Source organism: Fibrobacter succinogenes (genome assembly GCF_902779965.1).
In the GTDB taxonomy this organism is placed as follows: Bacteria; Fibrobacterota; Fibrobacteria; order Fibrobacterales; family Fibrobacteraceae; genus Fibrobacter; species Fibrobacter succinogenes_F.
This window is the reverse complement of the sequence record NZ_CACZDK010000004.1, coordinates 1-57,671: the sequence shown is the minus strand read 5'-3', so window position 1 is coordinate 57,671 and position 57,671 is coordinate 1. Positions and strand designations below refer to the sequence as shown.

The 57,671-nt window shown below is 46.6% G+C and carries 35 protein-coding genes (1 of these 35 running past the window's edge); 12 read left to right on the top strand and 23 right to left on the bottom strand.

The genetic code is table 11. The annotated features are described in order from the left end of the window. From HUF13_RS02675 to HUF13_RS02660, 4 genes are all read right to left on the bottom strand, one after another. A protein-coding gene (locus HUF13_RS02675; RefSeq protein ID WP_173473697.1) for a phosphotransferase crosses the window boundary here: on the bottom strand, positions 1–240 show its start. Its footprint begins 945 nt before the window's first position; 240 of the gene's 1,185 nt are visible here — the first part of the coding sequence; the start codon lies at positions 238–240; its stop codon lies off the left edge, out of view. A 238-nt stretch (positions 241–478) separates the two neighbouring features. Continuing rightward, positions 479–841 (bottom strand): hypothetical protein, encoded by a 363-nt coding sequence (locus HUF13_RS02670; RefSeq protein WP_173473696.1) that lies wholly within the window; start codon positions 839–841, stop codon positions 479–481. Positions 842–843: 2 nt separating this feature from the next. After that, a complete protein-coding gene (locus HUF13_RS02665) occupies positions 844–981 on the bottom strand; it encodes a hypothetical protein (protein WP_173473695.1) in 138 nt (45 codons plus the stop codon). Between the two features lie 185 nt (positions 982–1,166). Further along, complete coding sequence (locus tag HUF13_RS02660; protein WP_304038744.1) at positions 1,167–1,940, bottom strand: nitrilase-related carbon-nitrogen hydrolase; 774 nt, start codon at positions 1,938–1,940, stop codon at positions 1,167–1,169. Between the two features lie 160 nt (positions 1,941–2,100). Between HUF13_RS02660 and HUF13_RS02655 the strand changes: the two genes are divergently transcribed. Then, the gene (locus HUF13_RS02655; RefSeq protein ID WP_304038743.1) at positions 2,101–4,386 is read left to right on the top strand and encodes a hypothetical protein; all 2,286 of its coding nucleotides are present in this window, start codon (positions 2,101–2,103) and stop codon (positions 4,384–4,386) included. Positions 4,387–4,469: 83 nt separating this feature from the next. Further along, positions 4,470–5,201 (top strand): M15 family metallopeptidase, encoded by a 732-nt coding sequence (locus tag HUF13_RS02650; RefSeq protein WP_304038741.1) that lies wholly within the window; start codon positions 4,470–4,472, stop codon positions 5,199–5,201. 159 nt (positions 5,202–5,360) lie between these two features. Here the strand turns inward: HUF13_RS02650 and HUF13_RS02645 are convergent, their stop codons facing one another. Next, on the bottom strand, positions 5,361–6,323 hold the full coding sequence (locus HUF13_RS02645; RefSeq protein ID WP_173473692.1) for an L-threonylcarbamoyladenylate synthase: 963 nt from the start codon (positions 6,321–6,323) through the stop codon (positions 5,361–5,363). Between the two features lie 218 nt (positions 6,324–6,541). Then, the gene (locus tag HUF13_RS02640; protein ID WP_173473691.1) at positions 6,542–9,457 is read right to left on the bottom strand and encodes a DUF349 domain-containing protein; all 2,916 of its coding nucleotides are present in this window, start codon (positions 9,455–9,457) and stop codon (positions 6,542–6,544) included. 131 nt (positions 9,458–9,588) lie between these two features. Here HUF13_RS02640 and priA point away from each other — a divergent pair, with 131 nt between their 5' ends. Beyond that, the gene (gene priA, locus HUF13_RS02635) at positions 9,589–11,646 is read left to right on the top strand and encodes a primosomal protein N' (RefSeq protein ID WP_304038739.1); all 2,058 of its coding nucleotides are present in this window, start codon (positions 9,589–9,591) and stop codon (positions 11,644–11,646) included. Between the two features lie 191 nt (positions 11,647–11,837). Further along, positions 11,838–12,485 carry an outer membrane beta-barrel protein gene (locus tag HUF13_RS02630; protein WP_173473690.1) on the top strand — a complete coding sequence of 216 codons (648 nt, stop codon included), beginning with the start codon at positions 11,838–11,840 and terminating at the stop codon, positions 12,483–12,485. Between the two features lie 79 nt (positions 12,486–12,564). Here HUF13_RS02630 and HUF13_RS02625 read toward each other — a convergent pair whose 3' ends face one another. Continuing rightward, entirely contained in the window at positions 12,565–13,272 is a 708-nt protein-coding gene (locus HUF13_RS02625; RefSeq protein WP_173473689.1) for a hypothetical protein, read from the bottom strand. A gap of 78 nt (positions 13,273–13,350) precedes the next feature. Here HUF13_RS02625 and HUF13_RS02620 point away from each other — a divergent pair, with 78 nt between their 5' ends. Continuing rightward, positions 13,351–13,614: a hypothetical protein gene (locus tag HUF13_RS02620; RefSeq protein ID WP_173473688.1), complete on the top strand. Its 264-nt coding sequence runs from the start codon at positions 13,351–13,353 to the stop codon at positions 13,612–13,614. A gap of 48 nt (positions 13,615–13,662) precedes the next feature. Here HUF13_RS02620 and HUF13_RS02615 read toward each other — a convergent pair whose 3' ends face one another. The 3 genes from HUF13_RS02615 to HUF13_RS02605 form a co-directional block, all read right to left on the bottom strand. Further along, on the bottom strand, positions 13,663–16,671 hold the full coding sequence (locus tag HUF13_RS02615) for a DNA methyltransferase (RefSeq protein ID WP_304038737.1): 3,009 nt from the start codon (positions 16,669–16,671) through the stop codon (positions 13,663–13,665). A gap of 49 nt (positions 16,672–16,720) precedes the next feature. After that, the gene (locus HUF13_RS02610) at positions 16,721–17,206 is read right to left on the bottom strand and encodes a hypothetical protein (RefSeq protein WP_173473687.1); all 486 of its coding nucleotides are present in this window, start codon (positions 17,204–17,206) and stop codon (positions 16,721–16,723) included. A 322-nt stretch (positions 17,207–17,528) separates the two neighbouring features. Then, on the bottom strand, positions 17,529–17,930 hold the full coding sequence (locus HUF13_RS02605) for a hypothetical protein (protein ID WP_173473686.1): 402 nt from the start codon (positions 17,928–17,930) through the stop codon (positions 17,529–17,531). 212 nt (positions 17,931–18,142) lie between these two features. Between HUF13_RS02605 and HUF13_RS02600 the strand changes: the two genes are divergently transcribed. Beyond that, the gene (locus tag HUF13_RS02600) at positions 18,143–19,054 is read left to right on the top strand and encodes a PD-(D/E)XK nuclease family transposase (RefSeq protein WP_173473685.1); all 912 of its coding nucleotides are present in this window, start codon (positions 18,143–18,145) and stop codon (positions 19,052–19,054) included. 68 nt (positions 19,055–19,122) lie between these two features. On the opposite strand, the gene HUF13_RS02595 is transcribed toward HUF13_RS02600, so the two are convergent. From HUF13_RS02595 to HUF13_RS02585, 3 genes are read right to left on the bottom strand one after another with little or no spacing between them, the layout of a single operon-like run. Next, entirely contained in the window at positions 19,123–20,013 is an 891-nt protein-coding gene (locus tag HUF13_RS02595; RefSeq protein ID WP_304038736.1) for a DUF6544 family protein, read from the bottom strand. Between the two features lie 56 nt (positions 20,014–20,069). After that, positions 20,070–20,375, bottom strand: coding sequence for a hypothetical protein (locus HUF13_RS02590; RefSeq protein ID WP_173473684.1), 306 nt, complete (start codon positions 20,373–20,375; stop codon positions 20,070–20,072). 11 nt (positions 20,376–20,386) lie between these two features. Further along, positions 20,387–21,358 carry a hypothetical protein gene (locus HUF13_RS02585; RefSeq protein ID WP_173473683.1) on the bottom strand — a complete coding sequence of 324 codons (972 nt, stop codon included), beginning with the start codon at positions 21,356–21,358 and terminating at the stop codon, positions 20,387–20,389. 251 nt (positions 21,359–21,609) lie between these two features. Between HUF13_RS02585 and HUF13_RS02580 the strand changes: the two genes are divergently transcribed. Beyond that, a complete protein-coding gene (locus tag HUF13_RS02580; RefSeq protein WP_173473682.1) occupies positions 21,610–22,173 on the top strand; it encodes a hypothetical protein in 564 nt (187 codons plus the stop codon). A gap of 157 nt (positions 22,174–22,330) precedes the next feature. Then, positions 22,331–23,338, top strand: a complete 1,008-nt coding sequence (locus tag HUF13_RS02575) for a hypothetical protein (RefSeq protein WP_173473681.1) — start codon at positions 22,331–22,333, stop codon at positions 23,336–23,338. Between the two features lie 108 nt (positions 23,339–23,446). Here the strand turns inward: HUF13_RS02575 and gmk are convergent, their stop codons facing one another. The 3 genes from gmk to HUF13_RS02560 all read right to left on the bottom strand — a co-directional run bounded on the left by gmk (position 23,447) and on the right by HUF13_RS02560 (position 27,903). Further along, positions 23,447–24,007 carry a guanylate kinase gene (gene gmk / locus HUF13_RS02570; RefSeq protein ID WP_173473680.1) on the bottom strand — a complete coding sequence of 187 codons (561 nt, stop codon included), beginning with the start codon at positions 24,005–24,007 and terminating at the stop codon, positions 23,447–23,449. Positions 24,008–24,245: 238 nt separating this feature from the next. Beyond that, positions 24,246–25,157: a glycosyltransferase family 2 protein gene (locus HUF13_RS02565; protein ID WP_173473679.1), complete on the bottom strand. Its 912-nt coding sequence runs from the start codon at positions 25,155–25,157 to the stop codon at positions 24,246–24,248. Between the two features lie 178 nt (positions 25,158–25,335). Continuing rightward, positions 25,336–27,903 carry an NPCBM/NEW2 domain-containing protein gene (locus tag HUF13_RS02560; protein ID WP_173473678.1) on the bottom strand — a complete coding sequence of 856 codons (2,568 nt, stop codon included), beginning with the start codon at positions 27,901–27,903 and terminating at the stop codon, positions 25,336–25,338. 183 nt (positions 27,904–28,086) lie between these two features. Here HUF13_RS02560 and HUF13_RS02555 point away from each other — a divergent pair, with 183 nt between their 5' ends. The 3 genes from HUF13_RS02555 to HUF13_RS02545 all read left to right on the top strand — a co-directional run bounded on the left by HUF13_RS02555 (position 28,087) and on the right by HUF13_RS02545 (position 32,062). Beyond that, a complete protein-coding gene (locus tag HUF13_RS02555) occupies positions 28,087–30,162 on the top strand; it encodes a transketolase (RefSeq protein ID WP_173473677.1) in 2,076 nt (691 codons plus the stop codon). 284 nt (positions 30,163–30,446) lie between these two features. Further along, positions 30,447–30,890: a transcriptional regulator NrdR gene (gene nrdR / locus HUF13_RS02550; protein WP_173387554.1), complete on the top strand. Its 444-nt coding sequence runs from the start codon at positions 30,447–30,449 to the stop codon at positions 30,888–30,890. A gap of 149 nt (positions 30,891–31,039) precedes the next feature. Further along, entirely contained in the window at positions 31,040–32,062 is a 1,023-nt protein-coding gene (locus HUF13_RS02545; protein ID WP_173473676.1) for a class I SAM-dependent rRNA methyltransferase, read from the top strand. Positions 32,063–32,101: 39 nt separating this feature from the next. Here the strand turns inward: HUF13_RS02545 and HUF13_RS02540 are convergent, their stop codons facing one another. From HUF13_RS02540 to HUF13_RS02510, 7 genes are all read right to left on the bottom strand, one after another. Further along, a complete protein-coding gene (locus HUF13_RS02540) occupies positions 32,102–33,658 on the bottom strand; it encodes a sigma-54 dependent transcriptional regulator (protein WP_173473675.1) in 1,557 nt (518 codons plus the stop codon). Between the two features lie 8 nt (positions 33,659–33,666). After that, on the bottom strand, positions 33,667–34,041 hold the full coding sequence (locus HUF13_RS02535) for a response regulator (RefSeq protein WP_072826897.1): 375 nt from the start codon (positions 34,039–34,041) through the stop codon (positions 33,667–33,669). Further along, positions 34,041–36,335, bottom strand: a complete 2,295-nt coding sequence (locus HUF13_RS02530) for an ATP-binding protein (RefSeq protein ID WP_173473674.1) — start codon at positions 36,333–36,335, stop codon at positions 34,041–34,043. The genes HUF13_RS02535 and HUF13_RS02530 overlap by 1 nt, the downstream gene beginning before the upstream one ends. A gap of 106 nt (positions 36,336–36,441) precedes the next feature. Continuing rightward, positions 36,442–42,180: a glycoside hydrolase family 9 protein gene (locus tag HUF13_RS02525; protein ID WP_304038734.1), complete on the bottom strand. Its 5,739-nt coding sequence runs from the start codon at positions 42,178–42,180 to the stop codon at positions 36,442–36,444. A gap of 229 nt (positions 42,181–42,409) precedes the next feature. Next, positions 42,410–48,850 carry a glycoside hydrolase family 9 protein gene (locus HUF13_RS02520; RefSeq protein ID WP_304038732.1) on the bottom strand — a complete coding sequence of 2,147 codons (6,441 nt, stop codon included), beginning with the start codon at positions 48,848–48,850 and terminating at the stop codon, positions 42,410–42,412. 344 nt (positions 48,851–49,194) lie between these two features. Further along, positions 49,195–55,521 carry a glycoside hydrolase family 9 protein gene (locus tag HUF13_RS02515; RefSeq protein WP_173473671.1) on the bottom strand — a complete coding sequence of 2,109 codons (6,327 nt, stop codon included), beginning with the start codon at positions 55,519–55,521 and terminating at the stop codon, positions 49,195–49,197. Positions 55,522–55,777: 256 nt separating this feature from the next. After that, positions 55,778–56,515, bottom strand: a complete 738-nt coding sequence (locus HUF13_RS02510) for a hypothetical protein (RefSeq protein WP_173473670.1) — start codon at positions 56,513–56,515, stop codon at positions 55,778–55,780. Positions 56,516–57,009: 494 nt separating this feature from the next. On the opposite strand from HUF13_RS02510, the gene HUF13_RS02505 reads away from it, so the two are divergent. Beyond that, the coding region (locus HUF13_RS02505) for a fumarate hydratase (RefSeq protein ID WP_173473851.1) at positions 57,010–57,671 on the top strand (662 nt) is incomplete at its 3' end.

Genomic DNA, 57,671 nt, shown 5'->3' with positions numbered 1-57,671 from the left:
GTCTCCGGAGAAGACGGATTGCCGGGAACCATCGAGGAATGCGTCTTCGAGAATTTTTCCGACGGCGTTCTCGTCATCGATAAACGTGTAAATATCGCTTTCGCCATCGTTGAACGAAACCTTGATAAGCTTGATTCGTGTGCCGCCGGCTTCTGTGGAGTCGAGCGTTTCGGTGCTCGCGATGGTTCTGTTTTTCCCCATGAACCAACGTTGTTTGCTAAAATACTTGATAAAGTTCATAATGCGACAACCCCAAATGTTGTACAACGTGAATATATATTATTTGGGGTATATTTATTTTGGTTAGAAAAATAGTTTTTAAATAATAAATCATATTGAACAAAAAAAAGTATAATTAACAATAGGAGATGGTAGGGTGGATTCTCCTTGGAAAAATAAAGAAAGTGTCTTCGATTATGGTCGATGTTTGGTCGATTTGGATTAGGAGAGGACACTTTCTTCTTTTGTATTCGGAACTTTATTTGCCAGAATTTTTGAGAGGGGCAAAATAACCGTGGGACCGCAATGTGGCTAAAACCTTGAGTTGTTGTGGAACGGGTTCGCTTGGGAGCCCTTCAATTACAAATGTTGGAATTTGCTTGATGGGCTTGAATGCTTCTGGAACATCGCTATAATCGCAGAGTTGCCAGGCGGCAAGTAGTTTTTCGATGAATTCCGTCCATGGAAAATTGTCAGACGGATGCATGATGAATCTGGCCGGCTTGAGGTTGTCCCTTGCATCGAGCAAAAGACTCCCGTCCTTGTAACAAGCGATAACGGCGGCCTTGCGTGAGGCCCCTTCGGTCGCCTTTTGGGCGGGAATGTTTAAAATGAGCTGCAAGTTTAAGCAGTAGCGAAAAGTTCGCGCTGGAGGATGCTGTATTCGTGTTCAGAAATGGAGGTGATTTTTAAAATCAGCTCGCGTTTGAGACCCGCTTTTATGAGCTCTTTTGCGTAATCGATGTTACTTGACGTTGCCATTTTAAAACCTCTTTGATTTTAAAGATGTAAGTAAAAAATAATCTTTTTGAGGCCGGATGGATATGGGTAAAAGAAAATTTTTCGACAAATATATAAAAAGAAATCGCTAACTCGTTGGTGCACAATGGGTTAGCGTTGATTGATTGTCCAAGGATTTTTTTCGTTTGAGTGCCGCTTGGAAATCGTTAAATCAAATCTGGAGGAACGATTCCATTGAGTACGGGGAATGATTTGCGGTAATTTCGTTCGGCTAGCAGGTCCAGTTCGGCGGAAATGATCATCTCTTCGTTGGTGGTTCCTTCGGCGATAACGTCTCCGTTGGGCGAGATGATGAGCGATGTGCCTGCGAGTGGGGCTTTAGTGCCGGGCTGTGTGCTCACGGCGTTTACGGCTGCTATGTAGACTTGGTTCTCGATGGCGCGGGCCTTGAGGAGCGTTTCCCAGTGGGCGCGTCTTTTGGCAGGCCAGGCTGCTTGGATCGTGATGAGGTTTGCGCCTTGCTTGATTGCTTCGCGGAAAATTTCGGGGAACCGCAAGTCGTAGCAGATAAACGAAGCTATTTTCCAGTCTAGTAGCGCAAATAAATTAACGCTTGCTCCCGGCGTAAAATCGTCCCGTTCCGGGAAAAAGAGGTTCATCTTGTCGTATCCGCAGTGTTCCGTGGGGGCTTGCGGAGCATAGACGCTCACGTGGTTGTAAAATCCGTTGGGAGCGCGTGTTATACCTGCGCCCATGATGATGCAGTTTGTGGCGTCGGCGATTTCTGAGAGCATGCGTGCAGTTTCGCCTGCGGTATTTGTGCTGAAATCTTCGGCTGCGGAATCTAGGTTTGCGGGAATATAGCCCGTGGCAAACATCTCGGGCAAAAGGATGATACTTCCTTCGGCGGGGTGCGCGTCAAGAATCATGGCCTTTGCGCGGGCGATATTTTCGGATTTAGAACCCTTGGCGCTATCCATTTGGACTAAATAAACTTTAAGCATGCGTATAATATAACCGTTGTTTGTGGATTGGCGAAATTTTTTATCGCAAATTATCTATTTTGAAGGCATGAAGTTTCGTATTATTTTCTGTTTAGTATTGTTTCTTATCGTAGGGGCCCTTGCTGCCTCGCCAACAATGGTTATTGGTGTCGTTCTTGAAGCAGAATCTGATTTGCCTGTCAAGGATGTCGCTGTTACTTACAAGTCTGGTAAGCCGATTGGAACGACTGATTCCCGCGGTCGATTTGAGTTCTCGGTGGATTCCAAGAATGCGACGCTTGTGTTCAAGAAAGATGGCTTTGATAGCGTTTTTGTGGAATTGCAAGATTTTGCCGACCTTATGGACATGGTGGTTACGCTTAGCACCAATGTTACAAATCTTGGCGCCAGTACGATTATCGGTGATGGCGAACCGATCAAGTGGGAAGTGGAACGCACTATTCAGATCGACAAGCTTGAAGATGCTGCGGGCATGCGTTTTGACTTGACGGAACACTTGAGCCAGATGCCTGGCATCTCGGGACAGAAAGATTTTAGCAGCGCTTTGTATTATCAAGGTTCCCGCGCGAGCGATGTCGCATATCATTTGGGGCGTCTTCGCATTCCGAACATGCGTCATCTGGATGTAGGTTTTCCGAACAATCTTTCGGTTATAAACCCGCATACGTTGAGCGGTATCGAAGTCCATGATCATTACGGTCAGGGGCCTCTTGGACAGGGCCTTGCGACTTCAATCCAGTTTATTCCGGAACAGACTAGCGGTGAATGGGGCTTGAGAGGTACGGCTACGATTTCTCAGCGCGAAGTTTTGCTCGATGCGCCGTTCTTCTTTTGGGATAGTTTCCGCTTTGCGTTCCGCACTCTTGATGCTGGCATTCTCAAGATTCTTGGTGAAAAGTTCTATACGGAATTCCGCAAGCGTGGCGATGAGGCTAGCGACAGCGATGTGAAGTCGTCGGATCCGTTTGACCTTTCTGCTTTTGATATTTATGCACAGTTGAATGGTTCAGATTCGCTGGGAAATGCGACATGGGCTTTGCGCACATTGTTCAGCTCCGATAAATATCGAATCCGTCAGGATACGTCAAAAAGTTACAACAGTACCAATTCTATAGACATTGCCGAAGGCTCTCAAAGCTACTTGGTTGTGGGTGCTGAATACGCTTCGAAGTTTGGCGCAAGTTTCCATGCTGGGCTTGTCCGCGAAAGCTTGAGCGATACATTGCGTGATACGACCGGATTCCGTAACGAAATGGGTAAGAAAATCGAAGATGTGGATAGAACCTTTATTGATGGTTACAACCAAACGCATACAACGCTGAGCGTGGGCGCCGACAAGGATTTCCATGCCGACATCTTTGGCGCTGATTTGCGTGGAGCTATTCTTTATGAACACCACTTTGTTGAACGCAGTTTCCCGATTACTGGTGGTGAAGAAAGCAGCAAATACCAAACGGGTATTTTATCGGGTGCGGCTACGCTTGATTGGAAAAACAATTATTCGCAATATATGATTTCTGTGGGTGCGGTTGCAGATGCGGCTGATCATAATGCGCGCCCGACGGCATCGTTCGATATGGAACGCAATTTGTCAAAAAAAGATTCTGCATATTGGAGACTCTTTGGAAATGCCGCATACCGTGCTGACTGGAAACATTATTTTGATGATGGCGACTTGACGGGCCGCTTGGAATCGGGAACTTCCCTCAAGTTGGGTGCTGGTTATCGATCTAAATACTTGGTTGCCCAGTTGGCGGGCTTTGGGCGCTTCTATGCCGATCCGCTGCTTCCGTTGCCGAAGGCTTTTGCAAATTACAAGGACGTGACTCCGATTGATTACGCTTGGGTCTCCGGTGCTTCGGGCTCTGTTGAATGGAAAACGTCTCATCATTTCTCGATGTCGATGAATGCAAGTTCTGTTTACGGTGAATACGAACTGAAGGGCGGTAAGTCTTTGCCGTGGGAAGCGAATTCCCGTTTGGATGTGGTTTCGCACTTTAGATATTATCCGCGAAAGGATTCTATTGTGTCTGTGATTTTGACACATCATGCTGCATGGCATAGACCGCTTTATTTTTACTCGGTTAAAACTGCTTCGGATGGCAAGGGCGGGACTCGCGAACTTAAGGATTACAACCAGTTTACGGATTTGTACAGAACGGATATTCGCGTGAACTTGGATTTGACCAAGTCGAAGTTCTTCTTTAAGCATGCAAGATTCTATTTGGAAGTAGACAACATCTTCTCGAAACTCGATGTGGGTGCGCTTAGATTCCTTGGTTCCAAAAATTGGCGTGAACGCTCATTGGTCGCTCGCGATAATGACAAGAATACTGCCAACGGATTTGACTTGGTGCCGTTTATTGCAAAGGGCATGGGGCTAAATATCGATTTCGGCGTCGAAGTGCAATTGGGAATATAATTAGTAGGCGGTAGGAAGTAGACAGTAGGAAGCTGCGCAAGTTGTCATTCCGAGGAACGAAAGAAGAACCTGCCGCGGGCAGGATGTGGCGGAAGCAATCTATTCTTTTGATAAGTGCTTTCTTTGCTGTTTCTGCATTCTCGCATGTGACCGATTCTTTGTTTGTGCCTCCGAAACCCGAAAAACCGTTGCGTTATTGCACTTCTGCAAAGAAGTGGATTGATTACGCGACGCACGATTCTAATTTGGTCGAAATTACGTACATGCGTGGCATTCGCATGGATTTGCGCTATGCGACATTTAACAATGTGACGGGACACGACATGTATTGCGGCTTCCAGCGTGCGTTTGTGCATAGAGATGCGTTGCCAAAGCTAAGGCGCGCACTTTCTATTATCGCGAAGGAATTGCCGGGATATTTGCTTGTGATTTTTGATGCCGCGCGCCCGATGTATGCACAAGCTGTTTTGAAAAGCTCTGTTGCAGGAACGCCTTATAGCCATTTTGTTTCGTCTGGCAAAACGGGCGGGCTCCACAATTACGGGCTTGCGCTTGATTTAGGACTTGCTGATAGCACGGGCAATTTGCTTGACATGGGTGCGGATTTTGATTCTTTTGAGCGCTGTGCTGGGGCTGTGGGCGAGGCTGAGGCTCTTGAATCCGGGCGCCTGACGCAATCTCAAATTGATAATCGCAACCTGCTCCGCAATATCATGAAGCGCGCTGGCTGGGTGATGCTCCCTAGCGAATGGTGGCATTTCAATGCATTCACGCGTGCCTATACCAAGGAACACTACCCGCTGTTCCCGATTTGAGTTAAGAGTTCTGAATATGCTTGTATATTCTTTGACCCATCCATAATTTTTTGTGGTACAATGTATGGATTCCCTCCTTCGCTACGCTCAGTCGAGGATGATTTTTTTCAACAATCTCTAGTACCTATTAACTACAAACTAGTAACTATAATCTTGTATTTACGGCAGCGCCTTGATGCTTGCACGTTTCAAGCGGTCGTTGAGCGCCATGCCGACGCCTGTGTTCGGGATGGGGTCTACGAGAATCAGGTCGTATTCGGATTTGTCAAGGTCGTGCATGAATGCGTAAAGCTTAGAGGTCGCTTCGACCATGTCGCCTGTAGCTGACAAGTTTACTGTAGCAGGAATTGGGCCTGCTTGTGAGCCAAACGCAATGCGGACGGTCTGTTCTGGGAGCGTGTAGCCTGCAGGAACTTCGCCATAGTAAAGCGGGACTTGCGGGCGGTAATGCGTGTCGCATTGGCCGGGGGCAAGCATTGGCTGGCCCGGCTTGGATGTGGATTCCTTGATTTTTACTTCACCGAGGACTGCCTTGAACATTTCGGGCGTGATGGCGCCAGGACGCATCACGGTCGGTTCGCCGACGAGCGAGATGATGGAGCTTTCGACGCCTACGGAACAGGGGCCGCCATCGACAATGCCTGCGATGCGGTCGGCGAGCTGGGCTGCAACATGTTCAGCGGTCGTGGGGCTTACATGCTTAAAGAGGTTTGCGCTAGGGGCGGCCAGCGGGAGTCCTGATTCCTTGATGATTGCCTGTGCAATCGGATGGCTCGGAAAGCGCACGGCCACGGAGGGGAGGGCGCTTGTGCAAAGGTCGGGGATGCAATCCTTCTTGGGAAGGATAATCGTCATCGGGCCCGGCCAATAAGCTTCGGCGAGTCTGTAGGCGCTATCGGGGATGTCCTTGGCTATGTCGGTGAGTTGTGCAATGTCTGCGATATGGACAATCAGCGGGTCGAACGTCGGGCGTTCTTTAGCGGCGAAAATCTTGGCGAGCGCTTTGGGCTCGAATGCGTTACCGGCGAGTCCGTAAACTGTTTCTGTCGGGATAGCGACGACTTCGCTTTCTTTGAGGAGGCGGGCTGCTTCGCTTACACTTGTCCATGGCGGAAATTTCATGACCCAAAAATAAAAAATGTAGAAGGATTTAGTCTATTTGTCATTCCCGGCTTGACCTCTTTGACTACTTGCTGCTATGCTGCTTAGTAGTCATGATCCGCGTATGGGGAGGGAATCTCCATTCTCTAGTGTATAAAAAGGAGATGCCCGCTCGTCCCCGTCAAGCGAGGACAGGTAGGCGGGCATGACAAGGTTGCGAAGAGGCTTTCGCCGTATCGCTATGCTTCGCTGACGGCTGCCTGTGCCGGAGCTTCTTCCTTCTTTTCGTCCTTGCGGCCGAAGGCGAATACCTGATCGCATGCCGTGTTGAAGCGCTTCCAGATCTTTTCGGAGTGTTCGCGAGGAACTGCACCGACTTCCTTCCAAAGGCGGCGGAAGTGCTTGACCTTGTTCATCGAAGCGACGACTGTCTGATCGTTCAAGTCGGTGAGCAAGTCTTCGGCCTGTTCGCAGAGGAGAATCTTCTTCTGCAAGTTGTTTTGGCGAGCCTGTTCCTGAATGTCGAGCTGGTCGCGGCGGCGAGTGAAGAAGTCGTCGCAAACATCGCGGAATGCCTTTTGCAATTCAGCATCGTCGTTACCGCAAGAACCGAGCGTGACCCATTCCTTCTGGATTTCGCGAACGGCATCGGCGAGTTGGTTGGAACCAGCGCTTTCTGCGAATTGGCGAACCTTTTCGATGGAGTCTTGCTTTTTCTTCTTGATTTCTGCAATCTTGGCCTGGAGTTCCGGGTCGGTTTCAGCCATCTTGGCTACAATCTTGTTGACGATTGCGCTGTAGCGTTCGTTGATGGATTCAACAGCGTCCTTCGGAACCATGCCGATAGTTTTCCATTCGGCATCGATAGCCTTATAAGCTTCAATAACTTCCGGAGTTACATTGTTCAAGTCGAGAGCTTCGAGCTTTTCACAAATGGCTTGCTTTTGTTCGAGGTTCTTCTGCTTAGCGGCATCCATTTCTTCAAAGTGGTTGCGCTTCTTTTCGAAGAAGGAATCGCAAGCGGTGCGGAAGCGTGTCCAAATTTCGTCGGACTTGCTCTTCGGAACTGGGCCGGTTGCCTTCCAAGCATCCTGCAACTGTTTGAGCTTGGTGGAAGTGGCATTCCAGTCGGTCGAGTCCTTGATGGCTTCGGCTTCGATGCAGAGGGCAACCTTCTTTTCGTAGTTCGCTTCGCGACTGTCGTCTTCGCGCTTCACATTTTCCTTATGCTGGGCATAGAAGGCGTTCACTGCGTCCTTGAAGCGCTTGTTGAGCGCTGCAAAGGCTTCCTTCGGGACCATGCCGATGTTCTTCCAGTTTTCCTGGATTTCCTGAACGGACTTGAACTTGTCCTTCCAGAAGATTTCTGCATTGGCAACGAGTTCTTCGACCTTCTGGCAAAGAGCTTCCTTGTCAACGAGATTCTTCTGACGTTCGGCGTTCTGTTCTTCGATGAACGGAGCGCAGTTTTCCTTGATCTTGTCTACGAGAGCCTGGAAGCGGTCGCGGTAATCCTGGAACTTGGCGGCAGAGATGGGGCCGATTTCGCGCCACTTGCTGCAAAGTTCGCGGAACTTGGTAAGAACAGCCTGACTCGGCGTTTCTCTAGAAAGCGCTTCCATTTCTTCGATAATAGTATCGCGGTCTTTTTCGTTGTGCCAGTTTTCCCACTGTTGCATTTCTTGGAAGCGGGATGTGGCAATCTTGTATTCCTGCCAAAGATCGTGATACTTGAATTTCTGTTCGCCGACGATTTCCTTCCATTCCTGATAAGTATCGCGGAGGATCTTATGGATTTCGCGGAATTCCTGATTTTCGTCGATGTTCTGGATGCGTTCGATGAGAGCGCGGAGCTTCTTGGAATTTTCTTCGATGACCTTTTGGGCTTTTTCGTTGAATGCCGAGATGAGCTCGTTCAACTTGGTGCGCAGAGCGTTATATGTCTGGAGAATCGGATCGTCGCCTTCGAGAAGGTCGAGCTTTTCCCATTCGCGAACGATAGCGTGCAAATGCTTGCCCGTGTTCTCATCAATTTCCGTGTCGGAGAGTGCCTGGAGACGTTCGAGGAGGCTCTTGCGGACTGCAATTTCTTCTTCGCTGGCGTTTTCAGATTCGGCGGTTGGAATCACAATCTTCTTTGCTTCTTGCGTCTTGAAGTAGGCATTGTTGAAGCGCTTGATGGATGCTGCATCCATGATGTTTTTGTTTGCAGTCCATTCTTCGACGATGGCGTTCACGCGTTCAGCGTTTTCTTCAGTCGAGTTCGCTTCGAGCATGCTTTCGAGTTCGGCAAGCGTTTCTGTCAAGTGGGCTATCTTGGCCTGCTTTTCGGCTTCGGCGTTTTCGGCAGCCTTCTTGGCGGCAGTCGCTTCGTCGTAGAACTTGTTGAAGCTATCGTAAATTTCGTTGAGCGTGCCGGTAGAATCACCCATGCCAAGAGCGTTTGCTTCGGTCATGAGGGCGTCAAACTGCGGCTTTGTGGCGATAGCGTCTTTTTGAGCGGCAAGGAAGTGGGCTTGCTTGATCAATGCTTCGCGCTTGCTCTGCAAAAGTTCCAATGCTTTTTTGCCGTTGTCTTCGGCTTCTTTCTTTGCACGAACTTTATCTGAAATCTTCTTGCGGACAGAAACGTGCTTGGAATTTTTGATAAGGTCAGTCTGCAAGGATTCAGAAACAACACGGTCTGCTGCAGCCAGTGCAATTTCTTCGCTAGAGTCGCGAGAAGCAATCTGGGCGAGGAGAGACTGCTTGTTGCAAAGCTTGACCAGTTCTCTCTTTATAGTTAAGTTGTCTGTAGCCTTGAGGACGTCTTCGGCATAACGTGTGTCCTTGACAGCTTCGATATAGCCGCGTGCTTCGTCGTTCAAGTTCGATTCGTTAAAGTCTTTCAGCTTTTTGACAATTTCTTCAAAAGCTCTTGTTTCTGCCAGACGGCGTACGCTGGAGTCACTGTCGTTCTTAGAAATTTCCTGAAGTGTATTAATAAGTGCAAGTTTTTTGATTGCAGCTATTCTCACTTCGACATTATCATCTGAAAGGGCCACTCGTTCGACAATATCTTGACTAGTGAGTTCATCCAAGTCGGCAATCGCTTCGATGCGCTTTGCAGGGTTGGAATTTTGCCATTTCGGTTTAAATGCGTCAAAAAAGCTCATAATATCTCCAAAGGTAGGCGGGGCTTTCTCAGCTCCGTATAGCATAATCTAACTAAAAAAAACTTGCAGTCAGAAAATTTTACACGAATTTATGCCCATTTAAGCTTGTATCAATAACTATCTTTGCCCCCGTGGCAAAGAGAATTCCCAAAACTTCGGCTCCAGAAATGGTCAAGGAACGCTGTGATGCGGCGCTTGTCTCGCATTTTTGTGAGGTTTATATCCCTTTGTCCCCATCTGTTTTTACTTACGGAGTGCCCGAAGGCGCAAGTATTGTAAGGGGAAGTGTTGTCTGGGTGCAGCTTGCTCGGCGCAAGCCAACGCTTGCTTTAGTAAGCCGAGTCCATTCTGAAAAGCCAAATTTTGACGTTCGTTATGCGTGTCCGCATGAGTCCGGTTATGTCTTTACTGAACGTTATATGGAATCATTGGAATGGATTGCTAAGTATTATGTAAGTACGCCCATGCGTGCTTTGAATGTTTTTTGGCCCGCTGATTTTGACAAGTTCCTCGATGCTTTGTGTGCTCAAAAAAAAGCTGAACCACGGGGCGAGGCTTTACCGGATAGATTCGAAATGCAAGTCGGTTCGGACTTGCCCCCCTTGACAGACGAACAGCAGACAGCACTAGCCAGTCTTGTTGAAGATTTGGATAAAGACGGTTTTCGTGGAACGCTCTTGCATGGTGTGACCGGTAGTGGTAAAACGAGAGTTTATCAGGAATTGGTGCGCGAAGCTCTCAAACGAAATAAACGTGTGCTCATTCTCGTTCCCGAAATTGGGCTTACCCCGCAGACAGCTTCTCGGTTTGAAGATTTTTTGAAAGTTCCTGTGGTGGTGTTGCATTCTGCGCTTTCGGCTCCGCAAAAAAGAGCGGGCTATTTGGCTGTTCTTGATGGATCTGCTAAAGTTGTGCTTGGAACGCGCAGTGCTATTTTATCGCCGTTTGAATTTGACGTTGTTATTTTAGATGAGGAACATGATTCTTCGTTTAAGCAACAGGACCCGGCTCCGCGTTATCATACGCGCGACTTGGCATTCCATTTGGCACAAAAGCATGGAGCGCTTGTTGTGCTTGGCAGTGCAACACCTTGCCTCGAAACATTCCGCAATGCCAAAGCGGGAAACCTTAAACTCTTGACTCTCAAGAATCGTGCGACGGCAGCACCGCTCCCCGAAGTGACGATTGTTGATATGGGAAAGGTGCACCAGCAAAAAGGCGTGCTCATGTCGCCAACTTTGCGTGAAGCGCTTTCGGATTGTATTGCAAATGGCGACCAGGCGATTATTCTCATGAATCGCCGTGGTTATTCAAAAATTAGAGTTTGTTCAAAATGTGGCGAAACGCTTTATTGCAAGCATTGCCATATTCCGCTGGTGTATCATAAGCAGTACAATGCATTGATGTGCCATTACTGCGCAGCGCTTTATCCGGTGAATACTCCGTGCCCATCATGTGGTGCCGAAACGTATGAATTTGTTGGCGGTGCCATCGAAAAACTCGAAGAAGAAATTCAAGAATGGGTGGCCGATGCAAAAGTGATCCGCATGGATCGCGATACAACGCAGAATGTGGGCGCAGTCGAAAAAATATTGACATCGTTTAGGAATCGTGAATACAATATTTTGCTTGGAACACAAATGGTTGCGAAGGGCCATGATTTTCCAGGTGTGAAACTTGTTGGCGTTGTCGGTGCAGATTCTGGATTAGGGATTCCTGATTTTCGTTCGAGTGAAAAACTTTACCAGCTGTTGAGCCAAACAGCAGGCCGCGCGGGGCGTGCAGGTGGCGGTGGCCGCGTATTTATCCAAACGCTTAATCCAACAGAACCCGTGATGCAATTTGCAATTCGCCATGACTTTGATGGTTTTGCCAATTTGGAATCGTCAAATCGTCAGATAGCTTTTTATCCGCCGTTCTGCAAATTGGTCGAAATCAGTTGCGGTTCCCGTGATGAAAATTTACTTCGCGATACGGTGAATCGACTTGAAAGTATTTTGCGCAAAGAATCTGCGCTGATGGTTCTTGGACCGGTTGATGCGTTTGTGCCGAAAGTGCAAAATGTGTTCTGGGTTAAGCTCTATGTAAAAACGCAAAATCTTGCTGTCGTTCGTAAGTTGCTTTCACCCATTTTGAATGCCCCTAAAGCATGGGTTCCTGGTGTCGAAATTAAAGTGGAATTAGAATAAATATTGAATAATAACGTTTGTAATTAAAAATTTACTTTAAAGTGAATTTGTTTTTTTGTGGTAAAAAAAGCAAAAAAAAGAGAAATTTAGAAAAAAAAAGTTAAGACAAAAGAAAAGAAGTAAGAAATTTATTGACGAATAAAAAGTTTTTCTTTATTTTTGCGTGCAAATTTAAAAAAAGGAGATAATCTATGTTTAAAAAAATTTTTATGACTTCTCTTATGGTAGCAAGCCTTGTGTTTGCACAAGAAGATGCTTTCACGCAAAATCAGTCTGCTAGCCAATGGGAATCCGCTAATACGTCTAGCGTTCAGGCTCCGGTAAGTGCACCTGCTGCAAAAAATGAAGACAAGATGTTCTCTGTTTCTCTTCATCCGCTTTCTTTGACCGTTTTGGCTGCATTTAACATTCCTTGGGTGTTTGTGACTGTTGAAACCGGTTTTTCTCCGGCAAATGCCATTATCTCTCGTCCGAACATTCTTTGGGCTGATTTAGATGGAGCTAGCCTCTTTGGATTTGGCCTTATGGAAGGTTACCGTCGTTATTTCAACGGTGAACATCCCAAGGGTTGGTATGTTCAACCTTCTGTTGAGTATTCGTACTATTCCGGCGAAGACAAGGACGATAAGTCTAGCGTTACAATGAAAATTCTTTCCTTCTCCGCAGCTTTTGGTTATAAGTTCATGAGCGGTAGCTTCGTATTTGGCTCGGATATTGGTGTTGGGTATAGCCGTTGTACTCTTGAAGGTACTGATCTTGATGATGATGATACGGCCGATTTCTTCTTTGGCGATGGAGTCGGTGTTGAATTCAACCTGTACCTTGGTTTCGCTTTCTAAACTAGAGCGATTTTACATTTAAAAAAAACAGCTGTTTTCTAAAAGAGAACAGCTGTTTTTTTGTATCTATGAGATAAAGCTATTTGTCGGCAAATAATCCGAAAATTTGTCCTTTCACAAGCCAACTGATGCCGAAAAAAGTGAGTGCTATGGCTTCGATAACGAATATTTTTGCAGGAAAATTAAAGGGTATAATCAATAGAGGAAGTGTACAGAACATTCCGATTCCGCAGACTTTATAAATAAAGTTTCTGATGTGTTTTTGACGCGTGTTGCTTTCGCCAAGAGTGAATAGGAACATACTGTTGATCGCCAAAAGCAAAAAGAATATGACAGCCGCTGCCGTGTGGATGATGTCTGAAATGTTGATGGGCAATTGGAAAAATCCGACGATGTTGCCGACAGTCTTTTCAGCAACGGAGCATTTGCAGGGAAATAAGACAATCATCAATCCAAAAATGCCGGAAATCGTCGTGACGAGTTCGTCTTTTTTATCGTAGCCTTTGTAGCACATCAGTACGATTGATGCTGTTGTTAGAATGCCTGCCATTGCGGGGGTTAAGTAATAAGTTGCAGAAATCGACAACGTGTACCAAAAATCTTTTGGAATAATTGTAGGATTCGCTTTGGAGACAATTGTTGCCCCGATTAATGCAATCCAAGGAAGGATCATTCCTAAGAAACCTGCAAAATTACGGATTCTTTTTAACCAAGATTCAGCGCAATTTTTTGTAATGGCAACGACGTCATCGTTGCTGCATTCGCAAGATTTATTTTCTTCACACATAAGTTCTTTTTTGCTCCATTCGGTAGTCAATTGTTGCTGTTAATATAAAAATGTATTAGAATTTTTTTCTAATTTTTTTTGCATATAATCAAAAAAAGAAGAATAATTCCGACGGACATCGCCGTCGTTACGCAATGGAACGAAGCCAAAAGACTCGGCATCGCCTCAATCAACGGCTTTAACTTTTTCGTAGACGATTCCGCATTGTGCGAACCCTACAAAACGCCCAAAGTTGGTGACAAAATCATCGTTTACAAATACCGCAAAATTTCCAAGCGCATGGTCTTAATCGCGCTTGCTGTAATTTTGATAGTGATTGTCGCAATCGTGATTGTGCTTTAAGATGGAAAAAAAGAAAATGTATAAAATGAATTATGGACGTCCTAAATATTATTTCTGTTTAGGCGTTTTTTCTACAAGCTCTTGATATTTTTTGAGCAATTCTATTATGATTTCTGCTTCAGTCATCTTGGTGTTGAATCCATAGGCCTCCATAACGGCCTTATCGTTGTCTGAGTGGGCTTTGCGAAGATCTGTGGGCATTGTCAAATCATCGTAAAGATCGGCAAGACTGCAGTCAGGATACTTTGCGCGTACGTCAAGAATTGCTTGTGCTGTGTTTTCAATTGTTGCTTTTTGTACATCTGTCGGATTGCACCATGGAAAGTTATTGTAAACGATATCTTTGCTATATCGGTAACGGCTTTCTAGTTTACCGCTAACGGTACGCATCCATGCCATGTGAACACTTGAGGTGAGTATACCGAAGTGATAAAGTGTTGCATCGGGGATAATTACGGCTGCATTTGATGGAATAAACTCTTTTCCTAAAAAACCTAGCGGAATGTAGGTTCTTTTTTCTGAAGATGTTGCAGGTACAATGATATAGTTTTCAGGATTGTTTGTTTCTCGGAAAAGAGCCGGTCTTAACGCAAGTTTCTGTCGCCCTGCATCGGGTGAATTTTCTCTGTCAAGTTTGCAAGCCTGAACGCGCTTGTAAACTTCACGCATCCCTTTGATTTGCGCAGGAGTCGCATCGACGAGCCATAAACAGTAACGTGGTTTGTTATTGATGAACTCTTCAGAACCGATAAGACGTTTGATGAAAGGCTTTGCATCGGGTTCTTTGCTGATGAAATCTTCATATTCATTCGCTTCAATAATAAGGTGCCCGCCATCGGCAGGACGGTTGCCTGTAGTCATTAAAGGAACGTTACACAACGGATTTTTCCGGCTTTCAACAAAAATGTTAGGTGCGTCCATCAAATAGGGATTGATGGACTTTGCCTCGTTGATTTTTCCGTTGGCAAGGTAAATGCGTTTGGGGTGTTGCTGAGAGGAGTTGTTTGCCGAAAAGCCTATAATTACGCAATGAACGTGTGCCTTTTGCTCGGATTCGCTGTCCCAACGGAATGTTTGGTAAGCAAAATCAATTTGTAACTTAAACCTGTCAAAAAGTGGTTTCCAAATGCCTGCAACTTGTTCACCTTGTGTGATGCTATTTGTTGACACGAAAGCGCATTTTGTATTTGTTCCTTGAATCAATTTTGCTGCTTTGAAATACCAGTTGGCAACATAGTCAATTTTGCCAGCTGAACTGTAGGACTTGCCTTTTTTATCAACGAAAATGTCTAGAGTTTCTTGTTTTTGTTCTTTGGTTTGTAAACCGTATCCTACAAATGGGGGATTACTGATCAAGTAATCGTAATGATTTTTCTTATGAGGTTGTTCTGCAGATTTTCCTATGTGCAAGTCTTCTGTTACAACAGTTACAGCATCGTAGTGTTTTCCTGGTTCTGCAAGAATCATTTTCTTTGGATCAATATCTTTGGGAGAAACAACATTGACTTTATCCGCCCACAGCGTTGGTTCTGTGTTATTTTCTTGCAAATATTCCCAATCCATCTTTAGGGCGTTGCCTTCGACGATGGTTGCATTGGTGGTGAGGGGGAGAAATTCAATATCCTGTCGGACAATAATTTCCGTTTCCTTGAGCATTTGCGATTCAGCAATCCAGAGGGCTGTCTTAGCCACGTTTACCGCAAAGTCGTTGATTTCGATTCCGTAGAACTGCGTGATGTTTACCTTTACGGGGTTCACGATTTCGCCCAACACAATATTGTCGGCCATGAGTAACATGAGAATTTGGTTTTCCAGTTTGCGGAGACTTGTGTAGGTTTCGGTAAGGAAGTTACCAGATCCACAGGCGGGGTCGAGGAATTTCAGGGAGGCGATTTTGTCTTGCAGATTGAGCAGTTTTTGCTGTTGCAGCTTGGTGAGAGCCTTGGTGGTGGATGGCACTATCCTGTTGAGCTCTTCCCGTAGATCATTCAAAAATAAGGGATCAATGACTTTATGGATGTTTTCGATGCTGGTATAGTGCATTCCTCCGCTTCTGCGGGTTGCGGGGTTCAACGTACTTTCAAAAACCGCACCGAAAATCGTGGGGCTGATTTCAGACCAGTCAAAGTCTAAGCTTCCATGTGTCAAAATAATTTCGGCAGTCTTTTCTGAAATGGGCGGGATTGTTTCGCCTTCTTTTTCGTGGAATAGCGAACCATTTACATATGGAAAATCAGCAAGCTTTTCTTCCATGAATCTGTCGCGGTTCTCGGGCTTTGTATCAAGAACACGGAAAAGCTCACGGAGAGCCACGCGCATGTTTTCGGCGCGGAAACTCTTAAGATAACTATAGAATTGCTCTTTTTTGAAAATTCCTGCATCTTCGGCGTAAAGGCAAAAGACGAGACGTACGCACAAGACGTTCAGTGCGTGAAGGTCTGCTGCTGTTGGGTTTTTGCCAAATTCGGGCAATAATGCATCGTAAATTTTTCCAACGATTTCGCCGGCTTTGATAGAAACTTCGACTTCACGTTTGATGTTTTCACTGCGTGCATCTACCAAAAAATTTAGGCGGTGGTATTCTTTACCCAAATTTTTCAATAAAATCTGTTCGGGTTCTCCGCTTGGATGCTCCATGTCGTATATCAGAAATTCCGTAAAATTGCATGAGACAATCCATTTGGGGTGCTGGCTCAGCGGCAAATCTGCCACATACTTCTTTGCTTGCTGATAAGGCGTTAAATATCGGCCGTCACTTTGCTTTATCGGCTTACGCAAGTCCTTGTCGCTGGATTTTTGTTCGATCATCACGCGCGTCGAAGGAATGTAGGCGTCTATAAAATTAGTGATGGTTTTATCTTGGAGACGTTCTTTGACTTGTTCTTCGAAAAAGATGAATTCTGCAAAGTTCTCTATGCCAAAAACGCTTGAAAGTAAGTCCATCCAGAATTTTTGAGACTCACCTTTTTCATATCCTTTATCAGTCCAACGTTCTGCAAATGCCTTGGCTGCTGCTTTCTTTTCTTTCTCGTTCATCTTTTTCTGTGTGTTAACCATGCTCCCGAATATAATAAATTCAAATGGCACAAAGTGTCAAAAGTTACCTTTATTTGAATTTTGCTTGAAGTTCTTTCCAATACTCGACTTCTTCCATATTCGGCTTGTTTGAACCCAAAACTTTGCTGTATTTTATTTCGAAGTCTTCTTTCCAAAAGTGCTCTTCAATGTTGGAGGGCATGATGATGGTGAGTATGTGTATCGTTTCGTTTCCCTTTTTCTTTGTAGAGTAGTTTTGTAAGGCTTTGTAAGGAGATTTTTGGCTTGTTGAAAAATCTGGATATGAACCACATAGGTTTGCGATGCTCTTTATCCTCTTGGCAAACTCTATGTTGTTGTAAAAAGCAAAACCATTCCACTCTTCGTAGCGGCCTATGGGGATTATTTGGAATAAGTTTGGGTATGGATTGTTATTTATGGACCAAGTTTTTTTCAGTTTAATGATAGTCACTTTGTCTAGGGATGTTTTTAATCCTTTTTCTGTTGCCAATTCGTTGCAGAAACTGCGGATTGTATCTGAAGTTGCAGAAAGCATAAGTGCGGATCGACCGTCTGTTGCACAAGCGATCCCGTTAGAAATGTTAAAGTGAACTCCGCAAAGGTGCGGGTAATGAGCGTCTTTTGAAGTAAACTTGAGTAGGGTGCTTAAGTAGCGATTCATGGATGTTGATGCCTGCTTGTATTTTTCCTCAAATATATATTACCGCCTTATTGCGGTGCAAGAGGGCGAACTGCGGGTGTTTTTTGTTTCAACACTGTTAAAAAAGAGCCCCTATAAGACCTGTTTTTGAATATATCTTTTGTTGCTCAATTTTGGCAATGTTCATTGATGCATAATTCATTCTTTTGTGCTCTATTTATTCCACTGTGGCAAAATACTCATCAGCTTTGATCATGGCTTCAAGAATCTGCTTAAAGTGCTCTAAACTCTTGATTCTAAAATCATAGTAGCCGTAGCCGGGTTCGACGCTATCAAATTCAGGTTCGCCAAAATCGTTTTGGGGCAAGTATCCGTGAAACCAGATGCCGGGAGTCCCGTATGTATGGTAGAATTCGTTGATTTCGAATACGCGAGAGTACCAGCAGATAAATCTTTTGCGGCTGAAAACTTTTAAAATTTTGTTTCCGTGTTCATCAATGATTGTGTTGCTGGGCGCTGTTTCGCTGACAAGACGGTGCATAAAATTTTTTAAGAACTTATCAACGTTTTGCCATCGCAAAGACTGCGGAAAGTCGTTTTCTGAATATATCTTTTGCATTTTGTATTATCCTTTTGATTGAATATATAATATTGTAATGTCTAAATTTGACATTGTAAAAGCATGGTGGAAAATATTTTCTTGCCAAAGTAATTCCATAGTTGACAAAATGAGCGATTTTGCTAACGGTTGGTTGCAAAATTTGCAAAGTTTTGTTTTTTTAAAGTTTTTCGTTGTAGATTAGGACCTCCAAAATTAACGGAGATACAACAATGAATCAATTTATTTCAGAAACCTTGAAAGGAAAAACCTATATAGATCCGAGAACCGATACGGGATTCAAGAGCTTGTTCGCAAGCAAGGACGCTATCAAGGATTTTGTTGATGGAATCTTGCAGCTGAAGGGGGATGACCAAATCAAGAATTTGAACTATTCGTTTGAACATACGTTACGGTTTATGATTCCTGAAGAACGTAAGGTCATCTTGGATGCGTTCGCAACTACGGGTTCTAAGCGTTTCCTCAATATTGAAATGCAGAAGGCGGATCATAGTTTCTTTATCGACCGCACTATATTGTACAAAGCATTCCTGATCATAAAAGGCAAGCATGAAATGGAAAAATCGGAAGAATTCAAAACGCTCTCAAAAGAAGAGAAGGAGTATCGGCGTTATGAAATACCTGAAACTATATCCATTTGGATTTGCGACTTTGAATTGCCGCATCGCATGAAAAATTACATCGATGAATGGGCTATTTATAGCAAGGAAATGTTGAATAGTGGAAGCGTCGAGACGATTTTTCCTAAAAATAAGTATATTATTGTATGCCTGCCGAAGTTCAATAAGACCGCAGACGAGGTAAAAGATCCTGTTGACGCTTGGCTTTATGTGCTTAAACACGCGCATGAGGGTGAACCGCTCCCTGACTTTGGAAATGGAATCGTCAACGAAGCCTTGAACCGCATCAGAATTGAGAACCTGGATAAAACTACTCTAACCGAACTGGAGCGAGAAATGATTGCAAAAGAAGAAATTGAATGCCGTTTGGCTGGAGCCAAGATTGAAACTCGATATGAAATGATAGATGCTATGTTTGCTAACCCCAAATTGACAGATGAAGATATTTCTGCCATTTCGCGAATTTCTTTGGACGAAATCAAAAAGCGCCGAACTCAACGCTGATGTCCTAAATGTTTTTTTAATCGCCCAGTTTCGCTGGGCTTTTTTGTTTTAATATTGCACGAAGCTTTTTAAGGACGGATAGCTCCGTTCACTTTACTGATTTCTCCATCGAAATAGACGAAGTCGCTGTCTTTGTTTTTCCATACAGCGCGGAAAACGGTGGGGCGTTTGATGCCATCGGAATAGGTTTTATAGTTCTCGCATTGGGCTTCCCACGGGGTGTATTCGATGGTTCCGTCGGGTGAAATTTGACCACGATCATTTGTTGTAAACGAGGTCATTTCGTAAGCGTCATTGAAATGGAAAATTCCGGTTGCAGTTACGCCTTTGTTTGTGATTGTCGCTTCGATGGTGTGGTCGTCAACTTGCTTGAACGTGATGAAATCTTTCAAGAGGGCTTCTGGCAAAAAGAATGCTTCGGCGAGATAGGTGATGAGGCAAGCCTTGTCCATTGTAGGGCCGGTCTGGTCGAATAGCGTAACGAGTTTCGCGAGAACGCCTTTCATGCCGCCTTTGCCGTTCATGTAGTAATCGTAGCCTTGGAACGGAATGCCGAGCATTTTGCTGTCGATAAATGCGAGCCTCTCAGGTGAATCGGCAAAGTCCACATGCGTGTAATCGATTTTGATTCGCGGCTTGTTTACGCCCATGCCGAAATCGACATCTTTGTATTCCATGGTCAAGTGCGAGCGCTTTGGGCTACCGATGTAACCGCTCGTTTCCAAATATTTTTGAATGAGGGGTGGGAGGTTTGCGATACTTGCGGAATCTAGCGTTTGGGCTTGTGTGCCGGATTTTTCGGCGTTTACGTTTGCGAGAGTTGCGGCGCTTTGCAACCTTGCCTCGACATCATTGCGGAACTGCGTTTTGACAGGCGAATAGGGAATGTTGAACCAAATTGTCAAAAGCAAAATGATGGCGGCGGCGATAATCAAGAAGGTCATAAATTTTTTCTTCATTTTTTTTGAATGTTTGGAATTAATTGGAGCAACCTTTTGTCGGATCTATTTTTGAATCATTTACAAGACGGTTGTTTTTTCTTTCGTGACTTGTACCATACAATGGCGTCGATAATTAAAAGCACAACGACAATCGGTTCTCCAATCAGCAACGCCAATTCGCCTAAGATTCCTGCGAACTCTCCTTCGGCGGTATTGAAGTCATAGATGGCAAAGCCTAATATCAAAAGGCCGATGATGATATCTGCGATGGCAAACAGCAAATTGGGGGACGCTTTCTTTGCAATTTTTTTAAGAATCTTTGCTATGATAAACGAAGATAACGTAATTATTATGATTGCTGCCGTTATAGTAGAACTCATTTGATCTCCGTTTAAAATAAATCTAACGTGCTGTCCAGATAAATTTCTTCACGAACTTTGAGCTGGTGCTCGGGCTTCGTCATGTAATAAAGTAGAAATTCCAAAATGAGAGCGCTGCCAAGACTGCGACCTTCGATTTTAAAGTGTTGGAAACCTGCGGGGGCGTAGATGTTTTGAATGTCCTCGATTCCAATAAAGCCTGGATTTTTCATTGCATCGGAAAAGCGGTAGCCTCTTTGAGCTGTGGGCGAGATGCAAACGTGGTCTTCGCATTTTTCGCCGAGACTTTTCTGGCTTACGTTCTCGTAGCATTTTTTGCGGTCGTAACAGCCGAACCAACAACATTCATTGCAGAGAAATTCAATCTTTTGTTTTTGTTCGCTTGTGAGTGCGTTCAATTTGTCGAATTGCTTGTTGAGTCTGAAATCAGGAACGACATAGCGGAAATCATCGCGGTCAAGCTCTGCTTTGAATTGCTCGAAATCTGTGATAACTTTTGTCGTTGAGGAGACGAAGTAAAAATTGGGGTACTTGGTTTTGATGTAATTCAGCAATAGGTCGGAATGGATGATGATGCCGTTTTGAACTGTGTTCATTTCGCTTGCATCGGAATACTCGCGATTCTTGTCTTCATCTTGAATTGCGCGCATCTCGCCTGCGCTGGAAACTGCACCGCTTTCAAACATTTTGCACAACTTGTTGCATCGGGCATCGGCGAAGTGTTCTTCGCGAATCAATGAATTGCTGAAAGTGAGCCTCGCGGAAATCTCATATTCCCGCATGAGTTTCGCAACTTTTCGCGGCTCTGCATCTCCGAAACCGACTCGCCCACCGCCCCAAATGCAGTCGCTCGGCGCTCCGTAAATGGAACCGATTTCGCACCAGTCGTAAAAATATTCACGGTGCTCGCGGAATAGCGGCAGATACGCCTTGTATAAGTCGTAAAATTCAAATAGTCCGGGGAGGTGGTAGTAGATTTTCATGTAATCGCTCGTTTTGCAGAAAGTATAGTATAATTAACCCTTTGGATTCGTTTGAAAATAAAGCTGTGGTGGCTGGTCACGTAAAGTAGTGTAGAACTTTGATGTTTAAAGAATGTAATTTGGCTTTTTTGTTTTTGTATGATATTATATATGTTTGTAATTAGTTTGTAATATTTTGCGCCGAAATATATAATATTAATTTATGTAAATGAAGTGTATATTAAGTTATTATCAAAAATTGGAGTATTATTATGAAAATAAATGAACTTATGGATGTTATCACTACTATAAAAGAGGAATTCCAATGTCAGGTGAAAATTCCTCTTCAGGGTAAAAAATCTAATATTGTGAACGATTCTGGATGTAATATCGGTGAAATTGATGCAGTGGGAAATGTAACATTATTCTATAATCCTGATAAAACTTCAGTTTACTTTAGTGAACAAGAGCTGATGCTAAATGGTCAATTGGGTCTCCGCTGGAATGAATTTAGGGACAAAATAAAATCATTGTGTGCTAATGCGCAAAAAAGAGAAAATTATCGTAAATGTCTTTTCGATAATCTTTCAATTGAATCGAAGGATACGAGTTGTGGATTGAAGGTATCGCTTCGCCAAGATGCGGATAATATGTGGTTTATTCGCGCTGAAGTCAACTATGTATTGCCGTATGATGAATTTGATGGAAAAAGGCAAATTGATATTTATACCGATTGGCGCAGTGGAACGGCTGATCGCCAAAAAATAGAAACGCTTGTTAAAGATGTTGAACGAGCTGCGAATGACTTTCTTGAGAAACGTTGTCAACGTTATTAGAATATTGTTAGCATTTTTTTTGAGGTGCAATTATGTAAATTGCGCCTCTTTTTCGTTGTAAAAAAAAGAATTTTTTTTTTGCAAAATTCTAAAATGTCATTATATGACACTATTAAAATCTAAGTTTACATTGTAACCTTCAGAAAGGAGGCCTGCAATGGCAAATGAAATGTTTTACGTGAAGATTGAAACGTCCCGGGACATAACGGTTTACGGGTTCTCGCGAAGCGCGACCGGAATTCTTGATTTTGTTGATGGCGCATCAGCAAAAGATGAGGAACTTTCGCAGATGCAGTGCGTAGACGGCAGTGCCTACTTTACGCCTTCTTGGTACATGTACTTGCCAAAGGAATTGCAAGCGACAATCAGAGTCTATTTGCCGAGCGACATCAAGAATTTAGATGTTGGGCAGTATTCGTTCTTGTTGCATGTGGGGGCGTTGTTGCTTGCGGTTCAGGAACGAGATGGCTTGCTTGTCGCAGAACTTATGCGCCGTCGTTCGACGGTGTTTGCGAACTTCTTGCCGCTTGTGCTACACCTCATAAAGCCTGTAGCAGCGGAAGCTCTGTTTGCGTATGTCTATGGCGGGTTCCGCGGCGACAGTGGGTTTGAACAAGTTTACAAGGCGAATGCTCCGATTGCAACTGGAGAAACGGATGTGTCCGCGATTCTCTTGACGGCTGCTAAAGATGTTCTCAAGCCAAATCCCGAAAAGGAATCTCCGGAGGAAATGTTTATCCGCTATTTCCGCGAAGCGGAATCGTTTGACTTTACGGTCGGGCTTGTGGGGGCAACGAACTATCCGTGGATTGATGGCATCGAGAAGTTTGAATCCGTTGTAAAGGCGGCGACGGCTTTCCGCTTTTTTGATGATACTGCGCTTGGTGCCAAAAGTCTGGAGGTTTTTGAATCGCTCTCTACCAAGGTGCAGGCGGAACCGTACAACCCGCATGATCACAATGCAATTAGCGTAAGCATTGATGACTTGGGGGCTAAGCTCAAGGGAATGCAGTCCAAGAGCAAAGCGGGGTATCTGCGTGCAACGGGTGCCGCAATTTTACGCAAGGCGCGTCCGAACTTGTTTGCATATGGCTCTAAGCTGTGGCGCTTGGGGGCAGACCCGAGCTTCTTTGAAAATTCCATTGTCGTAAGAATTCACACATAACACCTCACACAAAAATTCCCGCCTCTCAGTAAACGATGGGGCGGGAATTTTCATCGGGTGCGAATTCAAAGTCAAATTACAACCAATGACTAATGACCAATAATCAATTTACTTCTGTCTTAAAATGGCGCGGAGTTCGTCTGCGGCTTTTTGCAGATCGTCATTGATAATCGTGTATTCGTACTTGCCCTTGGTCTTTGCAAATTCAATTTCCTTTTTGGCGTTTGCAAGGCGGAGCTGGATGACTTCTTCGCTATCGGTGCCGCGTCCGCGGAGGCGGCGTTCGAGTTCTTCTTCGCTAGGCGGCAAAATGAAGATTCCCGTGGCATCGGGGTAGACCTTATCGAAGTTGATTTTCCCGAAAACGTCGAGGTCGAACAGCACGCGATTTCCTTCGGCGAGAGTCTTTTCAACGAAACTCTTGGGCGTTCCGTAGTAGTTGCCGTGGACTTCGTTCCATTCAATCAAGCCGTTTTCTTTAATGAGCTTTTCGAATTCTTCTTTTGTCTTGAAAAAATAGTGGACTCCATCAACTTCGCCTTCGCGCGGTTTGCGGGTTGTTGCGGAGATGGAATACTTGATGTCCGGAAAATCCTTGATGACCAGATCCTTGAGGGTGGTCTTTCCTGCGCCACTCGCGGCACTCATTACGAATAGTTTGTTTTTCATAGTTAAATTCTGTAATTACTCCATATTCACTTTTATCGCGTCATGCCTGCGAAGGCAGGCTTCTCCTTTAACTTAAAAATTTCTAAGCAAGGAGATTCCCGAATAAATCGGGAATGACAATCCTAAATGCGTCAATTCCTAATTGTACTTTCGCTTCGCTCAAGCACCAACTGCTCGGCTCGGAAATGCCAATGCAAGCATTGGCATTTCCGAGCCGAGCAGTTGTCCGAATTCCGAATTATTTTTTGTCTTCGATGTACAGCGGGCGCTGCTTGACTTCGTCGTAGATGCGGCCGATGTACTCGCCGAGAATGCCGATGGTCAAAAGCTGCACGCCGGCAAAGAATATAATTGCCGTCATGAGCGATGCCCAACCGGGAACCGTTGTTGCTGGGGAGAGGAACTTTTCGAGAATCGACCAGACGAGCAAGGCGAATCCGACAATCGTTGCGATCCATCCCATGTAGAAACTGATCTTGAGCGGCGCAGAGCTGAACCCTGTAATGCCGTCGAAGGCAAGGCGGAGCATTTTTTTGAGCGGATACTTCGAAGTGCCTGCCGTGCGTTCGGCGCGGTCGTACTTGACGCCGATTTTCTTGAAGCCGACCCAGCACACGAGGCCGCGCAAGAAGCGGCTGCGTTCGGGGAGGTTCTTGAGCTGGTCGACCACGCAGCGGTCCATGAGTCTAAAGTCACCTGTGTCAGGCGGAATGTCAATGCTTGTGAGCTTGCCAATTATACGGTAGAAGCAGAATGCAGTAAAGCGCTTGAAAAGGGTTTCGCCTTTGCGCTTGTTGCGCTGTGCGTAAACAACTTGATAGCCTTCACGCCACTTTTCGAGCATCTCGTGAATAAGGCTAGGCGGGTCTTGCAAGTCGCCGTCGATAATCACTACCGCATCGCCAATGCAATGGTCGAGACCCGCGCTGAATGCGGCCTGGTGACCGAAGTTGCGGCTGAAATTGATAATCTTGTTGTTCGGATTTCCGGGGAGAAGACCTTCCACGATTTCGCGGGTGCGGTCCTTGGAACCGTCGTTGACAAAAATGAGTTCGTGTTCGATATCCTTGAGCTCTTCCTCCAAGACACGGTAGGTTTCGGCAACGATTTCTTCTTCATTAAAAACAGGAATAATTACGGATAAAAGCATAGTGCAATTATAGCAATTTGAAAAATAGTTACTAGTTAATAGTTATTAGTTACTAGGGAATTTTTATATAAATTACTTCTAGTAACTAGTAACTCGGAGCTTAGAACTTAGGATTTTGTCTGTTTTTCTAAGCTCTAAGAGCGGAGCGGACTAAGTTCTGCCAACTGCGGCGAAACTGCTACGGAATCAATACCGGATTGATGATATCCACATGGCTACAGTTGATGCTTTTTTGCGGCATGGATTTTATGGTCAGCTTTTGGACTCCGGCAACGTCGGCTTCGACTTTGTGCAATACGCCATTCTTGAAGAACGGGGTTTTTACGAGAGATTTTCCGTCACCGAGAACTTCGACAGCAACGCCTTCGCTGCAAAGGGATTCGTCATCAAGGCCTGCGGAAAGCCTGAATCTCGAATATTTTTTGTCGATGTCAAAAACAGTTGTAGATGAGGCGTGCGTACCAATTCCGTTCGCGTAAAGTTGTCCGTTTACGGTTAACTTGTTGCCTTCAATGCTTTCGTTTTTGTGCATTTGGCCCCATTCTTGTTGGTGTGAGACTATAGGAATTTCCGTAAGAGCGACGACTCCGTTTGCTTTTTCAAAGTGAAATTTTGAAATGTCGGCAAGCTTGCTTTTTGTCGCTAAATCTTGTACGATAAAGCGGATCTGGTTAAAGCCAGGCTGTAATCCTTCGATATTAATATCCTTGCTGTATTCGCCAAATTGGTATTTTTTTATGGTAAGAGGTTGGTCATTCAAGGTTATTGTTAAGGTCCAGTTAGCTACGGCAGTTCCTTTTTCATTGAGTTTGTAGTTTATTCTTAATGCAGCGGCTTTGCTCTTAGTGGAATCATCCGGGATGATTTCAATTTCGCTGGTCGAAATAATATTTTCTGGGGAGTAATTCTTGCGACCGTTGAACTTTGCGATTTGAACCCAGTAGTTGTTCGTAATCAAGATGTTCTTAACTCCGGTCATATCCATTTCGCGCTCGAAAACGTCGCAGGTCGTGGCGATACGGTGTTCCACTGCTTTCTTGTGGTAAGTGTGGCTGTCCCAGCAGTCCAGTCCGCGGATGTAATAGACTTCGCCTTTATATTTATCGATGAGTTTCTTCATTTTGGCGTTGCTCATTTTTCGAGCTTCGTCATAATGGATAGAAGAAATTCCGTAACCTATAAAATGCCACGGACGTCCGTAAATAAAGAATCGGTCAGCCTTGGGCTGTTCCTTGAGCCACCCGAGAATCTCGTATTCTTCGATGGTCAAGTGGTTGCGGTTGTACATGATGTTTTTGTTGAAGTCTTGCTTGTAATGGAATGTCCAACCGGTAAAGATGATGGCTGCGATGAGTATGCCAGCGAAGGCGCCTTTGGCATTTTGTTCCTTGCTGTTCATCGGAGTTGCAAAATACTGGATCATGTGCGTGATGGGGAGTGCGGCCACAAATGCCATCGTCGGGAGCATCACAAGGCTATAGCGTTGGTTGATTTCAATGCTGAAATCGCCGGAAACGTTCTCGAGAATGACGTACGTCTGAACGTGGTACAGGAGTAAGAAACTGAGAATCTTGAGGTAGGTGAAGTCGCTCTTTCGGGCATCGTTGATGGCGCGGAAGACGAGGTAGATGGCTCCGATTACAAAGAGGTAGTTGAAGTAGCTGAGGAACGGATTGCGGAGTTCTCCGTTGTCTCCAATCTTCATGGTCATCACGTCCCAGTTCTTGGCGAGGTCTTCGAAGAAGTGACCATGGGCTTCGAATTCACCGCCCTGGAAACCAAAGCCTTGGAAATAGCTGATGGTGAGGAGCACAGGGACGGAGAAAATCGAGAATACGACGAAGAATGTGGGGGCCTTGGCGTCTTTCTTGTCGAGAAGTTTCGGGAGTGCAAAGAGGATGAATGCGAAAATGCAGAAGATTGTTTCTTGGCGGGTTTGCGCAAAGAAGGCGAGGATGAGGGCAAGGAGCGTCCAATGCCTTATGGTGTTTCTATCATAAGCCCACTTGAAAACGAGGAGCGAAAGTGCAGAGAGGAATATGTAGAGTGGCTCGACGGACATGGCGCGGAACTGGAACAGCACTGTCGGTTGGAGTGCCATGAGGAGCGATGCCAAGAAGGCGAGGAGCGGTTGCCTGGTCCATGCGACAATCGCAAGGAACATGAGCAAGAACGAAAGCGGTAGCATCACGAATTCTGCTGTAAAAATCCAGCGAAGATTGTTCCCGAACAGCGGCATGCCGAGATAGTAAAGGAACGAAAGTCCCTTGGTTTTGAAGCTGTTGGAGTTGGCGTGGCAATTGAGTTGGTTTTGATCAAAATCGCCTTGGTTGCACGTTCCTGATATGTGATTGTAGTACATGTTCTGTGCTACGGACATGAATACGCTTTCGTCACTTTGCACACGGTGGCGTGCTTCAATCTGTGTGCCTGCGAAAATGGATACGGCTACGGCAAACACTAGCGCCATGATGCTGATGGATTTTTCGGGGAGGATTCCCTTGATCCATTCTCTAAAATCCTTGTTTAAAACGCAGAAAAGAACGATGCCCAGGATGAGTTGTAGCCAAAAAAGACCGAATGGAAGATTTAAATCGAGTTGCCGAATAATATCTTTATGGCTTCCCTTGGGGGAACCTAAAAGATAAATAAGGATGGGGATGATGAGTGCGACAATTGTTCCGATAATACCGGCGGGGTGTGCTAAGTTCTTGAACAGTTTCAAGATAGCGTCTTTGTAGTTCATTTGAATCCTTCTCGAAAATACACAAAACCGCTCCGTTTGGGGGCGATTTTACTGAATAGTAATTTGTGATGAAAATATAACTTTTTATTGCTTTGGGCTTTTCATTTGACAATATACCTTGAGAGTTTTGCAAGAAAAAACTAAATTTGCCGCGTAAAAACAAAACTCTAAAGGGGTTAGACCGTGCAAGATTCATTAGTTACAAAAGCAGCTGACAACGTCCGTATCCTTTCTGCCGCGATGGTGCAGAAGGCCAAGTCCGGACATCCGGGTGGAGCCATGGGCGCCGCCGATGCTATTACGCTTTTGTTTGCAGAATTCTTGCGCTACGATCCGGACAACGCTAACTGGATGGCTCGCGACCGCTTCTTCATGGACCCGGGCCACATGAGCCCGCTCCTCTATTCCGAACTCGTCCTCACGAACCGCCTTACCCTCGAAGACGTGAAGAATTTCCGCCAGCTTGGCAGCCGCACTCCGGGCCACCCTGAAGTCGATGTCTCCCTTGGTATTGAAAACTCTTCGGGCCCGCTCGGCATCGGTCACGGCATTGCTCTCGGTGGTGCTATCGCTGAACGCTTCATGGTCGAACGCTTCGGTTCCATCGTCGAACACAAGACGGTCTGCCTCGTTTCTGACGGTGGCCTCGAAGAAGAAATCGCATACGGCGTGGGCCGCATTGCTGGTCACCTCAAGCTTTCGAATCTCATTTTCTTCTACGACGCAAACCAGGTCCAGCTCAGCTGCAAGACTGAAGACGTGATGGACCACGACTTCGTTGGTCAGTACGAATCCTGGGGCTTCCGCGTGATTGAATGCGACGGTTCCAACATTGCAGAACTCCGCAAGGCTTTCAAGGCCGCTTGGACAGAAACTGAAAAGCCGGTGCTCGTCTACGGTCACACTACGATGGCTAAGGGCGCTATCGCCGAAGACGGCAAGAGCTACGAAGGCGCTGTTTCTACGCACGGTCAGCCGCTTAATGCTGCCGGTGCTTCTACTTCTGCAACGGTCAAGAATCTCGGTGGCAATCCGGACGATCCGTTCCAGGTCTTTGATGACGTGAAGGCTGGCTTTGAAGCCCGCGCTAACGAACTCCGCAAGGAAGTTGCCGAATGGAAGAAGGCCAAGGCTGCTTGGGACAAGGCTAACGCCGAAAAGTCCGCAACCCTCAATGAATGGCTCTCGGGCAAGGGTCTCAAGATCGACCTCTCCAAGCTCAACATCAAGGAAGGCGTTGCCACTCGCGTCACTAGCGGTACGGTTCTTGGCTACCTCGCCGAAAATTATCACAACATCATCTGCAGCTCTGCAGACCTTTCGAACTCCGACAACACGCAGGCATTCCTCGACAAGACGGGCATCTTCCGCGCTAACGACTTCAAGGGCGCATTTGTCCAGGTCGGCGTTGCAGAACTCACGATGGGTGCCATTGCTAACGGTATCGCTCTCCACGGCGGTCTCTATCCGATTTGCGCAACGTTCTTCGTGTTCAGTGACTTTATGAAGCCGGCAATCCGCATGGCTGCTCTCATGGGCCTCCCGGTCAAGTACGTGTTTACGCACGACAGCTTCCGCGTGGGCGAAGACGGCCCGACGCACCAGCCGATCGAACACGAAACGCAGATCCGCTTGCTCGAAAGCCTCACGAAGGCTAGCGGCAAGGCTGAAATGCTCGTTCTCCGTCCGGCCGATGCTTACGAAACGCTCGCAGCATGGGAAATGGCTTTTGAAAACAACGACAGCCCGACGGCTCTCATCCTTACTCGCCAGGTCGTGAATACGCTCCCGGGTGACAACCGCTACGAAGCCGCCAAGGCTTGCCGCAAGGGCGCTTACATCGTCAGCGACAACACTGCCGCAGGCAAGAAGCCGGAACTTACTTTGGTTGCAAACGGAAGTGACGTTCTCCTCGAACATCAGGCTGCCGAACTCCTCCGCGCCGAAGGCAAGGCCGTTCGCGTGGTCTCCATGATTAGCCCGGCTCTTTTCCTCAAGCAGGACAAGGCCTACCGCGACAGCATCATTGCTCCGTGGACTCCGGTGTTTGCAAAGTCCAGCGGTCTTCCGCTCCTGTTCGCCCAGGTCGTGGGTGGCTTCGGCAAGGTCTCCGGTCTCGAACGCTTCGGAGCTTCTGCTCCGGCTGGCGTTCTCGAAAAGGAATTCGGCTACGTTCCGGAAGCTGTTGCTGCAGCAGCCAAGGAATACCTCGCTGAATTTGCAAAGAACGTCGAAGACTTTAAGAAGGCTAACGCTTAATTAGCGAGCGCAATCGAAAATTTGAAAACGGTGCCTGACGGTGCCGTTTTTTTTGCATCACTTCTAACTTGTACTCTCGCTACGCTCAAGAGGTTGACGCTTCGCGTCCGTGGCTGCATTTATCAAATATAAGTCCATAAATGGCTTATGCTTGCATAAATTTGCACACTCTTGGCCGCGACGCTCGACCTACGCATTTGTCCTACCGCCTACTTTCTACTAAACAATGTAATTTTATAAAGATTTTAATCACCTTTTTCTTCAAAATAACCTATATTCAACGCATGATTTGCCCTTTTTGCAAGAATGATAACGATAAGGTTGTCGATAGCCGCGTGAGTGGTTCGTCGATTCGCCGCCGTCGTGAATGTTGTGCTTGCGGTCGACGTTTTACGACTCGTGAATACGTTGAAGTCCAGCAGTTGACCGTTATTAAACGCAGTGGTGAACGCGAACCGTTCCAGCGTGAAAAGCTTTTGCGCGGTATAATGAACTCTTGCAAAAAAAGACCGGTGTCCATCGACGATATTGAACAGCTTGTGACGCGTGTCGAAAATGCTTTGCAGACATCCGAAAATTCCGAAGTCAGTTATGATCAAATCGGCAACCTCGTGATGCAGGAACTCAAGAAACTCGACGCAGTAGCATACGTCCGCTTTGCTTCCATCTACCGTGAATTTAAGGAAGTGGGCGAGTTCGTTGACCAAATCAAGACTTTGGATAAATAGACGAAAGTGTTGTCATCCTGGAGAGCGTGAAACAACCGACGGGATCCACTGAATTTTCTATTTTTGCTGTGTCATCCTGGGCCCTTCGACAAGCTCAGGGCCGTTTCTACAACAAGCGAAGTCGAAGAATCTAGGATTCATTTTCTCGAATGGCTTTTGATTTAAAAAACAAGTTAGCGATTGCGCTTGAAAAGCGCTCTTCTCTGTTTTCTGTCACGGATGCTTTGCGCATTGTGAATGGCTCTGCTGATGGTTTCCCGGGACTCACGATTGATAAGTTTGGCGACCGTTACCAGATGCAGTTCTTTGGGCCGGAACTTTTGACAAGCAAGACTGAAATTGTCAATGCTGTTGGCGAACTCTTCAATCCTGTTTGCGTTGTGACAAAGGAACGCCTTTCTAGTGCGGGGCGTTCGCTTGAAAATGCTCCCATGGATGTGGTGGTGGGTTCGCGTGAAGATGCTGTTGGCGTTGTGCGCGAGGGGAAGGCTCAGTTCCATGTGGATTTGATGGATACGATTAATCCGGGTCTTTTCTTGGATATGCGTCATGTGCGATTGGAAGTTGAAGAACGCTTCCGCGCGATGTCCGGCGCATGCTCTTCGCATCCCGAAACTGCGCAATCCTCGAATCCCGCTGCATTCGATGGTCCGCGATTCCTCAACCTTTTTAGTTATACTTGCAGTTTCTCGGTGCATGCGCGTTTGGGCGGTGCTGCGGTAGCTACGAATGCCGATATCAGCGGTAAGATTCTCGATAAGGGCCGTGAAAATTATGCGTTAAATGGGCTCGATTTGCGTCCAGGAGAATTCTTTCGCGGTAATGCGATTGAGTATGTGCACTGGGCAAAAAAGAAGGGGCTCCGTTTTGACGGCATCGTGCTTGACCCGCCTAGCTTTGCGCGATTCAAGGGTTTTAATTTTAACGTGCGCGAACACTTGATGCCGCTTGTTGCAGAATGTGCTGAACTTCTGAATCCGAATGGATTCTTCATGGTGAGTTCCAACTACAGTGAATTTAATTTGAACGCATTTGCACGTGACGTTCTCGCGGCCGTTTCCTCCGTTCATCCCAAAGCAAAAACGTCTTGGAAAAAATCCCAAGACGTAGACTTTGTCGGTAGCGGCTCAACGAAAGATTCCTGCTTAGTCGCAACACTCGTTGAGGTGTGAGCTTAGAACTTAGAATTTAGACAACTGCGGCGTAGCCGCTCACTCCTCTCCGCCATCCATTTCAATTTTCAGTTCTTTGAGCTTTCTCCAAAGCGTGGCACGGCTAATCCCGAGCTTCTTGCACACTTCGGTCTTGTTCCCTTTGCAAATGCTCAGCGCATGCAGAATGTGTCTGCGTTCCATTTCGTCGAGCGAAAGAATTTCTTCATCGTCTGGCTCTGGATTATGCGTTAAGTACTTGGTTGGGTTATGCGTCAAAAGCCCTGCGTTATCCGTCTTGCCCGAAATCGGTTCAAAATGAATCGGGGTTCCGATTGGATTTTCGGCAGATTTCTCGTCATCCTCGACTTCTTCAACGATGTCGCTAATAGGTTCACTAGCGCTTTCTTTGTAGCTGCCAGCATCCTTGATGTGTGGGATGGCGACCGTCTTTTCGCGGGCTTCAACCTGCACATATTCAGGCAAATCTTCGAGCTTGATGATTCCACCTTCCGAAAGCACAATCGCGTGTTCCATGATGTTTTCGAGCTCGCGAATGTTGCCGGGGTAGGGGTATTTTGTCAAAGCATAAAGCGCTGCCGGTTCAAGGTCATGGATTTCCTTCCCTTGCGCTTCCTTATTCTTTAGAATAAAATAACGTATCAAGTTCGGAATGACTGGCTTTCTTTCTCTCAGCGGCGGGAGCTGCAAATGGAATGTGTTCAGGCGGTAGTAAAGGTCTTCGCGGAAACGCCCTTCGTGCATGGCCTGTTGCAAATCGCGGTTTGTTGCAGCGATAATGCGAATGTCCAAATAGCGAGCCTCTGTTTCGCCCACGCGCCTGATTTCGTGACTTTGTAAGAAACGCAAAAGTTTAACTTGTGTGGCTGGCGACAGTTCGCCGACTTCATCGAGGAAAAGTGTACCGCCGTTTGCAGATTCGAACAAGCCTTTCTTGTCGGCGGTAGAACCTGTGTATGAACCTTTCTTGCTACCGAAGAGTTCACTTTCGACGAGGTTCTCGGGGATAGCTCCGCAGTTGACCGGTACAAACGGTTCGTTAGCGCGCTTGCTGTAGCGGTGAACAACGTTTGCTAAAAACTCCTTGCCCGAACCGGATTCGCCGGTTATGAGCAACGTACTGTTGGTCGGTGCGACCTTGTAAACAGTCTTTAAAATTTTGCGCATCTCGGGCGTGTCGCCGAGAAGGCTGTCCAACACTTGGGATTCCATGAGCTGCGTGTTGGACTTATTTTGCTGTTGAGCCTGGATTTTATTAGCTGTGTTTTCAAGAAGCGACAATGTGATGGGCTTCTTCAAAAAGCTAGTAGCACCGCGAGTAATGGCGCTTGCGGCGCCTTGCCAATTGCGGTCATCGCACAGCACAAAAATTTCAATACCAGGCTGGCGTTCCTTCAGGTAGCTGATCAAATCCATATTGTCGAGCATTAAAAAAGGGACCTCGATAAACGCAAGGTCTATCGACGTCTTTTTTATAAGCGGCATCAGAGTCTTTTCGTCGGAGCAGACCAAGAGGTTCGTTCCGGCGATGGACCAGTTCCGCTGTAGCTCCTCGACAAATTTCCGATCAAAATCAGCGATCAGGATATTCATCATTTATGCTATTACGAATGTGCTTTGATTATCTCGTCAACTTTGTTGCGGAGCAGCTGGAGATCCAGCGGCTTGCTGAAAATTGCGGCTACATCGAAATGCTGCGCCGTTGCAAGGTAGTCTTCGGCAGAAGTACGTCCACCACCGCTGATGGCGATCGTACGGTCGCTCATGCCCATGCGGCGAAGGTCAAGGACTACTTCAAAGCCATCACCTTCCGGCATGATGATATCGGTGATAATCACATCGTACGTATTCTTTTGATAAAGCGACTTTGCTTTCTTACCGTTGCAAGCTGTATCGACAGTGTAACCTTTTAATTCCAGGGCAGACTTCAACATGAGGTTGAGCTGAGCATCATCGTCAATGATGAGTATTGTAGACATTAAGCCTCCATTTTCTCGTTTCTTATAGACCAATATAGATTAAAAATAGTTCCTTCGCCCAAGGTTGTTTGTACTGTATAGCCCGCATTGCCTTCTTTTAGCAGTCTTAAGGCCGAAGAAAGCCCTAAGCCGAGGCCTTCGCCCGGCGCCTTGGTCGTAAAGAACGGTGAAAAGATGCGTTCGAGGGTCGCAGTGTCCATGCCTGTGCCCGTGTCTTCGACGGTGATTTTCGCATAAGTGCCTGCATCAATTTGCGGTGCATACGGCGTAATGAGCGGCTCCGTAAGCACCTCGCGTTTTAAAGCAATCGTAAGTGTTCCGCCGTTTTCCTTCATGGCGAAGATGGCGTTGTTTGCAAGGTTGCTGATAATGCGGTCGAGTGCGGAGACGTTTCCAACAATGCGAATGTCCTTGTCGATGTTGTCTGCTTTCACCTTTACGTTTGGAGGGAGTGTTATCCAGAGCTTCTTCACCACGTCTTCGATAATCATGTAAGGCGCGAACTCTGTGAGTTTGTCCTTTTCGGATGTCTTTCCGCGGATGGTGTTTAAAAGCTCTTCAAGAGATTCCTTGCCGCGAGTTGCCGCCTTTCTTGCTTCCTGGATGAACAAGTATGCCTGGTTATCTTTATCAAGCACTTCTAGTGCGAGGTCGCAGAAACCGATCTGGGAGCCCAGGATGTTGTTGTAGTCGTGGGCAAAACCACCGCAGATGGTTCCCAATTCTTCGAGTCTCGAATGGATATGTTTTTGTTCTTGCAACATGTCGCGTTCTTTTTCGAGACGCTGTTCCTTGGTAATATCAATCTTGATGCCGATTATTTTGTATGGCTTACTGGGTGCCATAATCGGGATGAACATGTTTTCAAAAATTGAAATATCTTTAGCAGCTCCTTTGCGGACTGCCATATTGTAATCGTCTTGGTTCAAGATCTCGACTGAATCTTCTTCGTCTTCAAAATCGCTTGTAGATTTTTTAATTCGTTCGTATGAAATGAAACTTTGCGGTTCGCCTTCGTTTCGCGCTAAAAGTTCTTGCGGTAAAATCTTGTTGTCCGGCTCTGAAGTTTGCAACAGGTTACCGCGGTTCTTGATATCGTTTTGGTTTTGCGTCATGAATACGCCCTGCTCGTTCTTGGACCAAAAACGGAAGGGGAGCGTACTGATTAACGTATCCAAGAAGTATTTACTTTCATCGACCTTCTTTTTCCAGATGTTTAAACGTTCTTGATAGCGGATTTGGTCGAGCTGGTATTCCTTGAACTGCTCATCGCGGTTCTTGATAATTTGCTGGTAATGCAATGTGTTCGAAACATCGCTAAAGAAGGCTACGTTGTAGTTGGTGGTCAATGATTGACGAATTTCAAAAATGGAAACGTTAAAAATATGGTCTTCGTTGTCAATCTTGACTCTTATTTTGTTGTAAGTCGATTCGCGCGAAGGGTCCGTGATTTGCGGGAAAATCGAAGAAACTTTTTTGTTGTGGAGCGCTTCTTGCGTGGTGTGCAAAATGCTCAGCGCCGCCGGATTTGCAAGTTGAATTTCGCCTTTGTAATTGTAGTACAGGAGGCCGTCTACCATTCTGTCTTTTAGTTTGTCTAAGAACCACGAGGCGCTTTTATTTTTAAAAGAAACCGATGTGAAGTATTGTCCCGAAAGTATGGCTAGGAATACCGAGATGAATTGCGACCATTTGAGGAATTGATCGTATTGATTGAAATTGGTAGAAATGGGGATGACAAAATCGAAGAGAGCCGCTAGCGTTATAAAGAATACGAACGAGGCCAACATGTAAATACTGACCTGGTGGGGGAGCGTCGTATCGCTGGATTGCACAATATTGCGAAGAAAAATGTAAGCCGTGACAATGATATTGGGAAGAACAAACAAGCAGAACAACAACGAGTAAAAGTTGAATATGGGCCTTTCGGCAAATGGCCTGTAGCTAAAGAAATTGAAATTGGGGATATAGGAAGGCTCGTTGATAAAAAGATAAGTCGAAATCAAAACGGCGGCCGCTCCGAAAATGTTCATGAGCTTCCAACAGTTCTTTCTTTTTATTTTCAGGCTGATTTCTGCGGTGTGCTGAACAGCATTGCCTAACTGGATCCAACCCAGTGCGGCTGCTCCAAAAATGAGTTGTCTTGCCGTGTAGGCCTTTGTTCCTGCGACAAAATTTTCACCGCTAAAGAAAATATCGCCAATCAAGTTGCTCGCCTGCCAGAATATACTGATAATCACCAATTGGTGGATGGAGCGAGGGAGCTGCTTGACTGACGTTTTTTGCCCAAGCATAATGGGAAAATAGCATACAACGATTAACGCTATAACGGAAAGCGCGATTACGTAGGGCGAGTTTGTAAATAGACTCTCTTGCATATTTTCCCATTCGGTTGGATTTTTACTTTGTTCTCTTTATACCAAAAGTCTTTCTCTGCTCGAACGAGGATTTCGTCGAGAAGTTGCTGATAATTTTGGCATTGTTTTTGACTTCAGGGTTGTTCATGTTCGGCGAGAACTTTGCTTCGATTTCGGCCTTGTAAATGTATGCGCCTGTGCCCACGGCTCGATCTTCTTTGGTGCGGATGCCCGACGGTCCCTTGTTTGCCCATTCGATGGCAAATTCAACCACGTTGTTGATGGAAAGGTATTGTTTCGGGTCTACATTGAAGGAGTTGTGGAAGCGATTTACAAAGCTACCGAGGTTCGAGTAAATGGGAATGTTGAATTTGACCAGGAGATTATCCCAGGCACATTCTTCGCCGAATGATGCTCCGCGCGGTACAGTGAGTTTCACATCAAAGATGGCACCACCGATACTTGCGGAGTCAATTCCCGTAAGTGTGATTTTGCCGTCTTGAATGAGGTCGAACTTGTTTGATGACGGATTCTTGATATAGAAACGCATTGTTTCGCTGACATCAACATTTGAGCGGTTGAAGGAATTTATATCGTTGACGGTTTCGCGCAACTTTACGTTGAATTTGATAGTTGGAGTACCTTTACCGTTTACAAGAACCCACGGAACATCAAATTCAGGATAGTTGCCGTTTGCGTCTTTGAACGTGCTTGTCATCATGGAGCCCATTCTTACAAAGTCGCCTTCCATCACGGACCCAGTGAGGTCGCCTGAGTAGATGAGCGAGATTCCGGCATTCTTCTGTAGATAGTTCCAGTTCGAGAATCCGTTGCGGAATACATTGGATTGCTTTTCGCCGCGCTTGTGTCTGAAGAATTGCTGGTTTTCGTCTGCGGTGACTAGAGGTTCACTTGCGGTAATGTTTAAAATGTCAATTGTAGAAGCTTGGTTGATTGTAGCCGAAACAAAGACCGGCCCAACCTTATCTTCGGCAAGGACGTTGTTCGTTTCGGTAGCGGCACCTGTTCCGAGGTACTGCGTTACAAGGCCTGCATTTGTAAGGAGCTTTCCGCCCGGGAGTGGCCCATCGTAATTACCGCAGGTGTTACCGAACTGGAACGGCTTTTCGAGATCGATGGAGAGATTTTCACCGCTTAATACGAACTTGCTCTTTTCGACCGTGAGTGTTTCGGGCATTGCCATACCAAAGATGATTTCCAATTTTTCCGGTGTGTGCTTGTCGTCGAGCGGTTTCTGGAATGTCACATCGACGTGGCTTGCATAACCGTTTTGGAACTTGTCTGTAATGACGGCGTATGTCATCGGAATCGGCAAAATCTTGAGGAGAATTTGAACCTTTTCCGGTGTGCAGAGGCCTGCCACTCCATTGCCGTTCAAGTCGCGGATTGTTCCGGCCGGATCGAGTTGGCCCCACATGCCTGCGGTTACCAAAGAGCCTTGGCCTGCATCAAAGGCGATTTCGAAATCCCAAATGTTCTTGGCTTCGTTGTAAAGCTTGGCTGAGAGAACGGTGGGGATGGTGGCTTTCGTTGTTGCATCTGTGTTGTAAAGGATGAGCGGGAATTGTGTACCCGGAGCCGAAATCGGTTCGCTGAATTGCAAGTATAGGTGGTCTGTTGTCGATGTATCCTGACGTTCGAGAACTGTTGCAGAAAGCAGTGCCGGCGAAATGCCGTCAGAATAGATATCTTCAACGGTCTTCTTGTTGCCTTGGATATTGCTTTCGAGCGTAATCTTTCCGGAGGCATCCGTCACGACTTCTTGCGGAACTGTGATTTCTACAATGAGTGATTTTCCGTTCAGCGACTTGACTTTATTTGAAACAATTGTTTCGTTTCCGTAGATGAACGAAATTGATGAGAACGATTGATTTTCGATATATTCCGATGAAAGCGTGATATCCATAGCGTCAGGAATGTGGTCGCAGTTCAGGTCCACAATCTTTGCTACATCGATAATCGGCCAAGGCGGAAGATCTTCGATGGTGAGCTCGGCTATAGCCGGCGTATAGGCGTAATCAGCCGTGTTTGCATGCGTTGCTGAAATTGTCGTTTGCAAAGCTACGTCGGAACTGACGTAAATGGTTGTTACGCCATCGAAAAGCGTGACTGTCGTTACTGGAATCGTTGCTGTCGGATCTGTGTAGAAGCGAACGTTCGGATCGTCTGTTAAAAGTTCGACGTTCAGATTCTTTTCGCTTGTGAGAATGTTAAGATTACTGTCGAGGAGTGCAATTTGAACTTCGACGAACTTGTTCTTGTAGCCGGTAATTTTTGCCTTGTCGAATGCGAGATAACGTTTTTCGAGTGGCTTTGTGATACTGTCGATTTCGACGTTCGTGCGTACAACAGCGCAGGCGCAATCATACTTGTTTTCGGTCTTCTGGTTGGCATTTCTGTTGTGCCAGGTGACCCATTCTATATAGTTGTTGCCGTAGGCGAGTAGAGTGTCGGTAACGCCGAAGGAAATGGCGTCCGTACGCTTGGGATTTAGATATTCAAATGAATAGGGATCGCTGTTCTTTTCAACGGCATCGAGGAATCCGTTCGGAGTAATCGTGCTTGTGGCCGAATAGGTTGTTTGCGGATCCACTTTTTCGACGGAGTGAATTGGGCTTATGAACGGGCTTGAGAAGGTTGTCTCAATTTTACGGTCAACTTGGGGGCCTTTATCCGGTGTGTAATCCGGACCGTAGCCGTAAATGTATGTGCCGTGGTAGTATGCTGTGACGTATGCTGTTTTTCTGAACGCTTTTTCACCTACACCATCAATGATTTCTACATACATGTTGGAGTTGGATTCTTCTTTATATAGCGGTCCTCGCTTCAAATTGATACCTTCGAAGTATTCTGGATCATCTTTTGCAGTATGGGGCCTAAATGACCAACTGCTGTCGATGCTTCCGTATGTGGGGTTTATAATTAATTCAAAGAAGTAGCTACCGGATACTGCCAGTTTTCCCTCGATGTGGACTGGCATATAATAGCCTTTTTCTACGGAGTCTTTCATTGATATTACATTATAGGGAACAGGTTCGCCGAAATTTATGACAGGCCAGCCAACGGAAAATCCGGTTCCATCCCAAATGGACTTGTTGTTGCTTGATCCTTGGACTGCTACGGGGAAATAGAATCTTAAATCAAGATCGTTGTATTCCACCGAGTCTTTGTTTCGGACGATGACGAGGAACGTATTGCATTTTTTCCAGTCGGAAGAGTTTCTACATCCATCCTTGTTGAGAGGCTTGACGTTGATATCCATGTTGACTGTTGTTGCATATTGTTCGGTCGTGAAAGAATATTCTTCGGAAACAGTTGCTCCAGATGATACGGTAAAGTAGTATGTGGTGCCGGCTTCAAGTCCAGTAAGGACGGCTTCGTGGAAAAGGGCTACACCGCCATTTGCGACTACTTTTTCAGTATAGGAACCTTTTGCTTTACCAAAATGAACCATGCCGTCTAGGCGATCTGTGCTCCACCAGTAAATTTTAGCGCTGCGGTTATCCACCTGACAAATGGTAACACCCTTGATTTGAGTTGTTGTCGATGTCATGGTGAATTTGTACCAATAACCATGGTTATCATCTGTGGTGATGTTTCCATGAGGGTCAACGCCTTCAAGGTAGAAGTAGTACGTTTGCCCAGGAATTAGGCCGGTGAGTGTTACTGAGCCTTCTTTGACCGCTTCGGTGAGCTGTATGGATTTTGCGGTATTGGCATTTGTTGTTACATCATAGGAAACGGTTACGAGTGCGAGTTCGTCGGTCTTCCAGCTGATAATTGCTGTAGAATCCGATGTGGGGATACCAACGATGTCGCTGAAAACAGGACCGTCGTTATCGGGCGGGAGTTGTTCTGCAAGGCTTTGTGCCGGGAACAGGAACTGAGCCGAGAAGTCGATACAGGTTTCTGTCGATGTGTATTTTTCCCAGTCTTCAATCAATGGTAAATTCGGAGCGCGTCCACCCATCAATGCGCCGATGGGGCACTTGTAATCGTAAGGAATGCCGCCACCTGCATTGTAACCATCGGGGTTTGCGGAACGGTTATGCGGGTGTTGCGGGTTCTTGTCGCCTGCACCGAGCAAAAGTGAAATATCCCAGGGGTTGGCGCCCAGTACGTAATACATGTTGTCCAAAGCGACTTTCAAGTAGCGTTCGTCTTTTGTAAGTTCATACAAAAGGAATACAGCCACTGCAGAACCCATGTTGTAGCGCATCACGCCCCAGTCAAAGCTGGTCCACACCAAGTTGTAGGGAGGTTGCACTTTGAGCTTGGATGTGCCTTCGCGAGGTTCTGCATTGCCGGAACCCGGATAAAGAACTGCAACGGAATCACCCGTGGAGTTGGTCTCGACTTGTTTGCGGAACGCAGCCATCACGCGCATCGATAGTGAATCTCTTTCCATTTTCGACAGTCCGAATTTTGTTTCGTATTCGGGGTCGTTCAAGATAAGCCTTTGCATGGCGAACAGAACATAGGCGAATAGATTCTGGTAGTCCGTTGCCCAAGAGTTGTTGAAGCCCTGGTCCATAGCAAGAATCCCTTTAGGGAAAAATGCCAAGTCAAATTTTGCATGCCCATTTTGGTTCATGTCCGGATTTTTATACAAGTCATACGAATATGTGGTATCTCCGGTAGCATACCAAAGCGACACGGCTGCCGCTGCAGCATCGTCTTCGCAAAGCCCCATACCGCTGTAGTATCCTTTTCCGTTAAAGGTTATATTACCATCGCTATACTCGTATAAAGTTGCCTTGCCCCTTTTAGCGCATTTGTCACGACCTTCATATGATTCTGTGTATTTTAAGTATGTCGGCTTCACAATTTTTGCATAAATTGTTTTTGCTGCATCTAATAGTCTTTTAGAGTAAGAAGGATTGATCCATTTAAACCCGGCGGCAACGTTTGCCAATGTGGCTGCGTAAATGCCGGCAACGTTTGTTCCGATACCTTTGAGAACAAGTCGGTCTGGACCTCCTTTTTTATAAGGTTGCATATCTTGGTGTTCGGGCACGTCCCAGAAACTGTGATCCCAATCGCTCATGCCCACCGTATGGAACATGTCGCCTTTTTCGATAAGTCCTTCGGCAACAGAGGCGTCATAAAGCTTCATGATATAGTCGGCACCGATTTTAGCTTCATAGAGAATGTCCGGAATGCCATCTCGAATTGTGTCTGCATATGAATGACCGAAACGGTCTTCAGCCTTGTCAGGGTAGGTGAGGTAAACCATTGAAAGCACGTAAGCTGCATAACCGACGGTTTCGGCGACTTTAAAATGGTCACCACAGTCATGCCAACCACCGGTAAGGTCATGATTTATTTTTGAACCATCCTTCAAGTGGCAGGCTCCGTGGAAGTGGGAATCCGTATTGCCGCAACGTTGAATTCCAAAGAACATCAACGATTTTTCAAGAATGGAGTTGTAAATATAGGGGCTGATATGGAATGTTGCCGAGGTGTCTTTGCCCACAACGAGGAAGTATTCGCCTACAGTTGAAAGCGTTGTGAAATCGGCGCGGTAGAGAGTTTCGGTTCCCGTCGAAGTTGTGTCCCCAAGTCTCATTAAGTCTTGGAGGGAGTTGAAGGATACTCTAACTGTTATACCTGGCTTGGTAACAGTTCCTATGAGGGTGAGGTTTCCTCCACCGGGAACTTCTTTTCCACTGTTGGCGTCAATGACTTTGAACGTCTTTTCTGTAGGGTCTGCAACATAGGCATACTTGTAATGTTCGGGCTTGAATCCGCTTTGGTTCAAGCGGATGGGACGCCTGTTAAAGACGTTTACCGAATCGTTGTGTATACGCGTGCAAGTTTTGCAGGTCCTGTCGAGATTCGGTAGACTATGAGTATTTGCTGCCAGAGAATGCTCTATGCAGAATAAGGATAATAAGAAAATAGCACTGATTAGTTTTTTCATACGTTTATCTTTTGTTCTAAAAATAAAGAGCCGCCAGGACGGTTAAATCCTGGGGCTCCATGGTTCGTTATTTCTTTCTCTTAAAGCCTAGAGTCTTTGTCTTGTTGTCTGTTACTTTCCCTGCCTTTTCTCCGATTACAGAGCATGAGGCCTTGTAGTCATTGCTGTTTGTATCGAATGCTGCGGCGCAGAAGGGCTCTGCGGTAAAGTCAAACTTTGCGATGTAGGCTCCGGTTCCGATCTTGTTGCCCTTCTTGGCGACCGGCGCTTCGTTGTCCTTCGCGGCCCATTCTACGTTTAGCTTGAGGGTGCCGTTATCGGTCAGGTTCCTAATCGCTGCGAAGTTCTCTCTCGGAATGTCAAGCTTGTAGGTGTTCACGTATTGCCCAAGGTTATCGTAGAGGTCAGCGACAACCTTCAGGTGGAAATCATACATCGGTATGCCATCGTGGGTGAGGAAGCTTGCAGAAGGCATCATGACCTCGATTTCAAAATTCGGGCCGGAGCTAAAGTATGCGGCTGTATCCACTTGACCGAGGAGAGTTCCGTTTGAGCTGATAAAGTTGCGCTTGCCGTTGATGATTGCCGATGTAACGAATGCGTCGTTCATTGTATTTTCTGGACGGCCCATGTATGCACCGGCCTTTGGCGTTGCTACAGGCTTTGTGAGCGTTACCGTAAAGCGGATGTTGTCGTCACCCGTGATGCGCACATAGGGGTTTGCAACTGTCGGGACATTGTTGTTCTTGTCGATGTAGGCTGCTCCGAGAACCTCTGGAACGAGGCGTACGCGGTCGCCGGCATGGAAGACGTTGTCCTTTTCGTTATAGGTAAAGAGCTGGGACTTGCCAGAACCTTGCGGCCTTTCGTGCGGAATGTATTCGTCGCGTTCACGCTGGATGTACTTGCCCGTTTCGACCATGCTGAGCTGTTCGGACAAGTTGATGGTGAGCACGCCTTCCTTGATCATACGTGCCGATGCAATAACCGGTGCGCACTTGTCGTACAACGTGTAGTTCGTTTCGAAGAATCCGTTTGCAGCACCCTTCATCGGGGATACAGTTCCGTTTCCGTCCTTATCGCCGCTTGTGGAGCCGTATGGATAGGCATGCGTTGCTGGAATCGTGATATCGACAATGCTATATGTAGTGACGGAATCCTTTACCGTGACGGAATCGACCATGATTTGGATCGGAGCCGAAGCAGAGTCGCGGATGGTCCAGTAAGATTCTTTCGGGACGATTACACCGCCGGTGGTATCGGCTGTAGTAATGAATGTGCGTGTGATGCCTGGGTTGCCCCAGATTGTCACGATGCTGTCGAAGACGTCCTTGGTCTTGAGTTTTCTTTCGAATATGATGTGGACCAAGTCCGGAACGCCATCACCTTCCTTGTCGACCATTTCTGCATAGTAAACCGGAACCGGGCGAGAAATGAGCGTTACTGGAACACTCGGGTTACAGCCCTGTGGGTTAATCTGGTTGAAGTTCTGGTCGGTAATTGTAAATCCGCCGGTGTTTCTTGCGCTAGCCATGGCGCCAATCGGAACGAGCGAATTGCCTGTATTGCCGCTGATCACCAACTGCCAAGTCTTGCCGTTGTTTGTTGTTGCGGCATCGATGACCGTTGGCGAATTTACAGTACCTGCAATAACGAGAGGCCATTCATTCAATGACGAGAAGATGACCGGTTCGGAGAATGCTATCATGACCGTGTCGAGACCGCTATTATCGCTGTCCGATTTTTCGAGGATAGATACGCTTACGAGCGTGGGGAGGATGCCGTCCGTAATCTTAATGGATTCGGCGTTGGCGGTGCCCTTGTCGGTAATGTAAGTCGTAATCTTTCCTGTCGGGTTTGCATTGGTCTTGATAAGGCTTGTATCGATAGGGATGAGGACTTCGTTCATGTCTGCATATTTTGAGGCGACAAGCGGAACCTTGACTGTATCCTTCATGCCTTCGATGAAGTAGCGGATACTGTCAAGCGTGTAGTCATCAGTAAGCTTGTTCGTGAAAACGATTCTCAACTGGTCTGCCTTGTTGTCGCAGTTGCTGTCTTCGGCGAGAGCAGTCTGTGGAGACGGGACCTTGGATTCTGCAAAGAACGAATACTTAGAGATGTCTTCTTCGTCATCCGGGTCGGTGTAGACGACCTGAATTGTATCGCCTGCGAAGAACGAAATTTCAGAAGTTTTGTTCCTAGTTTCCTTGCTGTGGTTCACTGCTGTAAACGGCCCGCCGATAAAGTGACCAGGGTTATTCGGATCGGCGTTCAAGGTTACCTTGAGTTTGTCGTTCTTTTTGTTATTGAGAATCTGGACTTCAACTGAGGTTGCTTTGCTCTTTATCTTGTCTTTGTCCATCACGTCGATATAGAATATCGTGCCTTCTGGATTTGCTGGGCTTACGACCGGATTTCCGGTGGCATCCTTGAGGACAAGCGTAGAAGCTGTTGCGTCTCCCTTGGAGAAGTTTATGTAGAAAGTTCTGTTTTCGAAGGCGCAGCCTCCATTTTCAGAGCATGTTTCGCATGTGGGGTTTGGACCTGCGAAGATGGTGATGTCCACTTTCTTGGATCCAATGCCCATCTTGACCGGTATATCTAAATCCCACATGTCTGTTGGAATGTCATACTTGGCGATAATTTCGCTACCGGCTTCGTTCAATAGCCATTTGTCAAGACCTTTGCTAACAGTCAAACCGCTGACTTTGACACCGTTTGCCCAAATCTTTGTGATGTAACCACCTTCGGTCACATGAGCCTTGCCCTTGACATGGACTATGCTGCTTGATTGGTCGATATCGATGTGGGAGCCATTGGACAAGTTGAACGGAGGATCAAGAGAGACGTCAATCTTGTAATGAGCTTTCTTGTGTTCCATTTCCTTCTTGGATGGACTGTAACCCCAAATGAATTCGTCCTTGCGGTAAACGGATACGTATGGGTTCACCGGAGCGGCGTCGAAGTCTATGTCTCCATCGTCCTTGCTTATGCAGGGCATGCCCGGATAATCATATTCTTCACCATTGGCGCGAGAGTGCGGCATCCAGCTCCAGTCTCCTGGATTTGCTGCTAATGTTGCTGCACCTGCATATTCATCGGACGGGGCATACCACTTGTTGTTCGTATAGCAGTAAAGTTTTTTATTCGGAGCTTCGTTCATCAAGTCCTTGTATGGTGGGAAAGGACTGCGATGGTCGAATCTCACGTCAAAGCGGAGGCGGCTAGCACTTTGAATGACCGTAGAACCGAGGTTCAAGGGGAAGTACCATTGCCATGTTCCCGTAGCTTCATCATAGGTGTCTTCAATCTTTATTGGAAGTGCATCGCGGAGACCTCTTTCCAATTCATCCTTCGTTGCTTTTGAGCAATCCCCGCTGAAACCGGCTGATGAGTAGGCGTTACAAATGTCTGTGCCCATACCGATGTCGTGTTCAATTTCATCGGTGCCACGCATGTAAAGTCTAATCGTCAAGCTGTCAAAAGCACGTGATTCATTGTTGAAAATATTGATGTTGACCATGGCCATATCCCCTTGCCAAGGATATTGGTATGTCTTTACGCTGAAGTCGTACCATGTGACCGGAGTCGTGAACTTGAGCAAGTTGCCTTTGTCATCAACTGTAGATTGGGCGCCGTTGCTTTCGACCATGAAATAATAGGTTGTCTTTTCCTTGAGCCCGCCAATCTTTACATAGTGGAATTGCGTAGGAATGCCTGAAACGTCTGCGTTTCCGGCACCGGAATTGAATGCAAATTCATTGGCATTGGAGTGCGGCTTGGTGTCCCAATAAATCTTGGATTCATATTCGCCGTTCGGGGTGTACCACATGATTTCGGCGCTATCCGCATCAACATTGCAGACGGTGACGTTTACGATGTTTGCGTTTTCGACAGTGCTGAGAGTCGTGAACGTGAATGGTGTCTGAGTGCTATCGACGAGATACTTGGTCTTTGTATTTGCTGGGTTGTAGGCGTTTGCTCCTGTGACGTAGAAGTAGTAGGCTGTACCGGGATTCAAGTCATGGAGGACAATGTCATGCTTAACAGCTGATCCTTCGCTGGAGGCTGTAAGATTGTACTGGCCTTCAGTTGTGCCATAATTGATAGTGACTGTACCGCGCTGAGTAAGATTAACAGTTATGAGAGCGGAGTCCATGCTGACATGGCGAATTTCAACGTTCATGTCGGGGGCTAGAGTCTTATCGATTTGCTTGGAGGCCAAAGTTACTGTACTTACAAGCGTTGCCGCTGCATCAATACAGATTTCGGACATTTGGTAGTATTCCCAACTGAGAACGCCTTTTTTACCCATGGTTCCATCGCCGTCATCGCCACCAAGTGGTGGTACTGCGCCATAAAGACCTCCAACGGGTGGTCTGTAATAGTACTTAGTTTTTCCGCCTGGAACGTTAGTGCCTTCGGGGTTTGCGCCACGATGATGCGGGTGTGCATCGTTCTTATCGCCAATGCCCATGATAAACGAAATATCCCAGGGGTTCACGCCTAGCAAGTAGTTCAACTGGTTGATGCCCAATTGTTTTGCTTCGGCGGCTTTCCAGTTGGGGGTTCCCATGGTCGGCAAAGAAATATTTTTGCTTTCGATATCTTTGGCTACGTCCGCATATGCCAAAACTTCAAAGATGTCGCCGGCGCGGTATCGGTTGTAAATCCAGGTTTGGTCGGTCATCATTGTGTACCAGATTCTGTCGTAAGTAACCTGGCTTTGTTTCCATATGTTTGGAACCGTCGGGAAGACAAATGTCTCGGGAAGACCTTCGTATTTGCCCAAATCGCCCAAGTTTGCAATCATATTGGCAACACAATGTTCAACGGCGCTTAACCATTCATTTTCGGTCAAGCCGAATTTGTTTATAGCTGTATCTTTGTCTGCGAGAATCAGTTTATATAAAGCATAAAGAGCATAAGAGTAAGAGTTTGCCCAACCTGTATTCTTTACATCTTTAAAGAATCCCTTATTGTGAGTGACAAACCAGCCTCCTTCAAAGAATGCAGGACCTGTTGCATATTCTTGTTCTCGGAAAAGATTCTTAGTACGGAGTGCGTCATCGGCGTATAGCTTTTTACCCGTAGCATAAAGCAAAGCTACAGAAGCTAATGCCATGTCATCGACAAATTCGTTATTTCCATGGTAGGCCGGGGACTGTTTTGCTAATGCCATCGGGGCGCCCGTGGTGTCGTTTGTATGGTGTACAACTCTTTTGCCGCCATCATATGTAGTTTTTCCCTGTACAAGGGCTTTTGCAAAATCGTACATCTTTTCGGCAACCATTAAGCAGCTATCTGCAAAATCCTTATACTCTGGATATTGGGCATACAATTTGCCAACGAGTGCAAGACCTGCCACTGTTTCGCCACCGACATTGGCTCCAATTTCACCAAGACGGACGGTTCTGGTTCCTGGGCCACCACGGTCTGTTGCTTCTGCGGTATTGCCAATGGGGAGACCATCTTGGTTTTCGGGAGGGCCCCACCAGCCGTGGTCTGAACCGAAGTTACCTACAGAGAGAGCCATGTCATCGACAACGCCTTTAGCTCGAATGAATGACCTGAGCACAAAGTCTGCGCCGTGCTTTGCTTCGCGCATCATGTCCGGAATGCCGTCTTTAACGCTTGTAATGCTTTGGTTGAATGCGTAATTATCTTCGTCTGCATTTGGATTAGTCGCGGCCATCAATGCCATGACCATGAATGCGTACATTTGGGTGTGGGATTCCTTCAGGTGGTCCCCACAGTCATAATAACCACCTTGAAGCGTTCCTGCAAGGGCGGCGTTGTAAGGTCCGCGAATATCTTGAGGGCCTTCAGTAACTGGACCTGCTCCATCTAGGGCGTGGCTTGAAGCGCCATTGCGGAACCAGGATTCTGCAATACCGCTACGGTTGATGCCGTAGAACTTGAGGGCGGCGTCTTTCACCATGGAATAGAGTTTGTCACTTACGATAAAAGTGCTGGAAATATCATTGCCAACTTTAATGCGTAAACGAGTGTCTAGAGGTACGCTGTGAGGAATATGACCGTATTTCAAATCACCCGTTGGACCCGTTGTCTTTACAGAATAACGCTTCTGGTCATTGGTGGCGGCATTGGTTCCGGCGTTGATTAACCATGTAGAGGAAACTTTTTGGTTTAAGGAAATCAGTGAACCTGTTATTGGCGGAACTAAAGGAACTCCGTTGATATCTGTAACTTCGAAAGTTTGGGCATTGCCTATATAGTAAAACTGGCGTTCAGGATCGTCTTCCAAATATCCGGCCTGGTTTACGCGGATTGGGGAAATCTTGACGTTCATGGCGTCCAGATAGGCTTGATTCAAAGTGTCTGGAATTAGAGCATTTGGAGCGTATGCTGCCGGAGTCAGATTCTTGGGCAGCATGTTCTTTTTTCTTGTGACCGAGGTGTCAAAATCTTTGAACACTGTCGTATCCCATGTCAATGGGAACACTGGTCGAATCAATTCATAAGGAGTAGGATCTTCAGCCATTACAGAGGCTGCTGCACATAGTGCTAACAGATACTTCTTAATACTCACATTGTCTCCTTTGTATAACCAAAAAAGCGGGCAAAAACGTGTTTTGCCCTCTGACTATAATCTATCAAAAGATAAAATAGATTATTTATGTAAAAATGTTTTGGGATAAAAGCTTTTTTGTTCTCAAATTTTACCCTGAAATTAAACGTTTTTTCTTTAGTGTATTATACGGAGATTTTTTAAGGATATTTGTAGTAAAATGATATGATTTATTAGTATTTACAGGGATTTTTGTAACTGTAAGTTTACAAATAAAAAGCCGCCAGAATGGTTAAATCCTGGCGGCTTCATCGTTCTTATTTCTTTCTCTTAAACCCGAGAGTCTTTGTCTTGCTGTCTGTTACTCTTCCGGCCTTTTCTCCGATTACTGAGCATGTAGCCTTGTAGTCGTTGCTCTTTGAATCGAATGTCGTGGCGCAGAAGGGCTCTGCAGTAAAGTCAAACTTTGCGATATAGGCTCCGGTTCCAATCTTGTTGCCCTTCTTGGCGACCGGCGCTTCGTTGTCCTTCGCGGCCCATTCCACGTTGAGTTTTAGGGTGCCGTTATCGGTCAGGTTTCTGATTGTCGCGAAGTTTTCTTTCGGGATATCCAGCTTGTAGGTGTTCACGTATTGCCCAAGGTTGTCGTAGAGGTCGGTGACAATCTTCAGGTGGAAATCATACATCGGTATGGCATCGTGGGTGAGGAAGCCTGCAGATGGCATCATGACCTCGATCTCGAAATTCGGGCCGGAGCTAACGTATGTGGCTGTATCCACTTGACCGAGGAGCGTTCCGTTTGAGCTGATAAAGTTGCGCTTACCGTTGATGATTGCCGATGTAACGAATGCGTCGTTCATGGTGCTTTCCGGACGGCCCATGTATGCACCGGCCTTCGGTGTGGCAACAGGCTTTGTGAGCGTTACCGTAAAGCGGATGTTGTCGTCACCCGTGATACGCACATAGGGGTTTGCTGTTGTCGGGGCGTTGTTGTTCTTGTCGATGTAGGCTCCTCCGAGAACCTCTGGAACGAGGCGTACGCGGTCGCCGGCATGGAAGACGTTGTCCTTTTCGTTATAGGTAAAGAGCTGCGACTTGCCTGTACCCTGCGGCCTTTCGAGCGGAATGTATTCATCACGTTCGCGCTGGATGTACTTGCCCGTTTCAATCATGTTGAGGTTTTCGGACATATTGACGGTGAGCACGTTTTCCTTGATCATGCGTGCGGATGCAATGACAGGCGCGCACTTGTCGTACAGCGTGTAGGTTGTTTCGAAGAATCCGTTTGCGACACCCTTCATCGGGGATACCGTTCCGTTACCGTCGTTTTCACCGCTTGTGGAACCGTACGGATAGGCGTGTGTCGTTGGAATGTTGATTTCGACAATGCTATACGTGTTGACGGAATCCTTTGAATGGATGGAGTCAATCATGACTTTGAAAGGAGCCGAAACAGAGTCGCGGATGGTCCAGTAAGATTCCTTCGGGACGATTGTGCCGCCGGTTGTATCGGCTGTGGTAATGAAGCTGCGGGTGATGCCCGGGTTGCCCCAGTTTACAACAATGCTGTCGAAAACATCTTTGGGTTTGAGCTTTTTCTCGAACATCATAAAGACTACATCGGGGATACCGTCGCCTTGCAAATCGATCATGTCTGCATGGTAGATTGGAACAGGGCGAGAGATAAGCGTTATTGGAACAGAGGGCTTACAACTGTTGTTTATCGGGTTAAAGTTCTGGTCGGTAATTGTGAATCCGCCAGTTGTTCTTACACTTGCCATAGCGCCAACCGGAACAAGCGAATTGCCTGTATTGCCGCTGATGATAAAGGTCCAGCTCTTGCCGTTATTGGTGGTCGTTCCTTTTCCGATGACGGTCGGAACTCCTGTGGCTCCAGCGATGGTAAGCGGCCATTCACTTTCGGATGAGAATATCACCGGCTCTGAGAATGCTATCATGATCGTGTCGAGACCGCTGTTGTCGTCGTCAGCTTTTTCGAGAATCGAAACGCTTTCGAGAGTCGGGAAAATACCGTCCGTAATTTTTGCGGTTTCAGCATTTGTTGTACCGTGATCGGTAATGCGGACTGTAATCTTTCCGGATGGATTTGGATTTTTTGGAACAAGGCTTGTGTCAATCGGGATGATGATTTCGTTTTGGTTTGCATATTGGGAGGCAACAAGCGGAACTTTGACGGAATCGGTCATGCCTTCGATAAAGTAGCTGATACTTTCTAGCGTATATTCTTCAGTGAATTTATTTGTGAATGTAATCTTTAGCTGATCGGCCTTGTTGTCGCAGTTAGTGTCTTCGGCGAGTGCTATCTGCGGCGACGGAATCTTGGTTTCTGCAAAGAACGTTTGCTTCGAGATATCGTCTTCGTCGTCAGGGTCGGTGTAGACGACTTGGATTGTATCGCCTGCAAAGAACGAAATTTCAGAAGTCTGGTTCCTGGATTCCTTGCTGTGGTTCACTGCGGTAATCGGCCCGCCGACAAAGTGACCGGGGTTATTCGGGTCTGCGGTCAAGGTTACTTTGAGTCGATCATTTTTCTTGTTGTTGATAACCAAGATATCAACAGAGCTTGCCTTGCTCTTGATCTTGTCTTTGTCCAACAAGTCGATGTAGAATATTGTGCCTTCTGGGTTCGCGGGGCTTACGATTGAGTTTCCTTGTGCATCCTTGATGACAAGCTGGGACGCAGTGGCGTCTCCTTTGGAGAAGTTGATGTAATAGTTTCTGTTCTCAAAAGCGCAACCGCCATTTTCTGTGCAAGCGTCGCAAGTTGGATCTGGGCCTGCGAATACAGTGATATCCACTTTCTTGGATCCAATGTTCATCTTGACAGGTATATCTAAATCCCATAAGCCTGTCTCAAAGTTGAATTTTGCGATAGTTTTCGTATTGGACGAATCCAAAAGCCATCTGTCGAGACCTTGGGATAGCATCGAGCCGCTGACTTTGGCTCCATTTGCCCAAATTTTGGTGATGTATCCGTTTTCTGTTACAAGGGCCTTACCTGTGACATGAACGGTGCTGTTATTTTGGTCTATATCGATATGGCTTCCATTCGAAACATTGAAAGGAGGATCCAAGGATACGGTCAATTCGTATTTAGCTTTCTTCGTCTCCATTTCCTTTTTGGATGGGCTGTACCCCCATACGAATTCATCTTTGCGGTAAATGGACACGTAAGGGTTGATGGGGGCTAGGTCATCATCGCCAAAGTTCTTGGGAAGGCAGGGGATTCCTTCGAAATCAGCGTAATCGCCGTTTTCCTTCGAGTGCGGCATCCAGCTCCAGTCACCAGGATTTTGAGGCAACTTGTCTTTTGCTTGGGATGTCCACGAGCTTCCGTCGTTGCAGTAGAATTTCTTTTTGGGCGTGTCGTTCATCAAATCTAGGTGTGGTTCCCATTCGCTTCTTCTGTCGAACATGACGTCAATTCTGAGCCTACTCGTAGATTTGATGATGGTTGAACCAAGCGGGATGGGGAAGTACCATTGCCATGTGCCATCGGTCGGGTCGTAGGTGTCTTCAATTTTTTGAGGGAATGTCTTGCGGAACAGTCCATCCAGTTCTTTTTGTGTTGCTGCGGAGCACGTGTCGTTGTAGGCGGCTTCGTTGTATGCCTGGCAGATATCGCGTCTAATGCCGACGTCGTAATAGATGTCGTCGGTGGCGCGCATGTAGAGGCGCAATGTCAAGCTGTCGAACGGACGTTCTTCGTTGTTGATAATATTGATTTCGAGGGCCGGCATCGGGTCCCATACATATTGGGACATTCGGACTTCAAACTTGTATTGCGTTACAGGAGTCTTAAACTTTAACGGCTCGTTCTTATCGTTGACGTTTGTAAAAACGCCATTGCTTTCTACAGCGTAGTAGTAGGTGGTCCTTTCCTTGAGTCCGCCGATTTTCACGTAGTGGAATTGCGTCGGAATGCCGGAAATATCGGCGTTGCCATTACCTGTGTTGAATGCGTATTCATTTAAGTTTGAATGAGGAACTGTATCCCAGTAAACTTTCGAGTCATATGCGCCGTTTGGCGTGTACCACATGATTTCGGCGGTGTCTGCGGTAACATTACAAACGGTAACGTTTTGAATGTTTGCATTTTCAACCGTACTAAGCGTTGTAAATGTGAACGGAGTCGAGGTGCTGTCGACTAGCCATTTTTTCGATGTGTTTCCGCTTCGTGGGTTCTTAGCTGTGGCGTAGAAGTAGTAAGTTGTTCCTGGCTTGAGATCGCGCAGTATAATTTGGTGCTGGTTGGTCGCTGTTTCGGAACTTGCTGTTATCGGATTCTTTAAAGTTTCCGTTGTGTCGTAAGTGATATAGGCGTAGCTGCCCAAGTCCAGTTTTACAAAGACTATTGCAGAATCCATATCGACATGGCGGATTTCAACGGATATTGCGGGTGCTCTGTTCAAGTCTTCAGACTTGGCGAGAAGGACTGCTGCCGGCAAAAAGTTGGATACGGCGTCGATGCATGTGTTTTCTGTGAGCTTGTAATCGTTAAAATGGACTGTAAGGTCATCGTCTCCGGTTGGTGCATGAGCAGGGCCTAAACCTCCAACGGGCGGACGGTATTTGTATGTGCTGATGACACCAGCGACGTTTTTACCTTCGGGGTTAGAACCGCGATGGTGCGGGTGGGCGTGGTTCTTGTCGCCGACTCCATAAATCAAGGATACATCCCACGGGTTCATGCCGAGGTAGTAGTTCATGTGCGAAACGGCAAGCTCGAGAATTTCATCCGATTTCCAATTTTGAACGGTTCCTGTTTGTGGCATCGTGACGTTTTCAAGGTCCTTCGTTACGTCGTAATACGCCAAAAGTTCAAAAATGTTGGCGGCTTCGTATTTGGTCCACCAGTCGGACTTTACGGAGCTAGTCAATCCCCATACCGGATCGTATGAAATCGAGGTGCCGACCCAGCCGGCTTGACCGGCGGGGAGATTGATTTTCTCAGAGCCGCCTGTCATGACACCTGCGAGGTTTGCCGCCATGGTAAAGGCTACGTCCTCGATGTAAATCATTCTTTGCTCGTCCGAAAGGCCATAAGCGTTAGCTTTTTCTTGTGTTTCCAAAATCAATTTGTAGAAGGCGTAAAGACCGCTCGTGAACACGCTTGCCCAGTCCGATGCGGCATTAGATTTCAAGAAAGAAGCTTCTTTGTGCGCGAACCATCCGCCATTGAACATGCCTGCGCCTTTTTTGTCGCTGTTGGCGAAATCTTTCTTGGTTTGGCCGCCTGCCAGGGACTTTTCTTCGACGGCGTCGTTCAAATAAGTTTTATCTGCGGTTGCATAGAAAAGGCATACAGCCGCAAAGCCCATTTCGTCATGGTATGTGGATCCACCGCTATAAGCCGGTGAATTTGTGAGCTTTTTCTTGGACTTGCCGTACTCATAAAGAGCTTTTGCCACAGTCAAGCTTTTTTTGGCAAAGGTGGAATCGTATTTATTCCAGATTTTGGAGACGATGGCCAAGCCTGCGGCAAAGTTTCCGGAGGCCGTACTTCCAAGTTCTGCATCGCTTCCGGGGTTGTCATCGCTTCTCAAGATTCGAGCTGTCGGACCACCTCTATCATGGAGTGTGTTGTCCTGGTATTCTGGAGAACCCCACCATCCGTGGTCTTTGCCGATTTCGCCAATGGATACTGGCATTGCCGAAACAACGCCCTTGGCTGCATCGTAAGCCTTGATGACGTATTCGGCTCCGAATTTCGCTTCTCGGAGCATGTCAGGGATGTTGTCTGTATTTTGGGCTTCGCCTTGGTTGAATGCGTAGTTGTCCTGGTCGCGGTCTTCGTAGGCGGCGGCCGTCATGGCGAGCTGTGCTAGGCTATAGGAGATTGTTTGGCTTTCTTTAAGATGGTCTCCGCAGTCGTACCAGCCGCCGGTCATATCGACATTGGCGAGGGAACCGTCTTTCAGATGGCTAGGCGGATGGAACCAGGATTCCGAATTACCGCTACGGTTAATCCCGTAGAACTTGATGACGGCATCGCGAAGCATGGAGTAGACTCTGTCGCTGATGATAAATGTGGAGGAGTAATCGTTTCCGACCTTGATGCGCAGTCTTTCGTTTTCGGGAAGACCGTCGGGGAGAAAACCTCTTTTTAGTGCTCCTGTAGGGCCCGCCTTTGTTGCCGTGTAGCGGTTATCGCCACCATATTCTATTTGGGAGTTGTTCGATGCCTTGATTGTTAAGGATGACGAAACGGAGTTCTTGAGCGTTTCTGTGAAGCTTCCTTTGCCAACGACTTCGCCTTTTGCATTGACAACATCGAAGTTTGTCGCTGAACCAACGTATAGCACCGGTTTTTTCGCGTCTTGTGGGCGGTAACCGGCCTGGTTGACGCGAATGGGGGATATCTGGATTACCATGGCGTCGATGTACGCCTGGTTTAATGTATCCGGAGTAATGATTTCGTTTGGGGCGTAGTATTCCGGTGTGTTTTTGCTTGGTAACGAGACTCGCTTTGGACCTGGAGCAAAATTAGTCTTGAATATAGTGCTGTCCCAGGTTAACGGCCAAACAGGCCTGATCAAATCATATGGTGTGGGATAATTCTGCTGTGCTACGGTTATGCCTACTGTAGCGCACAAAGCCAGCAGATATTTTTTTATACTCATTTTGTCTCCTTTAGCGTAAAACAAAAATGGGCAAAATGAATTTTGCCCCCAAACAATCCTCTTGAAAAATGAAAATAAACTATTTACAAGAGGATAGCTAAGGAAATTTAAATTTTTTTGTTCTCCATCTGTTCCCTTATTTTGCAAAATTTTCATCCCGTTCCATAGCGTGTAATATAAGCGGGATTTTAAATGCGTACAAAAAAGACCGCCATGAGGCGGTCTCTAAATCAGCGTTCATGCGGTTAGATGCGCATTAGTCCCCGGTGAAGATAATCACGAGAACAGAAGCGATGAATGCTGCGGAAACGGCGATGAATTCCCACGGATTGTCCATGACGGCGGACTTTGCGGTACCGGAGGTTTCGCTTTCGACTTTCTTCTGTTCTTCTTCAGCCTTGGCCTTTGCTTCTGCTTCGGCGGCTTTCTTTTCTTCTTCGGCCTTGGCGAGAGCGGCGGTGTCTACCGGAGCGGTTTCTGCCTTAGCTTCGAGAACTTCGGTTGCTTCTTCTGCTGCGGCCGGAGCTGCGGCCTGTGCGGAATCTGCTACAGCCTGAACTTGAGCGGTTGCTGCCTGTGCTGCGTCAGTTGCCTGAGCTTGAGCGGCGTCTGCGGTTGCAGCTGCGTTTTCGACAGTCTGAACTGCTGCTGTTGCCTGAGTCTGAGCTGCAGTTGCGGCGTCTGTAGCTTGAGCTTGTGCGGCGTCAACAGTAGCGGTTGCCTGAGCTTGAGCAGCAGCTGCCGTGTTTTCTGCGGCCTGGGTGGCTACGGCGGCTTGAGCTTGAGCTGCAGTTGTTGCTTCTGCAGCCTGAGTCTGTGCAGCGGCTGTGGCTTCAGCAGCCTTGGCCTCTGCGGCTGCCGGAGCTTCGGCTGCTTTTTCTACCTTGGCGGCGACGGCCTTCTTGGCGGTTGCTGCTTTACTAACTGTCTTTGCTGCCGGAGCTGCAAAAACCATAGCTGCCGAAATCATCGTGGCTAGCAGAATTTTTTTCATTATTCAATCCTCTTAGAAAATAAAGTTTTTTGTTCGTTATCAAAAATAATACTTCTTATGTGATTTTGGTCATAAAAAAAGTAAAAAAGATCAAAAAAAATGTGAAAATGGGGGATGGATGGTCGGATTCGGGGGACAAATCGCAAATTTTACTAGTGGCTCTGGATCCCCACGCTTTGGTCGAGAAGGACGGTTCCGGGATGGCAAGGTTGAGGAAGACTCTCACTAATCACTAACCACTGTTTACTAACCACTTCCAACTTCCTACCGCCAATTGCGCCTTTGGAAATTGCGCCGAAAGCGCCTTAACGGCAAGATTAGACGAAAGAACGAATCTTCGGCCTTACAGATGCCAATTGAATGATTTATCTTTATAGCCGAAGTAACGAAAAAAGGTCTTAAGTAGTAGGTGTAGGTCTTAGGTGAGTTAGGCGGCATAGCCGCGTGTGTATGAACCTAAAGCCAAACTCCTGTTGCCTAATTCCTAACCCCTAATCCTTAACCCCTATTATCTACTATGGCATTCATACGAAGCTACCGTCCAGCACGGTGAAGATACAACCGAATACGTAAGTCTCGGCAAGGAAGGCGTTTCCGTCGCCGAATTCGAAGGCAAGAAGATTCTGAAGGTCGCCCCCGAGGCGCTCACGAAGATCGCTCAGGCCGCTTTCGAAGAAGTTGAATTCTGCCTGCGCCCGGCCCACACGGCCAAGGTCGCGAAGATTCTCCAGGATCCGGAAGCTTCGGACAACGACAAGTTTGTGGCCCTCACCATGCTCAAGAACGCCTGCGTTGCCGCCAAGGGCATTCTCCCGTTCTGTCAAGATACTGGTACGGCAATCTGCGTTGCCCATAAGGGCCAGCAGGTGTGGACGGGCATTGACGATGCCGAAGCGATTTCGGAAGGTATCTACAACGCTTATACTACTAAGAACCTGCGCTACAGCCAGATTGCACCGCTCACGATGTACGAAGAGAAAAATACCGGTTGTAACCTGCCTGCCCAGATCGACATCCACGCCGAAGAAGGCGCCGAGATGAAGTTCCTCTTTGTGGCCAAGGGCGGTGGCTCTGCCAACAAGACTTACTACTGGCCGATGACCAAGGCGCTCCTCAACCCGAAGTCCTTGGAAAAGTTCCTCGCCGAAAAGGTGAA

Coding starts and splice junctions, on each gene's coding strand:
- HUF13_RS02665 (WP_173473695.1), bottom strand. CDS start 981: ATGGCAACGTCAAGTAACATCGATTACGCAAAAGAGCTCATAAAAGCG.
- HUF13_RS02660 (WP_304038744.1), bottom strand. CDS start 1,940: ATGGATAGCGCCAAGGGTTCTAAATCCGAAAATATCGCCCGCGCAAAG.
- HUF13_RS02655 (WP_304038743.1), top strand. CDS start 2,101: ATGGTTATTGGTGTCGTTCTTGAAGCAGAATCTGATTTGCCTGTCAAG.
- HUF13_RS02650 (WP_304038741.1), top strand. CDS start 4,470: ATGTGGCGGAAGCAATCTATTCTTTTGATAAGTGCTTTCTTTGCTGTT.
- HUF13_RS02645 (WP_173473692.1), bottom strand. CDS start 6,323: ATGAAATTTCCGCCATGGACAAGTGTAAGCGAAGCAGCCCGCCTCCTC.
- HUF13_RS02640 (WP_173473691.1), bottom strand. CDS start 9,457: ATGAGCTTTTTTGACGCATTTAAACCGAAATGGCAAAATTCCAACCCT.
- HUF13_RS02630 (WP_173473690.1), top strand. CDS start 11,838: ATGTTTAAAAAAATTTTTATGACTTCTCTTATGGTAGCAAGCCTTGTG.
- HUF13_RS02625 (WP_173473689.1), bottom strand. CDS start 13,272: ATGTGTGAAGAAAATAAATCTTGCGAATGCAGCAACGATGACGTCGTT.
- HUF13_RS02615 (WP_304038737.1), bottom strand. CDS start 16,671: ATGGTTAACACACAGAAAAAGATGAACGAGAAAGAAAAGAAAGCAGCA.
- HUF13_RS02610 (WP_173473687.1), bottom strand. CDS start 17,206: ATGCTTTCTGCAACTTCAGATACAATCCGCAGTTTCTGCAACGAATTG.
- HUF13_RS02605 (WP_173473686.1), bottom strand. CDS start 17,930: ATGCAAAAGATATATTCAGAAAACGACTTTCCGCAGTCTTTGCGATGG.
- HUF13_RS02600 (WP_173473685.1), top strand. CDS start 18,143: ATGAATCAATTTATTTCAGAAACCTTGAAAGGAAAAACCTATATAGAT.
- HUF13_RS02595 (WP_304038736.1), bottom strand. CDS start 20,013: ATGAAGAAAAAATTTATGACCTTCTTGATTATCGCCGCCGCCATCATT.
- HUF13_RS02590 (WP_173473684.1), bottom strand. CDS start 20,375: ATGAGTTCTACTATAACGGCAGCAATCATAATAATTACGTTATCTTCG.
- HUF13_RS02585 (WP_173473683.1), bottom strand. CDS start 21,358: ATGAAAATCTACTACCACCTCCCCGGACTATTTGAATTTTACGACTTA.
- HUF13_RS02580 (WP_173473682.1), top strand. CDS start 21,610: ATGAAAATAAATGAACTTATGGATGTTATCACTACTATAAAAGAGGAA.
- HUF13_RS02575 (WP_173473681.1), top strand. CDS start 22,331: ATGGCAAATGAAATGTTTTACGTGAAGATTGAAACGTCCCGGGACATA.
- gmk (WP_173473680.1), bottom strand. CDS start 24,007: ATGAAAAACAAACTATTCGTAATGAGTGCCGCGAGTGGCGCAGGAAAG.
- HUF13_RS02565 (WP_173473679.1), bottom strand. CDS start 25,157: ATGCTTTTATCCGTAATTATTCCTGTTTTTAATGAAGAAGAAATCGTT.
- HUF13_RS02560 (WP_173473678.1), bottom strand. CDS start 27,903: ATGAACTACAAAGACGCTATCTTGAAACTGTTCAAGAACTTAGCACAC.
- nrdR (WP_173387554.1), top strand. CDS start 30,447: ATGATTTGCCCTTTTTGCAAGAATGATAACGATAAGGTTGTCGATAGC.
- HUF13_RS02545 (WP_173473676.1), top strand. CDS start 31,040: ATGGCTTTTGATTTAAAAAACAAGTTAGCGATTGCGCTTGAAAAGCGC.
- HUF13_RS02540 (WP_173473675.1), bottom strand. CDS start 33,658: ATGATGAATATCCTGATCGCTGATTTTGATCGGAAATTTGTCGAGGAG.
- HUF13_RS02535 (WP_072826897.1), bottom strand. CDS start 34,041: ATGTCTACAATACTCATCATTGACGATGATGCTCAGCTCAACCTCATG.
- HUF13_RS02530 (WP_173473674.1), bottom strand. CDS start 36,335: ATGCTTGGGCAAAAAACGTCAGTCAAGCAGCTCCCTCGCTCCATCCAC.
- HUF13_RS02520 (WP_304038732.1), bottom strand. CDS start 48,850: ATGGCTGAAGATCCTACTCCTTATGAATTGATTCGACCAGTGTTCCCA.
- HUF13_RS02515 (WP_173473671.1), bottom strand. CDS start 55,521: ATGAGTATAAAAAAATATCTGCTGGCTTTGTGCGCTACAGTAGGCATA.
- HUF13_RS02510 (WP_173473670.1), bottom strand. CDS start 56,515: ATGAAAAAAATTCTGCTAGCCACGATGATTTCGGCAGCTATGGTTTTT.